Genomic DNA, 57671 nt, shown 5'->3' with positions numbered 1-57671 from the left:
CCAGCAGCATCGGCCACCTGCACATGCACCTTCACCGTGTAGTCGATGGTGCTGGAGGGGCCATAGTACGCGGTGAACTTCGTGGGAGCCGTGATCGGCACGGAAGTGGGGCTTACCGGAGTGGAGCCCGACTTGCCCAAGCTCGTCTCGGCAGACCACGTAGTTCCGTCAAACGTGCTGACGGTCCAATGGTCAATGGCGTAGCCGCCATTCGACGTGCTAGTAACCAGACCGGTCATGGTCGGGTTGCCGTTGTGATCGACCAGCTCGCTCGTAGTACCGCTCACGCTGGCCGTGGTGGTGTCGCTCGGGTCAACGAGCGTCGCATCCATAGTGGCCGCGTAATCAACCTGGTATTCGGTAATCTTCCAGGTACCGGTAATCACCAGGTTCTTCGCGGGAACCGTGTACGTATTCACGGGAGAGGCGGCCGTACCATCCGTAACCGTGGTAGGCGTCGTGGAATCATTGGTGCTCCAACCCACGAACGTGTAGCTGTACGAAGTGCCGCCCACCGTACCCGTGGCAACGTCGCCCACGATGGGCACGCCCACGTAGCTACCGGCACCGCTACTATCAGCGATGTTCATGGTCTTACCAAAGGCCAGGCCCGTAGCGTCAAGGGTATCCACGTCCATGGTGGTACCGGCATTGGCATTGGAGCCGCCAATGGTGAAGGAGCCATAGTTGCCCGTAAGGGCGGTAATGCTGTCGCCGCTATCGCCCGCATACGTGAAGTCCACGTTGTAGGAGTCATGCGACCAGATGGGTACGATGGTGCAGCTCGTGGGGCTGCCCACGTACACCTTCCAGGGGTCGGCACTCGTTCCCGAACCCTCGATGCGCGTGTTCAGCGGCGTGGTGCCGTCGGCGGCTACGCGAGCGCTGTCGCCCAACTGCGTGGCATTCTCCATGAACTCGAAGCCCACGAGCGTGTAGCCCGTACGCGTAAGCTCAGAAGGCGTGGGCAGGTTGTACCACGTATCAGGCTGCACCGTGGTAGGCGTAGGCGTAGCCGCAAGCGTGGCAGTCAGTGCCGTGTAGCTAGAAGCCACGGCGATGGTAGATTCGTTATTCGCCAGCGGGTTGCCCTGCTGGTCGTTACCACTCGTAGAACCCCACGGAGAGAGCGTGACGCTCTGGTCGACGGGCTTCCACAGAGCCGTCAGGTCGCGATTGGCGCTACCGTCGGGCAGAGTGGCCGACCAGGTATACCCCGTGGGGGTACCCCCGGGTACGTAACCCGCACTGTTGGTAATGTAATTCGTAGTCCCCTGCGGCCACGTCCAACCCAGGAACGTGTAACCCGTCAGGTAATCGCCCGCATCAGGCGTGTTATCGGTATCATACAGGGGCATATCGGCCGCCACCGTGCTGGGGTCAACCGAATGCGTATGGCTCGTCTCGTTCCACAGGCCAACGGTCACCGTAGTGCCCGTCTTGCCGTTGGAGGAATCGGACGGGTTGGCATAATCGCCGCGTACGTACTTCACCTGGTTGCCATTGCCAAAGGCGGCATACAGGTTCACGGTAGCTACGCTGCCGGAAACCGTACCGCCACTCGTGAACGTGAAGTTCGTGGTGTTCAGCGCCTTGGGCAAGGAAATGGTGGTCACCGTACCCGCGGCCGTCTGATCGGCATTGATCCAGCCCTGGAAGAAGTACGGGCTGCCAGCGTTCACGGTAATGGCATCGTCAACGTCGTTGGTGCCATCCGTCTTGATGACGTTCTCGCCATACTTCATCGTCTGCGTGGTCAGGCCCGCAATGCTGCTGAAGGTAGCGTTCGACGAGCCCAGCGTGGAGTTCTGGAACACAACGTCGATGTTATCGCGATACCAATAGCCCTTGATGACGGTATCGGCCGTGATGGTCACCTGATGATTCGAGGCGACGTTGCTAGCCAGAATTACCGTGTCCGTGCCATTCTGCGTGACCTTCCAGCCCAGGAAGTGCACATAGTTGGTGCCACTAACGCCACCCGGCAGGCCAGCGGGAATCGTTTCCGTACCCGCGCTCAACGTGGTGCCCGTGCTGTTGTAGTACGGCAGCTCGATGGTGGTTCCCACCGTTACCGTGCCCGACTGGTTGGTAGGCAGCGGACGGTCGGTCGTGGTCACGAACGTGGTATTCGTGGCCAGATCGGCAAGCGAGGTATTCGTGCTGTCGGTATCAACCCAGTTGTACGTAATGCTCAGGCCGCTCGGGCGGTCGTAGTACAGGTTGATTACGTTGTTGCTGGGGTTGCCCGAAACAACGTCGGTGATGGTAAGCCCAGGATTGGCTGCGACAAAGTCAGCGTACGTGTTGAAGCTCGTACCCGCTGCAGCGCCATCGCTCTGAGCGCCGTAGCTCATGTACGTGGGGTTGGTAATCGAACTAAACGCCGAGGTATCGGCGGCAGGCTCGCCAGAGGGACGCGTCACAGAAAGACCGGCGGTCACCATATCGCTGTAGGTTACCGTGCTACCCACCGTAGCGGTGGAGATGGCCACGGGGGCACCCTCCGCCGTGTACGTGGGCGTAGCACCGATGCCCGTGGGGGCATCCTGGTAGTAGCGCTGCACGTAATACGTCACGGCACCAGCCGTGTAGTTCTCGCGGAACCAGGTATCCTGCGTAATGGTCTGACTACCCGGAGCCACGAACGCGCCTCCCGAGGTACCCAGGTTCGTCCAGTTCGTGCCGTCAGTCGACATATCCCAACCATTCTGGTCGAGCGTCTGGCCCGCCGTGGGCGTGTACGCAACCGCAGTATCGCTATACGTGCTGCCGTCAGCCGTGCTGGTAAACGTGGTCAGCGGCTGGTCATAGTAGCCTTCGTACGTGAGTGCCGCGGGAAGCGTGCAGTTCACGCCTGCCGTGGGGAACGTAACCGTGTACTTCTTCAGCTCGGGAACGAACACGAAGTCCTTCTTCGTGTCGGTCACCGTAACCTGAACGCCCGGCGTGGACGTATCCTCGTCGGTTACGGCAACCCACGTGCCGCCGTTGTTCACGTACCACGTACCCGTGGGGGTAGAAGTCGTGGACGGCTTGTACGTCTTGTCGTTGTTGCTGGTGGTGTTGGGGGTATACCCCGGCAGAGTCACCTGCGTACCAGCCTCAGCGGAACCCGAAGTAGAGCCCAGGGTACCAGTGCCCGTGAAGTCATTGGTGCCACGCGCGTCGGAACCACCCGAACCGTCAGCGCCCGTGGTAGATCCAGACAGGCCATAAGAAGTGGTTACGGGAATCTTCTCGAACACGGCGATAAACTTGGTGTAAGCCGTGATGGTTTCACCCGTAGGATCGCCAGAAATGGCAGTAGGCGTGCTCCACGAACCCGTGGGGCTCGTACGCGTGCTCTTGTACCAACCCTTGAACTGCCAGTTCGAGGCAGGCGTCGTTGTGTAGGAAATCGTGCCACTGGTGTAGTGGCTCGTGTCGTGCAGACCACTATCGTGCTGCTCGCCGTAGTATTCCTCACTCGTGAAGGTACCTGCCTGGTCGGTAATCGTCGAGGTAGTCAGCGAGGTATCCGTGGTGTCGATACGATCGGTAATCGTCACACTGTTGCCCGGGTTGGAGCTAGTGGTCTCGGTAATCGTCGTGCTACCACCCGACATCGTACCTACCGCATAGGTAATCGCACGCGTTACGGGGATCCACGTATAGGTCGCCGTCACGTCCTGCGCGGGCATGGTGAAGCCCGTAGCGGAATACGTAGTGGTGTCGGCGCCCTTCACCGTAGGCGCATTGCCCGTGGCGGTGTTGGCGCCTTCCCACTCAGGATCAGCGGCGGAGGTATTCGAAGGAGTGCTCTTGTTGATGGGCGTGGGGAATGCCGCAATGGTCTGGCCCACGCGCTTCGTGCCACCCAGGGCAGTCAAGCTGCTAGGCACCGTGCCAACTTCCTTCAGGACCGGCGATTCGGTGCTTGCATACTCCACGTTCAGCGTGTACGTATTCAACGTATAGTAGACATGGACCACGTTGCTGGTAGTCGTGGCGCTGGAAAGCGTTACCGTCACATCGGTATCCGTAGCGGAAAGCCCCATCATAGTCTTCTGGAGATTGGCATTACCCGTATTGTTGGTAATACCGCAGTCGGAAGAGCCCGTGTAATTCGCAACAGCGTATCCACTCGGCAGGCCCGTCGTGCCAGCAGCGGGAAGCGCCAGTTCGGCAGCCGTCAACGTAATGGTGTCGCCCACGGAGCCCGTCTGAGCACCCGTTTCGGTTACGGTGCTGGAGCTATAGGCGGCAGCAACGGCGTTGCTGGTGGTACCCGTGGGATAATCGGCCAACTCGAAGTGCTTCACGATGGTGTAGCCAATGTTCGTGAGCGCCGGCAGCGACACCTCGATGGTGATATTACCCGTCGCATTCTTCACGATATCGCGAATTGCGTCACCCGCGTTGGCAGTGGTAACGGTGGTGCCATCCACAGTTACCGTACCCTGGGTAGTGCCACCCCAAGATATGGTGTAGGTGGGGGTAGTATCATCATACCCACTGGTAGCCGTAATAGTAGGCGTAGTAAGCGTAGAGGTCGCATCCCCCGCCAACCACGAAGTGCTACCACCACTCAAACTCGTCACGCCCGTGCCAGCGGTCCAACTGATGGGATAGTACGAGTTGAACGTTGCCGTATACGTAACGTCAGAAGTAACAACGGTATCGATAATGGGCGCAGTCGAGCCGTCGCCCGTAAGCGTAGTGGCCGTAGACAGCTGCGAAGAGCCCTGATACCAACCCGTGAAGGCGGCATTGGTACCGGCGGTAGCCGTAAGGGTAGAAACCTCATCGTTATTGCTTGCACCGTTGGGCTGATACAGCTTCTCACCGTCGCGCACGGTAAACGTAAGCGTGGTTTTGCCCGTATCGGAAACAGCGGAACCCGAGGAATCCAGGCCCGTGTATCCAATGGTACCGTTACCAGAGACGATGATGGTCACCGTATGCGTAGCAACGAACTTCGGGCGCATCTTGGTATTCACGACCATTGTATGCGTCCAGGGATCATCCGTGGCGTCGGCCCAGCCGGTCCAGCCACCCGAGCCGTCATCCTCAGTGTATTCCCAACCATCCTGCACGTAGCCAGTACCCGCAACAACGGGAATGGAGGAGGTAGAAGGAATACTTCCACCCGAATCCACCGTAAACGTAAGAGGCGCACCCGTTACAGTGCCCTGTGACGTATTAGCGGGATTCTCGATGGTGAGCGTATACGTATTGATCGTATAGTAAGGGCTAATGGTAATGTCGCCCGTAGGAACGAGGGCGAGCAGCTGCGAATCGGTATAAACCGTAGCCGTGTTGCCGTCTACAATCCAACCGGCAAGCGCATAGTCGTCACTCGAAGAAGCAGGATTGCTGGCGGTAATGCTCGACAGAGCCGTACTAATAGCCGAACCCTGGTCTACGGCAAACGTGCCACCAATCCCCACCGTTCCACCAGCAGACTTCGATGCCGTCACCGTGGGGGTACCCGCCAGCGTTCCCTTATCGGGAACCGCATTGCCGATGGTCACCGTATACGTGGCAGCAGCCGGCTGCTCTTCATAGTACGCATAGATCGTCGTATTCGCGGTAAACGTGTTATCCGTAATGTCGGTATCCAGGGTTGCCGTGGTAGAACCCACCTTCCAACCCTTGAATTCGTAATTCTTTCCATTCAGCACGACCACATCGCCGATGCTGGGGGTAGCCCCCGTAAGCGACGTGCCCTTTTCCAGGCTCATGGTGTTCGTGCCATTAACGGTAGCGGTATTGCTAGTGCCATCTTTGTCCAGGCCGGTGATAGTGGCGGTAGAAGCCGCTTCCGCAGTCGTATCGCCATCGTCGGTAAGACCGCTAAGCGTAAGAGTTACATTGGTAGCGCCATCGGAATGTTCGCCATTCTCGATAAGGATAAGGCTGCCATCGGAATCGATAGACTGCGAATCAACCTTATCGCCATTGACGTACATGTTTCCGCTGGCGTCACCGGTAATGACCATTTCGCCAGATGTGGAAGAGGTACCCTCGAGGTAACCGGTGGGGGTACCCGCAGAATCCCCCGCCTTATAGAACGTCCAGCCATCCGCATTGTCGCCAAAGTCGAGGGAGGAAAGCTGAGAGTCGTCAATGGGCAGTACGTGGCCATACGCATCGTCTTCAACATTAGACGCCATCGTCGAATTGGTGGAGAAAGGATTCATTATCGTCACAGTCGTCGGAGACGAAGATCCATCTTTGTATTCAACGCTAATCGTCGGATACAAAGTAAATCCACCAGGATCGAAATCATCTTCGGACTTGTTACTAAAGTTCTTCTTATACTCGCCATCAACGTCGCGATACGCCGCGTCATCAAACGGAGACGTAACAGTTCCGCCATTCATAATGTCGTACAGATGATTGTGAGTAGAGTCGAACGGATACAGCCTCGAAGTGTTGCCATTAGTAATGTTGTACCAAGAGCCCCACCTTACCGCAGGCAATTTATAGGCATATTGCTCAGCAGAATCGCTCGGCCACGCTTCACTCAAATAGGCTGTGAAATCATTCTCATTACGATCGCCAGCAGCCGTATAACGACCAAATTCTTCATACTCCTCGAAGTAAGGGACCTCATCCCCATAGACCATGCCTTGAACGGTAAACAACTGACCGTCATTAACATCATTGAAAATGACCTGATAGCTACCACACGGATCCCAGGTTGCAACAAGATGACCCCAGTCAGACACCCCATCGCCGAACGCCGACGGGTCACCCATATTCCCGTTAAAGTACTGAGAGCCATTTGCGGACGGACCCCAGTCTTTGTTCTGTCGCTTCTCAGCATCAGAAACAGTAGTGTCATCCGGGATATACAACGAACCAGTATAGAGATAGCCAACAACCCACCAAGGCGAAGCTTGATAGCCGTCAATATTGCCATCTCCATCAGGGTCCTGAGAAAATGCCCCTACGGTATACGGCCATTCAATAGAATCGTACGTCGAAACAGCAATCGGAGAAGAACTGCCTGATGAATAAGTGTAAGGATCGCCAGTATTATCATCATAGTCAGTCCAACTCGGAAACTTAAATACCTTTGCATAATCGCCCGCTCCAGGATCAAGGGGGGTCGATGCGTAATCGGTTGAGTCATCCGAATTACACGCCCACCAACCATCCTGATACACATAGATGGTTACCATGCCATCCGAAGAATCTCCCTGGGGGATAAGGGAGGCACCATTTTCATCGCTCTGCGCCGAGAGACCAGACTTGGCGCTGGAGGAGGTACCCTCCCCCGTCGTGGCAGAGTCATCATCGTCAGAGTCTGCGCTCGCATTCAGACCCTGGGTGCTAGACCCCCCATTCTTGCCAGAAGACGAAGAATCCGCTGAGTCCTTGCTTCCTGACTCAGCGGATTCATCCGTCGCATTCGCTCCCGTATCAGAGCTAGAGGATATGTCAGCGGCAGTGGGTAGGGTGACACCACCCGCTTCCAGATTATCCTGGAGGACTTCGTCACCCCATGCGAATGAAGGCACTTGCCAAACAAGCACCAACGTTAGCAAGAGCGCTAACGCATTCGATCCAGTTTTGCGGAATTTTTTCCGGCGTTCGAAATTCGACTTCTTGGTAGAAGTGTAGCCGGTTTTTGCGGCGCACGAAGCCGCCGCTCCCCTTTGCGAGCCCATAATGACAACCCCCTCGATCGGTGCAGCTATTAGGTTTAACTGGTCTTTTGTGCTGCAACTGATGTTTGGACCCCAACCTATGCGCACGCATGCATAGATGGTTAATGCTGATTAATAGCATATTTGCGGTAGCATAACAAGGGATTGCTACCCGCGGTGATTCATTTTGACACCTGGCGGTTACTATCGAACTATGCCCAGGCCGGCACGTAACGACGGAATTTAGCGCCTGATTTTTCGTTCTCGACCTTGATGAGGCCCACGGTTTGGCAATCGCGAATGAGACGAGACATGGCAAGCACGTTTTTCCGCTCGTTGGGCAGGCCAAAGCGCTCACGGAGCGTGGTGTTGCTGAACGATTCGCCCTGAGCGTAGCGCAAGCACGCATGCCAATACACGGCAGATTCCCTATCTGACCTGGACATTGCCTCGTATCCACCACAGCGGCGAAGCGTGACCACGGTACCACCCTCTTCGGTGCTCACCGTCTTCGGGGGCAGCATATGCGCTTCCTCGCACGCCTGGACCACCATGTCCCAACCAACGCCCCACTCCTCGCAAATGCCCATGTCGCGAAGCTGCGTCGAAAGAGCCACGTTACGCGTTTTCGGACGGGCGTTAAGCATCTGATTAGGAGGAACGAGGCTGCTACCCGGATTGCTGAATTCGATGCGATTGTCGTAGATGCTCACCAGCGGACCTGGCGTAAACGCCTGGATGTCCTGGTGCAACACCGAATTAACCAGCAGCTCGCGAACCGCACGTCGAGGATATGCATGCCCCACGCGCAGGTAAACGCCGCCTTCAGCCAGATCGCCCGTGGGCGTATTGCTGGCAATGTACGCTTCGGCCTTGGGCAACGCCGTGGCATAGCCCTCGTCGAATACTTCCTGATCTGCGATTTCATATGCGCCCCGGCCGGCGAAACGCACGATGCGAATCATGCGTCGGGCCAGCTCATCGAAGGCGCTGAGCTTCGTGGCAAGCAAGAGGGCACCCATTACGGTAATGGCATACAACCCGTCTTCCTGAGCGCGGATGATCTCGCGTTCTTCCAGGTCGGCCAGTAGGGCATCTTCTCCGGTGAGATTCCCCACATACGCGAGCCCGCCATTGGTGCGCCCGCTGCGCATGAGCGCTCGATAGGCCTCCAAGTTGAGCAATTCATGCAGCTGACGAGGCGAAACGCCTTCCATGGCAACGGAAAGCTCGCGATTCGGCCCCTGTACGCGATGCCATAGCTCTACCTCGCGCGGGCTTCCCACCTGCAGCTTCTTCGTCTTGTTGCCATGGCGCAGATAGGGCTTCCCATTGAAACGTACGGGATGACCTGCGGCAGCGTTGACCTTGAGCACCACGAATCGCTTACCCCATGCATCGAGCACATCGAACGAGAAGCGGGTGCCTTCCGAGAGGTTCGCCTTGAGCCAGGAAACGATCCTTTGCCCAGATGGAGACTTGGTTTCTGTAGGGCTAAACGAAGTGCCCACGAACTTATGGGAATTCGGACTAACGCCCCAGACGCAATAGCCATTGCCCCGGCCATGAAAGGCCGCGGAATTGGCGACAGCACACACGTCTTTCCCGATCTGCTGAACGTCGATTTCCGAGCCTACGAAGGCCAGCCATTCCGTATTGCTGGGATACCCCACAAGCGAATACAGAAGGTCCTCTGCATGAGTCGTTGTCACGATATAAAACCCCCTGCGGCGTTCCTGCACCTAGACATTTCGAGCAGATACGTGCGCAAACCCACCAGAGCCGTTCTAAGGCCCGTTTTTAGGTGAAAAGGTCTAGCACATCGTACCTACAAGGAAATAGCCCGTAGAAACGACGAGAAGGCCTTTGTATGTGCGCGGTGCACCCCACCAACCCCCGATGAGCTATTTGCGTGCGCCCATTTGCGAGTGGGATGCGGGCTATCTACCCAACCGGGTGATTGGGGCGGTTGTCATTTCAGGGACCCCAAGCCCCGCGTTTGATAAATAAGCGATAGTTAAGCCGCAAGTAGATGATACATTGCTGATTACTAATTGACAAGTAAAATTTGATGCAAATACCATCTCATTTCAACTATGCTGCTGAACAGGCCTTTTATACCGATTCTTTACGAGACGCCTTCTAAGATGCCGTAACCCCCACGCAGCGAATACGTACCCGATTTACCTAAAAACATGGGCTTAGAATCGATGGGTATCACAGGATTTTGTATCGTTTCACACATGATGTTTTCATTGACAATTTCATTATTCTCTCAATTGGAAACACCCTCCCCTACCCCCTCGAAACGCAAAAAGCCCCGCGGTATGCAACCGCGGGGCATAAGAAGGGTTCTTGATGCGCTTCAGGGAGCGAGAAAAGGCTAATTTACGGCCAGAACCGTCCGAGTGTCTTCGCGACCCAGAAACGAAGACGTCTAGCGCTCCTGAATGGGCACGTAAGGCGCCTCTGTCTTCTGCGTGCTCTTGTATGCGGGACGAATGATGCGCTTGCCGCTTACGATCTCTTCGAAGCGATGAGCGCTCCAGCCCGCCATACGCGCACAGGCAAACAGCGGCGTGAACAGGTCTTCCGGAATGCCAAGCATGCTATACACGAAGCCAGAATACATATCGACGTTCGCGCACATATCCTTGCGCGTGCCCTTCTCGCGAAGAATGACCTCGGGAGACAGGCGCTCGATAGCTTCGAGTAACTTGAACTCAGCCTCGAATTCGGTGCCGGCAGCCAGCTCGGAAGCATATTTCTTCAGCACCACGGCGCGCGGGTCGCTCTTGGTGTACACCGCATGACCCATGCCGTACACCAGGCCGCTGTGGTCGTAGGCCTGCTTGTTGACGATCTTCGCCAGATAATCGGCGACTTCATCGTCATTCTCCCAGTTCGAAACGTTCTGCTTGATTTCGGCCTGCATAGCGCGCACCTTGTGGTTCGCACCACCATGCTTGTGGCCCTTCAGCGAGCCCACAGCCGCCGAATACGCAGAATACGGATCGGTATCGGCGCTGGAAAGCAGACGCGACGTGAACGTGGAGTTATTGCCGCCGCCATGTTCCGCATGCAGGCAGAGCATGATGTCGAGCATGCGCGCTTCCTGGGGCGTGAATTCGCGGTTGGGGCGCAGCATGGAAAGGAACGTTTCAGCAGTGCTCTGACCAGGGATGAAACGATGCATGATCATCGACTCGTGATGATAGCGCGCGCGGAGTGCATAGTAAGAAAGCACGGCAACACGCGGAAGCTTCGAAATAAGCGAGATGGCCGTGGCAATTTCGTGCTCGTAGCTGCGGTCTTCCGCATGCTCGTCGTACGCATACAGCAGCAGAATGCAGCGCTGCAGGACGTTCATGACGTCGAGCGGCGTGTCCTTCATGATGATGGAAGCCGTAAAGCCATTGGGCAGGTCGCGGTTCGCATCGAGCGCGGCGATAAACTGATCAAGGCGCTCCTGCGTAGGCAGCTTGCCCATGAGCAGCAGGTATGCCACTTCCTCGTAGTTGTAACGACGTTCGCTGCCCGCATCGCCGATAAGGTCGTAGATATTGTAGCCGCGGAAGGTAAGGCGGCCGTCGTCGGCAATCTTGTCGCCATCGCTCATAACGTAGCCGTGTACGTTGGAGATATTGGTAATGCCGGCCACAACGCCCGAACCGTTGGCGTTTCGCAGGCCACGCTTTACGTCGTACCTGGTGTACCATGACGGGTCGATGGAATTAATGTCCGTGAAGTGGCGGTATAGTTCCAGCTTCTGATCTTCGCCCATAAGCATCCCTTCATCTACGGCGCTCCCTTGCACCGCGCATGCCAGCGTTTCAAGCCATTCTAACCGTTTCCCGGCGCACTTTACCGCACTATAGTAAAACGCAACAATGCTACACGAAGATAAAGAACGCCCCGCTTAGAGATACTCTAGGCGGAGCGAAAGAAGCAGTCGAATGGAGCGCTACGCCAAGCCAAGCGCCTGCATGACCAGCAGGATTACGGTAAGCACCACAACGATGGCCACCAGGAGCCACAAGAGCACCCGCATAACGGGACCTACGGCATATTTGCCCATCACATACTTATCGGCGGCGATGATGGCCATAAACGCCAGCAGAATGGGCAGGATGACGCCATTGATGAACTGAGCCATGATCATGACGCCCATTAGGTCCAGGTCGGGAATGAGCACGATGGCTGCGGAGAACACGATGATGCCCGTGATGAGGCCCTTGAAAATGGGTGCCTCCTTGAAGCTGAATTCCACACCCGCTTCCCAGCCAAATGCCTCGCACACGACAAACGCGCTGGTAAGGGGCAACACGCAAGCGGCCAGGAAGCTCGCGCCCACCAAACCCACTGCAAAGAGGATCTGCGCATACTGACCAGCAAAGGGCACCAGGGCGCTTGCCGCGTCGGCAGCGCTTTCCACGTGCACGCCCGCCGGGAACAGCACCGCACCCGTGGTTACGATGATGAACCAGGCCACAATACATGCCGCAACCGAACCGCTAACGGCATCAGCCCTGATGGCGAGCATTTCGTCCTCTTCCGTGCCCGTGCCCTTTTCCACGATATTGCTCTGGGCGTAGAACATCATCCACGGCGCAATGGTGGTACCAATCGTGGAGATAACCAGGCTAATGAAGTTCTGCGACTGGACAATCTGCGGCTGCACGGTAGAGAGGAATGCGCTGGGCCAATCGGGGTTCGCCATGAACGCGGCAATGATGTACGTGACGAACACGAAGGAGATAATGAGGAAGATGCGCTCGACGCGCTGGTAGTTACCACCGCTTACCAGCAGCCATACCGCCAGCGCCGACACGACGACCGACACCCACGTGGGGATGCCGAACATGCCACAGCCAGCAGCAATACCCGCGAACTGGGAAAACGTGGTGCACACGTTGCCGATGAGCAGGGCCAGCATGGCCAAGGCCGTGGGACGAATGCCAAAGCGCTCGCGCACGAGGGCCGCGAACCCCTTGCCCGTTACGGCACCCATACGGCCCGCCGTAAGCTGCACAACCACCAGCAGCACGCACATAACGGGAATGATCCACAGGCATGCAAAGCCGAATTCGGCGCCCACCGTGCTATACGTGGCAATGCCACCTGCATCGTTGCCGGCCATGGCCGTAATAATGCCCGGGCCCATGGCAGCGAGCACGACGGCCAGGCGACTTTTCTTCTTTATGGGAGAAGCAGGCGCATTTGCATCGCGCAAGATATCCTCGCCACGCTCAGCGCGTTCGGCCAGTACCTCTTCCGTAGTCTTGATTGCACTCATACCCTACCCCGCATATCCCGCGATATGCAGCACCACCAGGGTATATGCAATAAGCGCAACGATTCCGATGATGGAAAGAAGCGCACCGCGGGTGAAATTATCGCTCTTTGTTTCCTCGACATCGTCCTCGATAACGTCAATGGCGTCGTCGAAGGTTACGATGCCCAGCATTTCGCCGCGCTCGTCGACCACGGGAATAGCCCACAAGTTGTACTTCGAAATGCTCTCGGCAACCTCGTCTTCCGATTCATCAGGCAAAACAGTGATGAGGTCGTCGCTGAACATGATGTCGGCGAGCTTCGTTTCGGGCTGGGCGAGCACCAAGCTACGTACTGAAAGCACACCCGCGAGTTTGCCGTACTCGTCGTTCACGTACAGATAGTGGATGCTGGGGAAATCCTCGGGCAGATGGCGCAGGGCTTCGATCGCATCGGCCACCGTGTCGCCGGCCTGCATGGCAACCACCTGCGTAGTCATCATGCCACCTGCGGTTTCATCGCGATAGCCCAGCAGGTTGCGAATATCGGCAGCATCTTCCATACCCATGAGTCGCAGCAGGCGCTCGGCCTTTTCGTAAGGCAAATCGCGCACGATATCGGCGGCGTCGTCGGGCTCCATGCTGCCCAGCAGCTTACTTGCGCGGGCGTCATCGAGGTCGTCGAGGGTGTCGGCCTGGTACTCGTCTTCCATTTCCGAAATGGCATCGCTAGCACGCTCGTCGTCGAGATGCTCGAACACCGCAGCGCGCTGAGCAGGATCGAGCTGTTCCAGAATGTCGGCCACGTCGGCGGGATGCAGCTCGTTCAAACGCGTGTGCGTAACGGAGAGCTGCACCTTCGAGAGGTCGCGGTCGAGTAGGTCCATGTAATTCCAGGCAATGATCTGCTCGTCGATGCGCTTGCCCACAAGCTTCGCACATCCAGCGACAGCGCGCTCGATCCAAGGGGCCAAGCCGCGAAGAATGCCACGAATACCCACTTCAGCGCCCAGGAGACGGAGCTGAGTACCGCTTTCCGACAGCTTGAGGTCGTTTACGCGCACGACTTTCATGCCATGCGTGTCTACAATCTGACGATCCATGAGGTCGCGCGCCAGAAGGACTTCCTGAGGCTGCAGATAGCTAAAGCGAATGCCCGTAGAAGGCACAGCAAGGCGCACGGCGTCGCCATCGTAGCGATCGACGTACTTGCGCCAACTAATCATAAATGGCACGTTACCCGGCCCCTTAAAGGCCAAGCTCGTGACGCGAGGGAACACCTCGCCCGTTTGGATTGCCAGGTCGGAGATAGATCCGATACGCTCGCCATCTTCATCGAAGACAGGGCGACCCAGCATCTGAGAAAGATAGAGCACGCTTCCTCCAAATGTCGTTATGCGGCTGCCGCTGAGGCAGCCACGGAGGGCGTGCCGGAGCGGCTAACTACTAAGAGGTTTGGATTTTCGAACCTTCAAGTAATAACCTTCCATTGTTCCAATACATGCAGGTATGGGCACTATGCTTCGCTTTGGAAGCCGAGCCGCAATCGCTCGCCGCCCTACCACCTGGCAAGACGACGTGCGGTTCGCACCCGCGCAGGAAACTGTAACAGATGCGCTTGTGAAGTGCAGCAAATATTTCCAAAAAGCGTGTTGACTCCTTTTCGCGAACTGTTAATATACCTTTTGCTGCTTCAAATGCGCCGTTACCTCAGCTGGATAGAGGGACTGACTACGAATCAGTACGTCGGGGGTTCGAATCCCTCACGGCGCACCATTTAGCATTGTAAAGCTCCTGTTCGCAGGGGCTTTTTTGTTTTCCCGGACGGCGCTGGGGGCGCGGGGCGCGGGGGATCGTCCCGATCGCCGCCCGTCCGCATGCGCCCCGCCGGACACCCGCTCCGCTGCTCGCGTGGTTTCGGCCCCACACGGGCCGAAACCTACGCTCGTGCGCTCGCTGGTTCATGCCTTTACTTTGCGCTGCCCAGGGTTGTCCGCGGATTTGCGTGAGGCTTCGCCTCCCGCTCTCCGCGGCAACCCCGGGTTCAGCGCTATTTAGTGCTTTCACAGTGGTCCTACGGGGCGCATGCGGACGGGCGTGACCCGTTCATGTCAATCACAGTGCCTCCTACGGGGACCACGCCCCCAGCGCAACCCGATTGGAGAAAAACCCCCGGAAGGAGCTTGCGAGTCTGACTGGACGCGGGGATTCGAGCCCTCGCCGACTTGTGGGGACCTGGGGAAAGTGTGTGAGCTGGCCAGCTTCGCTGGCGGCGCCTTTTACTGGCTTTTCGCGTAATCGCGAAAAGCAGAGCGGAGTTGGAAGATTGACCCTTCCCGCTTGTCGGCTACGCCGACTACGCCTCCACGGGTTGCGGGACATAGAAACAGCCTGACCTGCGACGCAAAAACGCCCTCGTCGCAATGACGAGGGCGTTAAGCATGCGAGCCATTAGAACGGACTGCTACGCTTCAGCTTGCTGCATGGCACCGGAAGCGGGCATGCGACGCGTGAGAAGGTAGAAGAAAGGCGTATCGCAGGCCGCGAGGACCAGCTTGATGAGGTACTGGCCCACCATCATGGCGCCCAGAGCGGGGAGCATGGCGGGGTCGAAGAGCCAGCCGAAGCCGATGCCGAAAGCGATACCCACAAAGACAACCGTGTCGATGATCTGGGACGTCATGGTCGAGGCATTATTCCAGAGGAATCGGAGCTTTTCGTTGCTCGTGCGCGCAAGGACGTTGTCGCGAATCTTGTGGAAGACCCACACGTCCCAGGACTGGGAAAGGAAGTACGCCGTCATGCTGCCAATAACGAAGATGACGTTCTGACCCAGGAGCATGTCGTAGGATACCTGCATCTCGGCATTTGCCGCAGGCAGATACTGGGTAAGCAAGATGAGACCCGTTGCCAAAAGCTGGCACACGAAGCCCCAGTTTACGACCGTCTGAGCAGCCTTGCGCCCCCAGATTTCACCGATAACGTCGGTCATGAGAAAGGTAATGGCGTAGCAGAGCGCTGCGCCCGGTAGCGTAATAGTGCTGCCGAACAGGGGAATCCCCGTTTGAATGGTCTTTGCGGTCACGACGTTGCTCACCACGAGCGACACCGCGAACACCATGCCGCAAAGCATAAGGTTCTTGTTCGTCTTCTTCACTTTTCATTCCTTAGTTTTGATGTAGCTGGATAATTGCGAACAGCTGCTCGCCGAAACGAGCCTGCGAAGTATATCACCCACGTATGGAGGCGCTATGTGCTCCCCCTCCATGGTTATCCCGCTCGCGCATACGACCGAGCCCGCAACGTTGTCCCGCTCGCGCATGCGCCCCGTGGCCGTCGTCTGGACACCCGCTCCGCTGCTCGCGTGGTTTCGGCCCCGCACGGGCCGAAACCTACGCTCGTGCGCTCGCTGGTTCATGCATTTAAAAGGGTTGCTTGGCTAAGCCAAGCAACTTCATTTTTTGTTTTCACAGTGTCCTGACGACGGCCACGGGGCGCATGCAAACATTAGAGGTGGGCACATGGTTCCATCCCGCTCGGCGCGTGGCGCCTCGCCTATCGGGTAGGCACATGGGTCCGTCCCGCTTGGCGCAGAGCGCCTTCGCTGCCATGGTTGGGCTCATTGCAGCCGTCACTGGTCGCAATTTCTGCGCGGGGACCCTTGGGAAGTGTCGGAAATTTGAAGGTCTGAATAAATCCGCGAAAGCCGTTGACACGAGCGGATATAACGGGCATTATATTCCTCGCTGATTTACTTGCGCCGTTACCTCAGCTGGATAGAGGGACTGACTACGAATCAGTACGTCGGGGGTTCGAATCCCTCACGGCGCACCATTTAGCATTGTAAAGCCCCTGTTCGCAGGGGCTTTTTTGTTGCCATAAACTAACGACGCCCGGCTTTGCTACAAGCCGGGCGTCGTTTTGCATCGCTTATTCTGCATAAGGAACGGGATCCTCGGTCCCGTTAGCACGAAAAGCGGCAATGCGATCGAGACACGTGGCACACGTACCGCAGGGGGCCTCCCCACCTTCATAGCACGACCACGTAAGCTCATACGGCACGTCGAGCGACAAACCACGCTCGACCACCTGGGCTTTCGTACAATTAACGAACGGCGCAACCAAATGCACGTTACCATAGGTACCCACGCTGAGCGCCTTGTCCATAGCCTGCGTAAAAGCCGGGGAACAATCGGGGTAGGCATCCCCCGCCGCATCGTCTGCATGGGCGCCCAAATAGATATCGCACGCCTCATCCGGGAACAAGGACATGGCTAGAGCACCCGCCGCAGAAAGCATAAGGCCATTGCGGAAGGGGACGTAGGTATTCGGGCGGCCATTCTCGTCAATCTGCTTCGCATACGTGCCATGCGGCACTTGCTGCGAACTATTCGCCAGCATGGCACTATCGGAATACTGCATGATACCCGCCAGATCGGGCGTGTAGTGACGAACGCCATAGTGCTTGGCCACAGCATCGGCCGCACGCAGCTCACGATCGTGGCGCTGCCCATAGAAGAACGAGACGCTCGCCACGTTTTCAGCACCCAGCTTGTCTACTGCCAGGCCCAGACACGTAGTGGAATCCACCCCGCCGCTGGAAAGGACAAGCGCCCGCTTCGCCGCAGGGCTCATCGGGCACCATCGCCCTTGTCCAGGTCGGACAGCTGCGCAAACATGCGCTCACGCGCAATTTCCTGATAGCCGAAATCGGGGTGAGCCCAGTTCGCAAACGGGTAGATGGAAATGCCGCCACGCGGATAAAACATGCCACGCACCTCGATGTACTTCGGCTCCATGAGCTTTACCAGGTCGTTTACGATAATGTTGCACACATCCTCATGAAAATCGCCATGGTTGCGGAAGCTGAACAGGTACAGCTTCAGCGCCTTGCTCTCGACCATGCGCACGTTGGGAACATAGTTAATGTAAAGCGTGGCGAAATCCGGCTGACCCGTAATAGGGCACAACGTGGTGAATTCCGGGCAGCGGAACGTGACCATGTAGTCACGATCGGGATGCTTGTTTTCGAACGTCTCCAATACCGAAGGGTCATAATCGGTGGCGTACTTCGTGCCCTGGTTACCCAGCAGCGTGATGCCCTCAATTTCCTTTTCGCGCATACGCGCTCCTTTCAAACGCAGAGCGCGCAGCCGCGGTTATTCCCGCACGCTGCGCGCCTATCTTTATTCCGCTATCTGCGGAAACCGTTACATTAACCGAGCTTCGAGGTGAGAAGCTGGTTGATGAGCTTGGGGTTACCCTGCCCCCGCGTGGCCTTCATGCACTGCCCCACGAAGAAGCCAAGCAGACCCGTCTTGCCGCCACGATACGCCTCGACCTTGTCGGGGTTGGCGGCGAGCACTTCATCGACGATAGCCTCCAAGGCACCAGTATCGCTTACCTGCTTCATGCCGCGCGCTTCCACGATGGCAGCCGGGTCGGCGTCTTCATCGAGAATGGCCTGCAGCACTTCTTTGCCCTGCTTGCTAGACAGCTCGTCGGCTGCAAGCATGCCAACCAGTGCGACCATACGCGCGGGCGTAAGGACGTTCGCATCGATTTGCTCGCCATTGTTCAGGCGGGCCGCAATGTCATTGATAAGCAGGTTGGCCAGGGGCTTCGCGAATTCAGGCTTGCATTCCGGCAGCGCCATGCAGTCCTCGAAGAACGCTGTGGTAGCACGATGTTCCACCAGATGACGGGCGTCGTAGCTGGAAAGGCCGAAGCTCTCCTTGAAACGCGCAGCCTTCTGATCGGGCAGCTCGGGGAGCTTGGCGCGCACGCGCTCGATGAATTCGTCGGAGAGGTCGTACGGCGCCAGGTCGGGGTCGGGGAACATGCGATAGTCGTCGGCCGTTTCCTTCACGCGCATGACGATGGTGCGCTTGGCGGACGGATCCCAATGACGCGTTTCCTGGTAGATGATGCCACCCTCTTCGAGCACCTCTGCCTGACGGCAAATCTCGTAGGCCAGGCCGTCGTGCAGGCTCTTGAAGCTGTTGATATTCTTGAGCTCGGTCTTCGTACCCAGCTGCGTGGTGCCACGGCGACGCAGGCTGATATTGCCGTCGGCGCGCAGGCTACCCTCTTCCATGCTGCAGTCGGAAATGCCAATGGCCAGGAAGATCTGACGTAGCTTCTGCATAAACAGACGCGCCTCTTCCGGCGTACGCAGGTCGGGCTTGGTAACCAACTCGATGAGCGGCGTACCTGCGCGGTTGTAATCGACCAGGCTCTCCTTAGCGCCCTCGATGCGGCCTTCCGCACCACCCACGTGAATCATCTTGCCAGCGTCTTCCTCCATGTGGATGCGCTCAATGCCCACGTGCGCACGGTAGCCATCGGCCGTACGCGTGATGTTTTCGACCTGCTCGCCTTCCGCGAGCTCTTCCAGGTTGTAGCGCTCGGAAGCGCCGCGGCCATCGACGTCGAGGTCGAGCCAGCCGCGCATGCAGAATGCCTTGGGGCCCTGCGTGGTCTGGAAGTTCTTCGCCATGTCGGGGTACATGTAACCCTTGCGGTAGAACATCGTGTGCTTTTCGATGTCGCAGTTCGTAGCAAGACCGGCAAGCACGATATTTTCGATAGCGGCCTTATTGGGCACCGGCAGGGCACCCGGCAGGCCCAGGCACACCGGACAGGTATGGGTATTGGGTTCCGCGCCGAATTCCAGCTTGCAGCCACAGAACATCTTGGTTTCCAGCTTGGTGAGCTCACAGTGCACTTCCAGGCCGATTACGGCTTCCCAGTCGCGCAGCACTTCTTCCATGCTCTTCATTAGCGACCACCCTCCTCTTCAGCGAACGCAGGCGCCACAGGAGCGGGGCCATAGATGGATTCAAGCGCGGAAGCGACGCGCAGCATATTGGCATCATGGAACGCCGGAGCGATAAGCTGGGCACCCACCGGCAGGCCCGTGTCCTCCCCCAGCCCAATAGGCATATTCATGCCGCCATTACCAGCAATGTTGATGCTGATGGTGAAGATATCGGACAGGTACATGGTGGTGGGGTCGCTTACCTCGCCGAACTTGAAGGCAGTACGGGGAGACACCGGCGCGAGAATGCAATCGACCTGCTCGAACGCACGCGTGTAATCCTGCGTGATGAGCGTACGCACCTGCTGCGCGGGATAGTAGTACTTGTCGTACACGCCCGAAGAGAGCAGGTAGCTACCCAGCATGATGCGGCGACGCGCCTCGGGGCCAAAGCCCTTCGCGCGGCTCGCTTCGTACTGGCTGCCCAGATCGTGATGACCGGGGTCGCGGTACCCGTAGCGCACGCTGTCGAAACGCGACAAGTTGCTGAACGCCTCGCACGGACCGAGCACGTAATAGGCGCTCATGGCCGCCGCGGCGTTGGGAAGCTCGACTTCCACCAGCGTGGCGCCCGCAGCTTCCAGCTTGGCAGCTGCAGCCTCGATGGCGCTGCGTACTTCCGAGGTAAGGCCCTGAGCCTGCATGAAGGCAGGCACGATGCCAATACGCATGCCCTGCACGCCCTGGTCGAGGTTGGCCGTGAAATCGATGGCGCATTCCTGGCTGGTGCAATCGAGAGGATCGCGGCCGGAAAGCGCATTGAGCGTAAGCGCCGCATCGCGCACGTTGCGCGCGAACGGACCCACCTGGTCGAGCGAGCTGCCAAAGGCAACCACGCCGTAGCGACTTACCACGCCATACGTGGGCTTCACGGCTACGACGCCGCAGAAGCTGCCGGGCTGGCGGATGGAACCACCCGTGTCGCTGCCCAGCGTGACGCAGGCCATGCCCGCGGCCACCGCAGCCGCGCTGCCGCCGCTGCTGCCGCCGGGAACGCGCTGCAGATCCCAGGGGTTCTTCGTGGTGCCAAAGGCGCTGGTTTCCGTGGAGCTGCCGAACGCGAACTCGTCCATGTTCAGCTTGCCCAGGGGTAGGCCACCCGCATCGAGCACGCGCTGCACGCACGTGGCGGTATAAGGCGACACATAGTTTTCAAGCATACGGCTGGAGCACGTAGTATGGGTACCCAGCTGATTCATGTTGTCCTTGAAGGCGACGGGCACGCCGGCCAGGGGACCCAGTTCGTCGAAGGTGCCCGCAGCGATAGCGGCATCCACGGCGCTTGCGGCTTCGCGCGCAGCGTCGGCCGTAACTTCCAGGAATGCGTTCACCTGAGCGTCGACGCGCTCGATGCGCTCGAGCGAGCTGTCGGCAATCTCGCGCGCAGAGAACTCGCCTGCACGCAGGCCCGCCTGGATTTCAGCGATATTCATGCTAGAAAACGACATTTTAGGCCTCGCCTCCCAGAATCGAGGGAATGCGGAAGGAGCCGTCCTGCTGCAAGGGCGCGTTGGAAAGCGCCTGCTCCTGCGTGAATCCGGGCACTTCCACGTCTTCGCGCATCACGTTGGAAAGGTCACCAATGGGATGGAACGTGGGCTCCACGCCATCCAGGTCGTATTCCGTGATGGGCTTCAGGCTATCGATGATGGCATTGAGGTCCTGCGTCATCTGCGGAAGCTCTTCATCGGTAAGCCCGATGCGCGCATATTCCGCAATGGCGCGGACGTCTTTTTCCGTGACATGCTGGGTCATAGATGTCCCTCCGATGCAAATTATATTCGGTGGAAACTATAGCAAAGAGGGCAGCCCAGCGCCGCAAATCCAGCGAATCGCCCCAATGTGGGCACCTTGCGCAAGCGCAATGCGGTGCGCTCGGCAAAAGCAGGACGCTCAAACGGCGCACGAGGCACGAAAATGGGCCGCCCAGTGCAACGCACCGAACGCCCCGAAAGCTGGCGTTATACGCGATTCTGCGCGCTTACACGTTGAATTTGAAGTGCATGACGTCGCCGTCTTGCACCACGTAATCCTTGCCTTCCTGGCGCAGACGACCCGCGGCACGGCAACCTGCTTCGCCCCCCAGCTCGCTATAGTCTTCGAAGCTGGCGGTTTCAGCCTTGATGAAGCCTCGTTCGAAATCGGAATGGATAACGCCTGCGGCCTGGGGCGCCTTCGCGCCCACGCGCACCGTCCAGGCACGGCTTTCGGTTTCGCCGCTGGTGAAGAAGCTCTGCAGGCCCAGAAGCGCATACGCCTCGCGCACCAGGCGCGCCAGGCCGCTTTCGGAAAGGCCCATGGCCTCCAGGTACTCCGCGGCTTCGGCCTCATCGAGTTCGGCCAGGTCGGCTTCCACTTTCGCGGAAATGGGCACGGGAACCGTGCCATCGATTTCGGGCAGCTCGGCATCGAGGGCGTCTTCGTCGACGTTGGCGATGTAGAGCATGGGCTTCATGGTAAGCAGGCACAGATCGCGGATGCTGTCGGCCTCTTCGTCGGAAAGGCCCAGCGTACGTGCGCGATGGCCCTCGTTCAGACCCTCATAGACCTTCTTGGCCGTTTCCAGGCGCAGAGCGAGGCTCTTATCGCGCTTGGCTTCCTTTTCCAGGCGGCTCATGGCCTTTTCCAGCGTGCCCATATCGGCCAGGATAAGCTCGGTCTTGATCGTTTCCACGTCGCTAGCTGGGTTAACCTTGCCAGCTACATGCACGACGTCGGGATCGGAGAAGAAGCGCACGACCTCGCAGATGGCATCGGTTTCGCGAATGTTGGCCAGGAACTGATTTCCCAGCCCCTCGCCCTGGCTTGCACCTGCAACCAGGCCGGCGATATCGACGAATTCCACGGTGGCGGGCACGATGCGCGCAGGGTGGTCGATTTCAGCCAGACGATTCAAACGGCTATCGGGAACAGGCACGATGCCAACATTGGGTTCGATGGTGGCAAACGGATAATTCGCGGCAAGACCGCTCTGATTGGTAAGCGCGGTAAACAGCGTGGATTTGCCAACGTTGGGCAGGCCCACAATACCGATAGAAAGCGACATGTGTACTCCTCTGTTGAACGCAATGCGCCCATAATAGCACGCAAAACGAGTACACGAGGATTCCGACGCGTCTCCTGCGCGCCGATCACACGGATTCAAATGAAGGTAAGCCGCGCGGCCCGTCAGCGCCGTCTATCAGCTTGGCGCAAGCGCGTACCAGACGGAGGCACCAGCGCGCCAGCCAACGCTCAACAAGTAGTCATTTTCCGTCTGAGAGACCGTGTAATTGAATGCTCCCACATCTGCATTCGGGTTGACCTGGCATAACACCTCGACACCATGAGCGTCATCGGAATACCAGCCAATGCCCTCGTCGTTGCAACCCGCAGCGATGTACGCATCGCGATCCGTCTCGCTCGTGGTGTAGAAATGCTCGCCGGCCACGGCATCGTACAGGCGATATACGGGCGTGGAGCTCGAAGTGGGCGCCGTCCAACCAATGCCCTCGTACGTCCAACCCGCAGCTTCGACTTCAGCGGCCTCATGCGGGTCGGCAGTATAGAAATGCTCGCCGGAATTAGGGTTGTACAAGCGATGCAAAGCGACAGGAGTCGAATCGTATTCACCTGCGGAAACAATTTGGAATTGCCCCTTAAGCGTACCCGTGTAATTGCCTTCGCCCGTAGCCGTGACCGTAGCCGTTCCAACGGTGTTGTTGCCAGCATACGAAAGCTCGAAATCGCCTTCTCCCAGGGCGCCCAGCGCGCCATCGGTAATGGAAACGGCCGGCGTTACCGCAGATCCCGCGTACGTTTGCGGCGCGATGGTCGCCATGGTGCACAGGGCGATGTCCCTAGGCGACACCGTGAAGGTCAGCTCTTTCGCAGCAGTTGCCGTGGCACCCGTTTCACCTGCCCAAACGTAGCCTTCATCGAGTTCCGCAACCAACGTGTACGAACCGGCATTCACTGCCATGGCATTGCCGGCGTCATCGAACGCGAGCGTGGCGTTAACGCCTCCAGACGATGTTGAATCCCCCGAGCTTCCTGACGAAGGCTCCGACGTGTAATATGCCTGCTCGGAGGTCGCCCGGAGATGATAGCCCTCGCCTGCGGAAACGCCAATTTGAGCCTTACCGTTGTACACAAGGTCACGCACGGCAATGGGGACTTGGGCCGTCTTGGGCTCGTCGACCGGAGTGCTATCGAGCTCGAACGTCGCGCCCACTGTAACGTCGCTGGCAGGCATGCTAAACGACCAGGTCCCAGCCGTTTCGGTCACCTGATGAGTACCCGTGCCATCCGTATACGTAACGCTGGCAACCTTGTAGTTTTCATACGGCTGCGGATTGACCGTGATGGTAGCGCCCTGTGCGGCAACCACAGGGTTCGCCTGGATAGTGCCATAGGAAACCGCAGCTAAACGCACGTTATACGTGGTCGGCGGCGTTTCGGAGACCGTAAAGTTCACCTGCTTGATGCCCTTGAAGTTGCCCGTCGCGCCGGCAATGCCATCGGCCACGAAAAGTGCCGTGTACGAACCAGGCTCCGTGGGAAACGCGCTCAGCTGGGTCGTGCTGCCAGACGTATATGTAACCGTGAAATCGCTGGTAGGAACGGCAAGGGGCGTTCCCGTAGACGTGGTGAAGGTGAGCTGCGGAGAATGCGATGCCGCGGCCTGCGCCTCTTCGGGCGTGTAGCTAGCAGACAGCGTGGTCGTGCAACTGGAAATGTCGGCCGGCGAAATGGTGAACGAAAGGTCCTTTGCCGCCGTCGTACCATCCGACCAGGAGAAACCCGAATTCAGTGTGGCCGTTACCGGATAGGTGCCAGCATTCGTGCCAATGGCATCGCCACCGGTGATCGTAGCCTGGGTCGTGGCCCCTGCCGTAGCGGAAAGCGTATAGCCCGTACCGCCGCTCATGCCCACCTGAGCTGCGCCATTGTACGTAAGGTCGATCGAAGAGGGAGGATTGACGGGAGTGGTAGACGCCGACTTGAACGTTGCGCGCACCGTAACGTTATCGGCTGGCATGGAGAATGCATACCTACCCGCCGTATTTACCGAGCAGTCGATGGAACCCACCGTTTCGCCCTCAACGGAAACGGAATCGACTGTGTAGCCATTCTGAGGCGTGGGGACGAACGTAATTTCGTCGTCCTCATAGCCTGACGTGGGAAGATACTGAATCGATCCACCCGAACCGGCATACGACGTGATGGTATACGAGGTGCCAGTTCGCTGAATAAACAGCGGCGTAAGGATTGCGTAGATGGTGCCCGCCGACGCCTGGCTAGCTGCATTGGAACCAAGCATTGCGTAGATGTCGGGCATCGTGAAGTGAAAAACATTCTTGGAATCCCTCGCGATCACGTAATCGTCCACGGGGTTAAGCGTGGCCTCCGCCGCGCCCGCAAAGGAAACCCTGATGCAGTCATATGCATCGGGAAGCGTGTAGCCCGTATTAGGCGTTACGTGCACATACACCGTCTCGCCCGCAGCCGCGGCGGCAATCGCATGCTCGCCTGCAAGGTCGCTCGTATACGTGATGTCGCCATACGCGGAAGATCCCGACGTCATGGTGTAAAACTTGAATTGCGTCGCGTTGTCGGTAACCGTCTGACCTGCGTCAACATACGCATACGCCCGTTCCGCCGGAACGATAGGAGTCATGGCAACGGCCATGATTATCGCCAGCAGCACACCCAGAATGGCACGCGCAATGCGCTGGCTCGAAAGGGGGTCAGCCGCGGCTTCGCAGGCAGGACGACCATGCGAAGCCGCAGGTCGCACGGGGATATAGCTCGCACAGGAAACATGGCGCCATCGACGCCGAGTGCGCCTTTTGCGCACGTCGGACGGCTTTTCCGAAGCAGCATGAGCGAACGTGTTCATTACGTCCCCCTATTCCCCCAAACGCATTGCGGCATACACCCCACACGGCCGCACATGCGGAAATTACTACCGCAATTCTATCAAATTCGAAGGTGCGCTTCTAGGGTTCAATCAGGCAAAAGGCCAGGTGGGAAGGCATGTTTGGTTCAAGCGGGGTGGATGACCCAAAAGAAATGCACCTCCCCTCTCCCCCACGTTTTCACAAAAATGCGCTGATGGCTCGTTCCCATACCCACCAATTTGAAAAAAGGTAAAGCGACAAAAATAACGATTTGATAACCACCCGTAAGAACGCACCCCTCCCACCCCCATTCGCGACACGCAAAAACGCCCCAGACGAATCTGGGGCGAAAACGCAAAACTCGGTATATCGTGCGGGAGGATTTACGCCAGCAGCGGCGTAAGGGGACCCTGCGAAAGCACGGATACGAAATGCGTTGCACGCGAGATGGCCGTATACAAACGACGGCGCGCAAGCGGCGTGTCGGGATACACCGAATCCTGGGCATCGGGCACGATGACGGCGTCGAATTCCAGACCCTTGGCCAGCGGCAAATCGATAAGCACAACGCCCGCAGCTGGCAGGCTGGCATTCGGGCGCATGAGCACGATATCGCCCTCGCCTGCCTCGTCGGGCTTACGTGCGCCCAGCTCACGAGCGAGCCAACGCACGCGATCGTGGCTTTCCGCAACAATGGCCGTAAGGCCACCACGCTCTCGCGCAACCTCAATCTGAGCGCGCAGCGCAGCCAGATACTCAGCGGCATCGCGCGAACACGCCTGAATGGTGGGCGCCTGCCCCTCGCGTTGCACCGATGTCGCCTGGATATCACTGCCATGCACCAAGCCGCAGAACAGGCTGGTGATTTCGGGGGTTGAACGATAGCTGGTGAGCAGGCGGCATTCGCTCACCTCGCCTTTAGCCCGCGCAAAAACCTCGCGAATCTTGGGGAAGGTAGCAGTGTGCTCGCGAATGGCCTGGTGCTCGTCGCCCAGCAGCAGAAAATGCGCATTCCCAAACCAATGAGCCAAGACCATGAGCTGGGCTTCCGTATAATCCTGGACCTCGTCGACCATGACGTAGCGCGCGCTGCGGCACCCCGTGCCCGCAAATCGCGCCTTCAGGTAGAGCCACTCAACGGCACTCACCGTGGGCTGCCCCGTAACGCGCATGCCAATGCGGTCGAAACGCAGCCACTCCAAATTTTCGATGGCCTCGTGTGCTACGGCATAGCGCGCCTGCACGTACTCTTTAGCCAGGTTGACGGTCTCTTCCTGCGTGGAAGGCGCAATGGCGCTGCCAAAATAGCGCACCATGTCGTCGACGTCGAGTGAGAGCATTTCGTCGTGCAGTGCTTCGTCGTGAGCCATGGAGTCGAACCTGCGATCCAGGCGATCGTGCAGCTCCTCGACCATGAGGCCGCTAAAGCGCGGGCCTACAGGAACATGCTCGTACTTGCGAGCAGCCGACTGCACTTGCGACGCTTTGAGCAGCACCGTTCCATCGACGGCGATTTCTCGGAAGTCATGAGGATCGAGCGTAAGGCCCGGCAAGGCATCGGCAATGCCCTGAAGCACCGTGGGGGCGGTATCCTCGCCCATGCCGCGATCGGCAAGCCCCTGGCTCTCCACGAAAGAGCGCCAGGTGAAGATCTGGGGGTTCTTCTCACCCATGCTGGGCAGCACGTCGTCGATGTAACGACCAAACACGGGATTAGGAGTAAACAAGTACACCTGATCGGGCGTAAGGTTCTCGCGGTTGCGATACAACAAGTAAGCGATACGCTGCAGCAGCACCGACGTCTTTCCGCTACCGGCGATGCCGTTTACCACCAAGGCCGGTACGTCCTCATGACGCACGACCTCGTTCTGCTCGCGCTGAATGGTGGCGGTAATGGCATGCAGCTTCTCGGAGTGACGCGACCCAAGCGCCTTCAGCAGCAGGGGATCCTCGATAGCCACCGTAGTATCGAAGTAGGCGTTCAGCGTGTCGCGCGTGATATCGAACTGACGTCGCAGCTTCAGATTGGCGTGAATGGTGCGACCGTTCGCCTCGTATTGCGTGGCGCCGTTGCTCTGGTTGTAGTACACCTCAGCCACGGGGCTTCGCCAGTCTACGATAAAATGACGGCGCGTCTCGTCGGCGATGCCCACGCTGCCCAGGTAAATGCTGCGCGCAGGGGCGCCTTCCTTCAGCTGCAAGTCGATGCGCGCGAAGTACGGCTGGCGCATGAGCATTTCCGCACGACGCAGGGTTTCCTCGGCAGCGTTCGCCGTGCGCTGGTACCCCGCAATGATGCTGTTCATGGCTTCGAGCTCGATCATCGTTTCGGCCGTATGATCGACCTCGGCGAAGTCGAGCGACCGCTCATCGCGCATGCTGCCCAAATCGCGCGTTGCTTCCTCGCTCGTTGCGCGAATCTTCTTGAGCTGTGCATTGCGAATGCCACACAGCTTTTCATAGGTGTGCGTAAGATGCTCTTGCTCTTCGGTAAATACGGCGTCGTCCACGAGAACCGTCCTTTCAGAAAAATTGAGCATACTAGTGTATCGAACGCTCTCGCGGCGCGCAAACGGACGTAGTTAGAGTTAGTCGAACATAGCGCAATATGAGCACAATAGGGCCTTAGACGGCCCCAGGTTGCCGCTGACGCACTGCACTATACCTGGGTTCGGCACCGCATGCGCCCAGCACCAAGCGGGACGCGTCAGGGAACATGCAGGATTCTTACTCCCCGTCGAAGAGATTTCGAATGCCGACGACGACCTGCTCGCTGCCGGCGTTCAAACGCACGATCTTCACGCCCACGCGCCTCGTAGGGTCATCACCCGCCAAACGATACGTAGCGTAGAACACGTCATGCTCGCTCAGTTCGCGACTCATCCCCTGACGGGAAAAGACCGCAAGGAACGAATCGAGGTCATCCGCATGAATGCGCAAAGGGGCATCGTTTTGCGCCGCCTCGAAGAATCGCTCGCCATGACGCTGCACCGCCAGCTCTTCGCCTTCTGTATTCAGGCTGTACTCGATAAAGCCCTCCGATACCAAGTCGACGTAGTAAATCTTGAAATAGTCAGCTGTCAGTGCACGCACGACGCCCGCATAGGTAGCCCCCTCGTCCACCTCCGACACCGACAAAACCACGGCGACAATGGCTGTCTTCCCCGTCACCGGGTTAGAACGCACGTACCGTATGAAAGAGTGCACGGTGGAACCATCGGGCATCGTCTCGTCAAAGAAGACGCGCCCCCGTTCCCTGCAGCATTGATTGACGATGTGAACGAACGACGAGTCAGAGTCGAAGGGCTCCCCCGTATAACCTGGCGAAGGATTACCAATGTCAACCCCGTAGAATCTTTTCAGGAAGTCACGATACGACTGATTAGAGCGTGCATACTCGATAGAGTCGCCGTCCACTTCGATGACGCCCATAGGCAGCACATCAAAGTACTTGCGTAAGGCATCCTCCTCGTTCGCCATAACAGCAAGATCGTACAGATTCAAACGACCGATGGTGTCGTAGTAATCCGACTCGGCGGGATTCTCGAATCCAATTTGAATACCACGTTCGTACCGATTGCATATCTCCTCGAACGACACGGGACGACAAAATAGAAAACCTTGGAGCTTCGAGCAACCTACTTCCTGCAAGAATCGCTTCTGTTCTTCCGTCTCCACGCCCTCGCAGAGCGTATCGATTCCCAGCGACGTAGCCATTTTCACGAGCTCCGCAAGCACGGTTTTCGCGCTATCGCCCTCACTGAGCCGACGCATGAAGCTCATATCGAACTTGATGAGATCGAATTCCACGCTCTGGAGCACGTCCATAGAGGAATATCCGCTCCCGAAATCGTCCATCCACACGGGGAAGCCCATAGCACGCAAGCGCTTAACCTGTTCGTTCATAAACTCAAAATCACTACCGAGAATGCTTTCGGTCACCTCGATAGCGATCATGTCACGCGAAAAGCCCGACGCATCTACGCGCTCGGCTATCTCACTCACGATATCGCATGCCGTAAAATCGGCGCGGGAGAGATTAATCGATGTTGGCACAACGTATAAGCCGGCCTGCTGCTGCAGGCGCATCTTCCGCAGCGCCTGGTCAAGCACATGCAAATCGAGCTTGTATATCGTACCCGCCGTTTCGAGCACGGGGATGAATTCGGCTGGCGAAATGACGCCGTATTCGGGATCAAACCAGCGTGAAAGCGCTTCCTCATTACACACGCGCCCATTCAGGCCGCGCACGATAGGCTGATAGAACACCTTGATCCACCCCTGGTCGATTGCTTTATCGATAGTGGCAAGGATATGCAATCGCCGCTCGGTATCTTCCCGCATGGCGCTGTCGTAATACCCGTAGCTCGAGGCAAACTGGGTACGCAGCGCATCGCAGGCAAGCTTAGCGCCATCACACGCCTCGCTCACCGAGCCGTTGCCCATTTTGCGCGGGAATACGCCCACGCGAACGGGAAGGCTGTTTCCGGCGTTAATCTGGGCGCATTCATCAAAGAACCTTTGCAGCACCTTGTCGAGACCCGCCTCTTCCGTGTAGACCGCAAAATGATCGCCCGAAATGCGGCAGCAGCTATCATGGGAAAACGTAGCCTTCAGAAGGTTGGCAAATTCGCGAATAAGCTTGTCACCCGCGCCGTATCCGTTCTGCGTATTGAACACCTGCATGCCGCTCAGGTCCAGATACAGCATCACGGGTTCCCCGCCGCGCTCTTCGATGGCGCGCCTACCCGCTTCGGCGAGCTCGAAGAAGTACGTCATGCTGGGCAAACCCGTAAGGTAATCATACGTGCTCTGTTGCACGATGCTTTCCTCGCGCAACATCTCATTGAAGGAAAGCATCAGATTGGAGCCCTGCAAATCCCCCCGATTGCTATCGAAGGGACCCTCGTCGGTATACGACACATGGGCAAGACGCACGCCCTCTTCCGTATAGCGGTGCTCTCCCTTGGCATGTATGATGCGATAGCCGCCGCTACGATGGTCTTTCGTGCGGTAGACGACGTCGTATCGGCCACCCTGCGTAGCAAAGCGGACGGCTGCTTCGGCGATACGCGCAACGTCATCGGGATGCGTATCCCGGTACATATCGTTGTCCATGTCATAATAGGCCTGCGCGCGATCTACGTAGCCGAACACCTCGCAAAAACCGCTCGACAACACGAGCGTTGCGACACGCTTGTCGATGAATTGATAAATAGCAAGCGGCTGGGGTAAGCTCTCCAGCACCTTGCGCTCCTCATCGGTAAACTGATATCTACCCACGGTAGCCCCCTTCGCACCTTGGGCATCTGGCCAGCACGCCTTGCCACGATCCCCCAGGCTCACGCCCCCCGATAATGAGACTTAGGGACTATTATATTTCTTTGTATTCTCCCAAGCACTTGAGTGGCTACCGTTTACCAAGCCGATAACTTGAAACGAAAAAGGACGGAGGAAAACCTCCGTCCTTGGCATTTACGCAGTAACGATTGCGCTAGGCAATCTTGACGACCCAGCCTTCGGGGCCTTCGATTTCGCCACTCTGAATGCCCGTGAGAGTATTGCGCAGCTTCGTCATAACGGGGCCAGCGGCCTCCATGCCACTGATTTCGATGACCTCGTCGCCGTTGGTGATCTTGCCCACGGGGCTAATCACGGCAGCCGTGCCACACAGACCCGCCTCGACGAAGTCTCCTGCTTCGACCTCGGCAAACTTCACCGGACGCTCCTCGACGTTCATGCCCAGGATGTCGCGCGCAACCACCACGAGCGAACGGCGGGTGATGGAAGGCAGAATAGAGTCGGTATGGCTCTGCGGCACCACGAGCGTGCCTTCCTTGTTCACGAAGATGATGTTGGCGCCACCCGCTTCTTCCACGTACGTACGGCTCTGGGAGTCGAGGTAGAGGTTCTCGGCGAAGCCGTTAGCATGCGCTTCCACGTTGGCCTGCAGGCTCATGGCGTAGTTCAGACCGGCCTTGATGTTGCCAGTACCGCGCGGTGCAGCGCGATCGAAGGGGCTCACGCAGATGGAGATGGGCACGGCGCCACCCTTGTAGTAGGGGCCAACCGGCGTAACCAGGATGCGGAACTGGTATTCCGTAGCGGGCTTCACGCCAATGACGACGCCCGTGGCGAACATGACGGGGCGAATGTAGAGCGTAGCGCCACTGCCGAACGGGGGAACCCATTCCAGATTGGCCTTCACGACCTCTTTCACGGCCTCGACGAACTTATCCTTCGGGAAGGGCGGCATGCACAGACGCTCGGCCGTTTCATACATGCGATCGGCGTTCAAGTCGGGGCGGAAGCATACGATGTCGCCAGACTCGGTGGTATACGCCTTCAGACCCTCGAAGCATTCCTGGCAATAGTGCAGAATGCCCGCGCACTCGCTGATGGTAACGGAATGGTCGGCCGTAAGACCGCCCTCTTCCCACGCACCATCGCGCCAATTGCACACATAGCTATACGACGTGGGCATATAGCTAAAACCGAGGCTGCCCCAATCCAAATCCTTCTTTTCCATGCGCCGTCCTTCCACGCGCTTGCGTTGAAATGTTCCATCGATTGTACTACTCCACCACGCTAAAGCACGACATTTCACAGAATTGCAAACCACCCATGACAATGCCCCGACCCAGCGAGCGCACGAGCCCGGCGCACCCGCCCGCAAACAAAAGAGGAACGCGGGAGATGTCCTCGCGTTCCTCTATGAGTACAACCAACACGCCGGGCGAGCAGCGGAGCGGGTGCCCTCAAGGCCCATCGCCCCGGCCTCGCCAGGTCGAACCAAGTGGGTTACTCCACAACCACGTAGTACACGTACATGGGGCCGTGGACCCCCTCTACGCGCACCAGCTCGATGTCGCTGGTAACGGAGGGGCCACTGATGAAGCACACCTGGCTTGCCAGCTTGCCGCCGGCCTTGCGGGCGGCGTCCAGCTCGTCGAGGGCTTCGCGCATGGTGGGCTTCATGGTGGAAGCGTCGATCAGCACGATGTGAGCCAGCGGCAGCAGGCTGACGGAACGACCGCAGTCGGCCGTCATGGGCTGCACGATGGTGCCCGTTTCGGCAATGGCACCAGCGGCGTACGTTACGCCAAAGCGCGCCTGGTTGCATGCCTGCAGCATGGCGTCGTGGCCAGCTTCAACATCCCAGCGCACGGCATCTTCGCCCAGAACAGCGGGGATGCCCAGCTCGGCGAGCTTTTCCTGTGCGGAATACACCGCAGGGCCCACCTGCACGGTAGCGCCTTCAGCGGCGTCGGCTGCACGAGCCTCGGACACGATTTTGGCAACGGCGTCGGCAGCGCCTTCCGCCGTGGTGCGTACTACGCTTACGCGGATGGCCTGAGCCTGCTCCACGAACATATCCACCAGCGCATCGTGCGAAAGACCGTCGGTCACGCGCACGGGACGCTTTACCTGCTTGCCCTGCGTGGGGGCTTCGGGCACTTCTTCATGGCCCAGGCGCGCGGAAATGGGCGCCAGAAAATCATCGAGCGAGCAGCGGCTCATCGGGCATCGCCCTCCCCTTCTTCATTGGCATCTGCGGGGGTGTCCACCCCATCTTCGGAAGCCGCAGCAGCGGCCTTGTGGTCCTTGAACCAGTCGCGGAAGCGATACGGGCTGAGCACATCGACATCGCGGAACGACGTCCAGCCCTTCAGAATGGGCACCCACTGCGTACCGGCATCGAGGCGGCCTTCCTTGCCCGCCATGAGGTTCATAATGGGACGACCCACCTTCATGATGCCCTTGTACAGGGGCACGTGATTCCACATCATGGAAGCGCCACGGAACAGGGGCACCTCCCATGCATGTCCATGACCAGCTTCGATCATGTTCATGCGGTGATCGCGAATGAGCTCGTGCAGCGGAATCTTCACGGGGCAGCGGTCGGTGCAGGCACCGCACAGGGTGCAGGCGAACGCCAGCGTGTCGATGTTTTCGTAGCCTTCCAGGGCGGCCGTGAGCACGATGCCCATGGGGCCCGGGTAAATGGAGCCGTAGCCATGACCGGTGATGTGGCGATACACGGGGCAGATGTTCAGGCAGGCGCCGCAGCGGCAGCAACGCAGCATGGCGTCGAACTTGCTGCCAATCATGTTGGAGCGACCGTTGTCCATGATGACGTAATGTACTTCGGCAGGACCGTCGATCTCGCCCTCGCCACGTGCGCCCGTATCGACGCTGAAGTATGCCGTCATCTGGGCACCCACGGCGCTACGAGGCAGCAGTGCCATGCTGGAGTCCAGATCGGCCAGCGTGGGAACGATGCGGTCGATGCCGATGAGCACAACCTGAACGGGCGGGCACGTGTCGACCATGCGGCCATTGCCCTCGTTGGTGACCAGCGTTACGGAACCGGTTTCGGCAACGGCGAAGTTGCAGCCGCGAACGCCGACTTCGGCTTCCAGGAATTCCTCGCGCAGAATCTTGCGCAGGAAGTGCGTGATGTGCTCGGGAACGGAATCGCCCTCGTAGCCACGTTCGCGCTCGTAAATCTTTGCAATGGCGTCGCGGTCGAGGTGCAGAGCCGGAACCACGATGTGGGAAGGACGGTCCTTCGCGGTCTGCAGAATGTTCTCGGCGCAGTCGGTCTCAATGACCCTCACGCCCGCATCTTCCAGAACCTCGTTCAGGCCGATTTCCTCGGTCATCATGCTCTTCGACTTCACAGCCGTGGAAGCGCCCTTGGCCTCGAAGATGTCGAGGATTTCCCACAGGGCGTCCTGGTCGGAAGGAGCGTAATGCATGATCACGCCATTGGCTTCCGCGTTCTGTGCGAACTGACGCACGTAGTAGTCGAGATTGTCGGTAACGTTCTGGCGCATCTGCTTGGCCACTTCGCGCATGTCCTCGAAGCCAGGCATGGCGTCCACGACCTCGGCGCGCTTGTTGAAGAACGTCTCCTGAGCGGTTTCGATGGCGTTGTGCTTGAAATCGTCTTCCAGGCACGTGGCCACGCGCTCACGCAGAGTTACATCGGTATCGTACAGGATGGCCATCGGTTACTCCCTCGAATCCAGAATCTGAGCGATATGCATGACGCGGATATCGCGATCGAGCTTGCCTTCGGTACGCAAGCGAGCAAGCGCGCCCTTGATATTCATAAGGCAGGGCACGTCGCCACCACACAGCACCTCGGCGCCCGTGTCGATGATGGTCTGGCACTTCTCGGCAACGATGGCGCTGGAGATCTCGGGCTGCTTCACGCTGAAGGTACCACCGAAACCGCAGCAGCGATCGGCGTGCTCCATTTCGATGTACTGCAAGCCCTTCACGTTACGCAGCAGCTCCATGGGCTGCTCTTCCACGCGCAGGAAACGCGTAACGTGGCAGCTCTTGTGATAGGTAACCGTATGGGGGAAGCTGGCGCCCAAATCGGTTACGCCCAGCTTGTCGACCAGGAATTCGGTGAACTCGAAGAAGCGGGAACGCACGGAAATGGCGTCGAGCTTCGACTTGTATTCGGGATCTTCGATGATAGCCGGATAGTCGTCGATGATGGCGCTCATGCAAGAGCCCGTAAGAGAAACGATGGCATCGTAGTCCATGTTGTAATAGGAATCGATGATGCGCTGCGCAACGGGCACAAGCTCCTTCTTGTAGCCCGAGTTCGTGAGCATCTGACCGCAGCAAATTTGCTCTTCGGGCATTTCGACTTCACAGCCGAGCCGTTCGAGCACGTTGACAGCGGCAATGCCCACTTCCGGGTAGAACATGTCTACCAGGCAGCCAGGGAAAAATGCAACTTTCATTCGGGTGGCGCTCCTCACGTCGTCTCTCAATCTCGTCCTACCCATTTTAGGTATTTGCCCCACGATTCCCACGCGTGCGCGCAAACGCAGGGAAATGTACACACCATTTGCAATCTGTGGGTGCACGCCTGTCGAATGAAACGACAAAAGGCAATGCTTTACCAGAGTGGAGTATTCGTTCCCACGAAAAAAACGAGAGGTCACCATACTCAAAAACGAGGCGACCGACCACGTGAAATGAGCCCAAAAGCGTTACAATTCAACCCAGGGGTAATTTGGGGATAGGAGCTCATCATGGGCAGCATGTGGCAAGACTTTTCGCGCAACCGCATCATCGTGGCCATTGCCGGCATTATCCTAGGTGCCGTATTCCTATTCTTCCAGTCACGCGCCCTCGATTTCCTCGTGTGGGTCATGGGCATCATCGCCCTCGTTACCGCAGCGGGCTACGCCCTGACATTCGCATTCGGTTCTACCCGCAACCCTGGGCTCATTGGCGCCGCCATCTTCAGCGCACTCGTGGGCATACTGTTCATCAGCGTGCCCATGGCCATCGTGGACTTCCTGCCTTTCCTCATTGGCATCATTCTGCTCGTTAGCGGCATTACCAATCTCATGCGCAGCTTCGCAGCCGCAGGATTGTTCGGAGGCGTTGCCCTGGCACCCGCCATCATTTCGGTCGTCATCGCCGTACTGGGGCTGCTCGTCATCTTGCGCCCCGGCGCACTGGCCGATGCGGTCGTACTGTTCATGGGCATCAGCCTGATCGTAAGCGGCATCTTCGACATTTACCTGATCATCGTCGACCGTCGCAAGCAGCCCGTGGATATCTACGTGCGCTAGCGCAGAAGCGATCCGCACATCCAGACAAAGCCGCCATGCTCGTTAACGGGTAGCGTTAACCGCGCTCGCGCAGGTATGCCTCTAGGCCATCGATAAGATCCTGCTGGGAATGCGCGTCGCATTTCACGTATATGTTGCGCACATGGCTACGTACGGTGTTGTACGAAATGCAGAGCTCCTCGGCAGCGCGGTTCTTCGTGTACCCCTTCAGCAGCAGCTCGAACACATCACGTTCGCGTTCGGAAAGATCGCAGTCGGCAGCCATGGAGGCAACCGCCCTACGCCAACGGCCGGGCTTTCGCTCCCCCTCTTGATCGGAGACGCGAACGGGTTTCATTGCTGGGCACGAAGAGCAATCGGAGCAATGGGAACTCTCCTTGCGCATGAGCGCATCTTCGAGCATCTGATTCGCCTCGCGCGAACCGCCAATAGAGACAGAAACGGCCTCGTCGTCGCCGTCGACCGGGCGAAACAGGCCATCAATTACCCCGGGATTCACGACAATGATGCCGCACACGAGCATCACCGCAAGCAGCAAAACCTCGATGGTGGGCAAAACGGCGCTATCGACGTCGAAGGCAAACAAGCCAAACCCGATGAGCCAACCAACAACCGAACAAAGAGACATTGTGCCCCATCCCCAGCCAAATATGCGAATGGGAGATCTACCCGATTTGTAGGCGATGCCATTGAGCAGCGTCCAAACCACCAAATTGAGCAAGGCGTTGATGCAACCAAAGCTCTCGAGCGTAGTTGAGGACCCCAGCCCAACGATGGGAAGCGGCAACGTCGCGAATGCCAGGGCCAAAAACGCGTAATAGCACAAGCGCGACAAGTTGGTACGCAACGGTAGTGCGGCAATGACGAAGCAAACGACCAGCTTCACGAAGAAGAAGATGACCGAAGAATTGCCACGCGCCTCGGCAAAGGTATTCATCTCGATCATAGAGGGATAGAAACCACGCACGATATTGATGGCAATGGAGAACACGCCAATGGCCAAAACCAACCGCAAGAACGAAAACCCACGGTCGGAGTATTTCTCGTCGCCCACGCTGTCATACCGCAAACGTCCGCCGTCGAGCAAACTCGTAATGCCGCCCAGCAACGGCAGAAGCGCCATGAACACCGGGGGCCAACCCGCAGGCAGCATGAGCACGTACCCATAGATAAAGGAAGCAAGAATCTGCACCAACGCGCAAGACAGCATGATTTCCTTGGGATTCACCTGGGCAAGCAAAAAGCTGAAACGCGCTGCGAGCAGCGAGGTGAAGACGCCGGTAAGGGCCACGAACACCATGCTCCCCAACTGCATATCAAGCCACGTGGAGATGGAGGCGAGTGCACCAGCACCTGCAATCCAGGCCGGCTTTTGAATAATGGCTTGCACCTTGCGATGCGCAAAGCCAAACGCAATGAGCATCAGCGACATGGCCGTGGTAGAAACGCAATACGCAATGATGAGTTGAAGCGAATCGGGTTCAACCGGGCCTAGGTATATTTCGCCCGAATAGATGAGCTCGATCCATGCCACCCAGAACGCCTGAGACATCAGGGCGATGGCGGGCATGATGTTATCGAACCCAAGTTGGGCATTCTTTGGCGTGATACGCATGGATCCACTCCTCCTTGGTTTCCGTGCGTTTCGCATACGATGCTGAACACTACCGCACCCCACAGCGTTCCATGGGATGCGGTAACAAGAGGCGCTACGCCGCTTGGCTCACCGCGCTCCCCGCGAGCTCTTCCATGAGAATGGCGTCGTCGGATGCATAAGCGATGATAATGCGCATCATCGCGGGGTAGAGCGGCAATTTCGCGAACTCGTCCACTTTCGCGGCAAGCTGATTCACCCAGTTCAGAATATGTACCTTCAGAAAACCCGTCTGCACACGGGCAAGGCGCGCCAATTCGTCGCGATCAAGCTCGCTTGCACGCAAAACCTGGGCCGTACGCGTAGCCATGACCGACATGAATTCCAATTCCAGACCCAGATGGTCTTCGGGCATGCGCAGGCTCGCGTCGACATCTACGCCATTCGCGCGATAGATACGCAACGCATCATCACGAGCATCCTGCATGAGCAGGTGTTCCTCACTCGTGAAAACCGACTCGTAAGGCTCGGCCGTAATGCCGTCGTTGACGCCCGCCGACAAGAAAATACGGGCGTAATCGCATGCCAGATCGGTACGCGGGTCGCTGCCCGCATGCGCCAAATACCGACGGATGGACGAAATGGCGGCGGCCACTTCCTCGGACACGCCCTCATCGGCCGCAAGCGATTTTAGCTGCCCAATTTGCTCGACCGTGAACTCATGCAGCAGCGCGTCGGAGAAAAACTTGTACGACGCTGCGCGCCCGTCCATCATCTGGGCGATTTCCTCGGTGGTAAGAGTTTCCTGTTCCATAACGTACCTTTCTACGTAGCGGCCACGCAAACACGGCCGCCACACTCTTATGCTTCAGACGCGGACGCTTCCTGCGTCGCCTCGGTGTTTTCAATGTTGGAGGCCGCCTGCAATTCGGATTTCTTCGCAAGCAGCGGAATGCTAATGGCACCCGACGGGCATGCTTCCACGCACTCACCGCATCGAGAGCATTCGGGAATGGACATGGCATGCGGGTCAACGCGCTCGGGACATATGTTTACGCACGTCGTGCAGCGCTTCCCCTTCGCATGCAAGCACGTATGACGCTCCACGACCGGCCTGAGCACGCGGCTCTTCGATGCCACGAGCGAAAGCAAGGCGCTAATGGGGCAGAAGGTAGTGCACCATTTGCGGAAGAGCACAACCTCGGCAATGAGCACCAGGGGAAATACGATAAGACCCCAGCTCGCTTCGTTGAAGCGAAAGAGGTTCCAAATGCCGATGGTGACGGCAAAGGACAAACCGACGGGACACAGCAGGCAGAATACGGGGAACCCGAACGCGAACGAACTAGCGACCGTGCCCAACAGCACCACGTGACGGCTGTCGATGCGCGTGCCATTTCGCGTGCCCGCGTCTTTGGCGTCGCCCTCCTCGCGCGCTTTCTTCGCGCTCTTTGGACGGAAGAAGGAACGCACGTGAGGAACGGGGCACACCCACGAGCAAAACGCCTTGCCCACGCAGAAGCCCACAATCAGGATGACCACAAGCAACACGATGGGATGCACCAGGAATGCCTTCGCACCAGCAAGCACCTCCAGGGCGCCAACCGGGCAGATGGCGGCGATATCGCGCCAGCCCAAGGCGGACGGCGTACCCGTACCCGTATGAACAACCAGGCCAACGATAACGCTCAAAAACACAATGAGCGAAACGAGCCCGCGTTTAGTACGCATCTTCATGGCGCTTACGCCTCCTTCCAGGCTTCGACGTTGATACCGCGAGCATGTGATCCCGTATAGGCACGATATGTTGCCGATGGGCAGACGAGCTCACACTTGCCGCAACCATTGCAAAGATCGGCATGAACCACGGGCTTGCCCGACTCATTCAATTCGATGGCCTTGTATTCGCAGGCATCCACGCAGATATGGCAGCCCGAACCCTGGTAGGCAATGCACTCGTTGACGTCCACTACGGCTACGCCGATCTTTTCAGTGGAGGGGTCAAACGGAACAAGCGCCTGCGTCGGGCACACTTCGATACACTCATTGCAGAACGTGCAATAGCCCTTGCGAAAGTCAATGCGTGGGGTGCGGTAGTTAACCAGCCCGTTTTCCAGAACGCACACCGTAATGCAGTTCTCGGGGCAGATGCTGCGACACTTATCGCACTTCAAGCAGCGCGCAATGAATGCGGCTTCGTCCTGCCCTCCCGGAGGGCGCAACAGGCTTCCATCGCCCGCAAGCGCCACGCCCACGCCTCCCACAGCGCACAGTCCAGCCACGCCTGCCGCACCCAGGGCAAATGCTCGGCGCGAAACAGCAGGCGAGTCATCGCGCGGCTTCTCGTCTCCCGACATCGATTCCTCCTCGTCATAACGCTTCCCCACCCGCGGAGGCGGGCGGTAACCCACCCCCGCGAGCATGGTGCGGCACCCCGTCTGCGAGCGCCGCACCTTGCGACCTACATGGGGCTAAAGAAGTTGTACAGAGTACTCATGGACACCCACATGAATGCGCGGTACACAATGCAACCCACGATGGCGCACACGGCAGCCGCCGATGCAAGTGCCAGGGCGCTTTCAGGCTTCTTGTCCATGAGATAGCCCATGATTGCGGGCAGAACGCCGCACGCAATCACAGCCAGGACCCAGCCAAACAAAGCGGCGTCGGCAGAGGCGACGGTAGCCATGTAAATACCCGCCAAAGCAGCTGCGACGATACCACCCACGAGGAGCAGTTTCGGGAATGCGCCCAGAGCAGACGCATCACCCTTCGCGCAAACGCAAGCAAGATAGCAGGCGATGCCAGCGGGAATGGCCGTACCCAGATAGCCCAGAGGGAGCAGAACCGTATTCCAGGAAACACGCGCAGCCATCATGTACGAAGCACCCGCCATGAACGACAGCAGCACGCCGAACACAGCAGCAATGATGATCAGGCCCTTGCGGGCGGATGCCCCGCCTTCACGCTTGAGCATGATCAGGTAGATGATCGCGAACAGAGCGGTAACTCCAACCAGAGCGGCTTCGGTGAAGATGCCGCTGGTGGGGTGGCCCAAGGCAGCCAGCATGCGCTCGGGGTGGGCCAGGTGCGTCACCGAGGCGCAACCGCCCACGATCAAAAGGACGATCGCAATGAGCGTCGCAGGAAATGCGGCATTACGCTGAATGCCCTTTACCTCGGCATATGCCAGCGATGCCAGCATCCAACCAGCCGCGCCGGTAAGCGTGGTGAAGATAACGAGAGACCATTGGATTGCCATTATTCCTCACTACTCCTCCAGGTCGCAATGCTCTTGCGCAGGATGTATGCCGTAGAGGGGCCATTACCCACGTCCGTAAGGTGATGCACGTCCTGCGGGTCGGCGGCCGCAATGGCTTTGGCGGCATCGGACGTGGGATCGTCCAGGTCGCCATAGAAACGCGCCTCACCACAACACTTCGCCACGCAAACGGGCTTCTCGCCATTGGCGGTAAGGTGACCGCACAGCGTGCACTTCTCAACGCAGCTTTCCGAACTATTCCACGAACGCACGCCGTAGGGACAGGCCATCATGCAGTACTTGCAGCCGATGCACTTGCTCTTGTCCACAAGCACGATGTTCGTTTCCGGATCGCGATAGCTGGCGCCCGTGGGGCATACGTTCACGCAGGGAGCATCCTGGCACTGCTGGCACATGGTGGGCAGCCAATACTGCTCGATATCGGGGAAGGTGCCATGGGGCCCTTCGATAATGACCTTGTTCCACTGCTCGCCCAAGGCAATTCCGTTTTCAGCCTTGCAGGCGACCTCGCAGCTAAAGCAGCCGATGCAGCGGTTGAGGTCGACTACGATGCAATTACGCGTCATAAACGGCATCTCCTCCTCCGGTGTTATCAGAGGGAACGGGCATCCAGGGCTCGAACTCCTCCGGGTCCTCCCAAACGCCCTCGGGCTTGGTGGACTTCTCGATGTTTACTTGGAACCCGCGCAGCGTGTACGTGCCGTACTCGTCGTTATACGGCTCGTCATGCTTGGTGAGCAGGTTGATGTTCATGGCCTTCCATGCCTGGCTGGGATCGTCGGAATCCAGCAGCTCGGGATTCCAGAAGCGTTCCTGGTACAGCACGCCAGGAGCAATGCCTTCGGTGACCAGCACCTTGCCGTGCGTGGAATCGCGACGGCTCGTGAGCTTGATCCAGTCGCCCGTTTCCACGCCCACTTCTGCAGCCGTCTTCGGATTGATCCAGGTAAGGGGCACAGGATAGATCTCACGCAGATACGGAACATTACGTAGCGTGCCGTGGTGGTACATGGGCACACGACCCTCGGTGAGGGTGTACGGATACTGCGCATCGTAGCCATCATCGCCAACCACGGGGCTCTCATGCGGCTCGCGATAGTACGGCAGAGGCGGATAGTCCACCGAAGCCGCAGGGAACGAGAAGCCCATGGAGTCCTTGCCTGCGGAATTGCCGGTACGGCCCAGGCGAATCATGCCCTCGGCATACGGCTCGCAGCGCAGACTCGTGGTACGGCTGAAGCCATACGGCTTGCCCGTAGTGGGGCTGATCTGCTTGTAATAGCCGTACGAGTTCTGTACCCACGACTCTTCCTCGGTGATCTCCATCGGCATAAGCTCCTTGCACTGCTCCCAAGTAAGCCCCTCGGGATACTTCTTCGTGAAGGAACGACTGATGACAGAAGCCAGGAACTCCTCGTACTCCTCGTAGGTAAGCCAGTTCTTGGAAAGCTTTTCCACGTTGCTGAAATCACCCGTGAAGGAACGCTGGCACTTGGGATGGCCCTTGTCGGCGAGCTTCTTGGTGAGCCAGCTCCACATGAGGGTTTCGTCCACGCACTCGAACAGCTGCACCACGCGCTGGCGAATGAGGAAGACGTTGCAACGGTCGCAGGCGTAGCTGGTTTCCAGCCATTCGGCCGCAGGCAGAATGATGTCCGCCATCTCCACGCTCATGGCCGTGGGGTACATGTACATGTGAACGATGAGCTCGAACTTCTTCGCCGCCTCCAGGAAGTGGCGGGCGCCGCCAAGCATGGCGGGCTTGTTGCCGGAACGGTCGATCCACACGCGCGGCAGGTACGGCTCGCCCGTTTCCAGGGCCGTGCGGATGGTGCCGATGTGGCTGGCCTTCCAGAAGCCCAGACCCTTGTGCTCGATGTAGCCCAGACGACGAAGCTCGGTTTCGTACGTGGGACCCATCTCGTTGTAGCCGTACTTGTCGTAAGCAGGCACCAGGTAGGTACCGGGGTTCTGAGCCGGACGCTGCTGCGTCAGGTTGCCGGGGTTATCGACATTGCCCATGATGATGTCGATAATGGTGGTACCCATGGCGGCCTGAGCGCTCTGCTCGTACTGGTCGGTTGCCACGCCCAGGCTGATGCCGGCGTTGGGGCTGTTTTCCACGTACAGTTTGATGGCTTCTTCGATCTTGTCCTCGTCAAGCCAGCAAACTTCGGCCGCCTTGGCCAACGTCCACTCTTCGCAGCATTCCTTCAGCGCGCGGAAGCCCGTCTTGATGCCCGTGACGCCGTTGTATTCGAACTCACCATCCATCTGGGCATCCAGCGTGTCATCCCAGGGGAAGGGAGCCGGACGCGGGGCATTCTGCGTCTTGTCCCACACCACGAAGGTGTACTTGTCTTCTGCTTCGTCCACTTCGAAGCCCAGTTCGGAAGCCTTGTAGGTGTACTTCGTTTCCGGGTTGATGAGGAACGGAAGATTCGTCCACTTCATGCAGAACTCTTCGTCGTAGAGCTTGTTGTCCAAGATGTACTTGATCCAGGAAAGCTCGAGCGCCACGTCGGTGCCCGGACGAATGGGCAGCCAAATGTCGGCCTTGGAGGCGTCGGGCGTGAAGCGCGGGTCAATGACGACCGTCTTCGTGCCGTTCTCGCGCAGGTTGCACAGCGCGCGGCCGCCCGAAGCGGGGCAGCTCTGCGAGGGGTCGGTACCCCACAGAACCAGGCACTTGCACATGTTGTCACCATACTGGTTGCCCGAGTAGTAGATCTCGTAGGCGTTCGAGTCGGCGATGGAGTTGTCGGTCTGGCCGTTCATGACCGGCTGAGCATGGTTACGCGGCAGGTAGCACTGGGCGCAACCGGGCTCGAAGAAGTTACCGCCATCAAACGCCTGCAAGAAGCGCATCTGTGAATAGAACTGCGGATTACCGCCGCCACCACCAGAAACGACGAGCGTCATGGGGTCCTGCTCGTACAGGTCCATGAGCTTGTCGGCAATGGTGTCGAGCGCTTCTTCCCAGGTGATACGCTCCCAATTGTTGGTGCCGCGCTCACCCACGCGCTTCATCGGGTACTTCAGGCGATTGGGGTTGTACAGCGCCTGAATGCCAGCTGCACCCTTTGCACAGATGCGGCCCTTGCTCATCGGGTCGATCTCATCGCCCACGATGCGCACGACGCGCCCATCTCGCACGGTCACCTTTACGGCGCAGTTCGAGATGCACGCGCGGCAAGCGGTATGTACCACCTTTTCTTCGCCGGAGGAACTGGTGTCGGCATGAGCTGCTTCCACGAAATTCGTGCCAGACTGCCCGGCAACCGCGCAAACGGCGCCAGCAACTGCAGCCGTTTTCACGAAGCTCCTGCGCGACATATTCAATTTCTCCATCCCTACCTCCTTCTTTCTTCCTCTTGCATTGGATGTATCTCGTCTAGCAGGCACATACGCCCGCAATAGACCCATAGGAATACGGCATATGGCCGCACGGGGAGAGTGCGGCGCGCGCTGCAATAGGGAGGAGAGGTGCAACGCGCGTCGCCGGAAATGGCTATGCAGTATGGCCAGCCCTGCGATTACTTGCGGCCATTCGCCCTTCTTGCGTGGTGATCCAAGCATGTTCCCAGCGAATGCCGCCAGCATCCTTCAGCAGATTGCCGTACAGGCTCGGCCAGATGGTGGGAATGTCAGTACGCGGATCACGGAACAGAAGGCCCTCGGCATCAAGCAGATTCTGCAGATCCTTCGTGGTCAGGCCACCCTCGCGATCGCACAGCTCAAGCGTGCGCAGCAGGGCTCCCGCAAGATGCGGGCGTTCCAGAAAGAGCGCATCAAGGCGCGTTGCGGGCTCGAAGAGCTTGGCAACGCTCTGGCCCTCGGACGTGGTAACGTACCATTCCTCGACGACGTCGTCTTCGGTAAGCGACTCATCGGCGATGGCGTCTTCGATGGAGCCTTCGTACGATTCGCCATTCACCTTCACCTGGCACGCAAGCGCGCCTCGACGCACCAGCACGTCGGCAACGCTGGAAAGCGCCTGCACGGGCTTCGTTCCCGCAGCTTCCAGCTGGGCGTCCACCTGAGCAAGCAGTTCGCTCCCCTCGCGCTCTTCGCTACATGCCGCAAGCAGAGCGCGCGCGGGCTCAATGAGCGTGGGGTTGTCGCGCAAGGATTGCGCCAAGGCCTCAACCTGGTCGACGGGCTCTTCGGCGCAGGCAATCACGGGCTCGGACTCATCTTCGCTAGGGGAATCAACATAGGCAGCATGGGGCACGGGAGGAATGACAGCAGACTCCTCCAACACCGTACCCTCTTCGGCGGCACGTGCCGCGCGTTCCTTTATTTCCTCGATGCTCATAGTGGGCTGCAGGCCACGTTCGACCTTCCAGCCAAAGCTGGTCATTTCGCGCTTGGGGCCGCGTTTCATGTGATGCTCCTCTTCTACAAAACCAGATGCCTCTCCCGGGCATCCGCTCCTCCATCTGCACTGCAGAATAGGCAAAGAGAAGGCGCGAATCTCCGTCCACGGCGGCGTAATTTAGCGCGTGAACGGGCTCACCCACCTAGTCCGCTGCGGACGGATTCGCTTCATAACCGCAGCTAGAACGGTTGACTAGGCCCCTTTTTGTTCACACGCCCGAAACAAACGAACGAAACGCATGAAGGAAATGCGCACGCTTGATTTCAGGCATGTAAACGCACGAACCAGAAACAAATTCGAAACCAGGGCAAACCTATACTCGCCGCATACCGCCGACGGAAGCGGTCTTGGCCAGACCGCACCTCGTACCCCCTATCGCAGAAAGGATGTGGTCGTCCATGACGCCACCATCTAGCGCAATCGCAATCGGGCCCGAACGCGCCGAATCCAGCGAGTACTTCGAGAAGAGATCGCTGAAGAAGGGCGCCGTTAATTGGGTGCTTCTTATGAGCCTGGGCGTCGCCTACGTTATCTCGGGTGACTTTTCGGGCTGGAACTATGGAATCGGAAATGGCGGCTGGATGGGCATGGCCATTGCCTTCGTGGTAATGGGAGCCATGTACCTCTTCATGGTGCTGGGCATTGCGGAAATGTCCTCGGCCATGCCCACCGCAGGTGCCGGTTACGGCTTCGCCCGACGCGCCATGGGGCGCATCGGCGGTGCGCTCACGGGATTCTCCATCCTGATCGAATACACCATCTGCCCCGCCGCCATTTCTACGTTCATCGCCGCATACGTACATGACCTGGGACTCTTTGCGGACGTTCCCTCGTACGCCATCATCGGGTTCTTCTTCGTCGTCCTGGTGGGCATACACATCTTCGGCGTCGGCGAAGCGTTGAAACTCATTCTGGGAATCACCGTCGTGGCAATGATTGCCCTGCTCGCGTTCGTATTCGGCATGATTCCGCATTTTGACGCCGCCAACCTCTTCGACATCGCCCCTGCCGTAGCCGACGGATCGACCATGCTGCCCTACGGCGCAAGCGGCATCCTGGCAGCACTGCCTTTCGGCATCTGGCTGTTTCTGGCCATCGAAGGCGTGCCCCTGGCCGCCGAGGAATCGGCTAACCCCAAGCGCGACATGCCCCGTGGCATCCTGGCCGCCATCGGCGTGCTCATCGTAACCGGTACGCTCGTTCTGTTCCTGTGCGCTGGTGGCGCAGGTGCGGAATTTGCCGGCGCAGCTCCTGCTCCCCTGGTAGACGCCCTGAACGCCGTTGGCGAAAACAACCTGGCCCTCTTCGTGAACTACGCGGGCTTGGCCGGCCTGATCGCCTCGTTCTTCTCCACCGTATTCAGCAGTTCTCGCCAGGCATTTGCCCTTTCCCGCGCTGGATACCTGCCCAAATTCCTGTCCGTCACCGGCAATCGCAAGACCCCTTACTTGGCACTCATCATCCTAGGCTTCATTGGCTACGCGCTTGCCGTATTCGTGCAAGACGGAGATGTGCTGCTGAACATGGCCGTATTCGCCGCATGCGTTTCCTACGCCATGATGAACCTTTCGCACATCCTGCTGCGCAAGAAGGAGCCTGACATGGAACGTGGTTTCAAGGCCCCTGGCGGCATCGTGCTCACTTCCATTTCGCTGGTGCTCAGCATCGTCGCCATTGTTTCCACCTTCGTCGTGGATAGCTTCGCCGCAGGCTGCACCCTGCTCGTACTTGCCGGGCTCATGGTGTACTTCTTCCTGTATTCCAGCAAGCACCTGGTAGGCAATGCCCCCGAAGAGGAATTCGCCGCCATGGAACAGGCAGCGGCCGAGCTCCGCTAACACCCACCCTACGCCGCGGGCCAAAAAGCCCGGCCCGCGGCACCTTCCAAACCACAAGGAGACGCCATGACGCACACACCCCTAGAAACATCAACCGACGAGAACGTGGGCATTCTGGCTTCGAATAGCTTCGATATGAACAAGCTGGACACCCTGCACGGAACGCTGCACGACCTGGTAGCCCAACGTGAGGTACTGGGCCCCTGCTATCGCCTGTTCTACCAAAAGCCCCTGCACCTGGTAAGTGGACGGGGCACCCGCCTATTCGATTCAGACGGAACCGAATACCTAGACATGTACAACAACATCCCTTCCATCGGACACAGCAACCCCTGCGTTACCAAGGCCGTTACCGAGCAACTTACCAAGATCAATACGCATACGCGCTACGTGCATCAAAACATCCTGGCCTACGCAAACGACCTGCTCACCACCCTTCCCCCATCGCTCGATCGCATCATGTTCATGTGCTCGGGTTCGGAAGCGAACGATCTGGCCATCCGCTGCGCGCAGCTATACACCCTTGGCGAGGGCATCATCGTCACTGCAGAGGCATACCACGGCAATACCGCGCTTGTATCGGGGGTGTCGCCTTCCATTGGCAAGGACGTTCCCATGAGCCCCACTATGCGTATGATCCCCACCCCCGACACCTACCGCCTAGGCACCGACGACATTGGCGCATGGATGCGCGATCGCGTAGCAGAACAGATTGCCGACATGAAGCGTCACGGCATCCGCTTTGCGGGCGTCCTCTTCGATAGCATCTTCTCGTCAGATGGGGTCATCCCCGGCAAGCCGGAGTTCCTCAAGCCCGTCATCGACTTGGTGCACGCAGAAGGAGGCCTCTACATCGCCGACGAAGTGCAACCCGGATTCTGCCGCACGGGCGATGCATTCTGGGGCTTCCAGCGCCACGGCATCACCCCCGACATCGTGACGATGGGCAAGCCGATGGCCAATGGCATTGCCTGCTCGGGCATGGCAATCCGCCATGACGTACTGGAGGCATTTGCCGAACGCAATCCGTACTTCAACACCTTCGCGGGCAACCCCGTAGCCATGGCCGCCGCGCAGGCCGTATTGGACTATCTACGCGAAAACGACATGCTTAGCCACGTCAGCCACATGGGGAAACTGCTCATAGACGGCATTTCGGGCCTTGCGAAGGAGCATCCCTGCCTGGGCGACGTACGCGGCGCGGGTCTCTTCACGGGCACCGACATCGTTATCCCCGGAACGAAAGACCCCGACCGCGCCACGGCGGTAAAGCTCATCGAAACGCTGCGCGAGCATCATGTGCTCATTTCGTTGTGCGGCCCCTATGGCAGCGTGCTGAAGGTACGCCCGCCCTTGGTATTCAGCGAAAGCGACCTTGATTTCTTCCTGAGCGCACTCGACGCATCCCTAACGAACATCGGCAAATAGAACGGACCCATCATGGCAAACAATTTCGAAAACCCCGAGCTGTTCCAGCAAGTTGCAGCTGTAGCCGCACGTCGCTACCCCTTCGAGCGAAGCGATGCAAAGCTACTCGCCTTCTCGGAAAACGCCACGTATCTCATCTTCGACCCCGAAACGAACGAACGCCTCTGCGTCATGCGCGTGGGACGCCCCGGCTATCACACGCTGGAGGAGTACGAGAGCGAGATTGCCTGGTTGCGCCAGATCAACGATTACACGCCCCTGAAAGTGGCCAACCCCATCCCGGCCGATGACGGTAGCTACATTCAGCAGGTAGAGCTGGAGAGCACGACGTATTACTGCGTGGCAACCGAATTCCTAACGGGCACCACGCTGGAACAGGACGATAACCCCGCCGCAGCGCCCCAGCACTTCGAGATGCTCGGCGAGGTAACCGCATACCTGCATCGCCAAACCGAAATCTGGAACGGGACAAAAGACATCAAGCGCTTCCATTGGGACACCGAGAACATGATTGGCGAGAATGCGATCTGGGGCGACTGGCACGCCTACCCCGACATGACGGACGAAGAAGTAGCCAAGATCGAGCAGTGCTGCGAGATCATCAAGCGACGCCTAGACCGATACGGAAAGACGCCCCAAAATTATGGCGTCATCCACGCCGACCTGCGTGACACGAACATCCTGGTAGAGGGAGATACCATTAAGGTCATCGACTTCGACGACTTCGGCTTTGGATGGCACGTACACGACCTGGCAAGCGCGCTTACGTTCATCGAGGAACGCGACGAAGTCCCCGACCTGGTGAACGCATGGCTCACGGGATATCGCAAGGTCCTGCCCTTCACCGACACCGACTTCGTGGAAATCGACACGTTCATTTTGCAACGTCGCATCCAGATGCTTGCTTGGATGGCCAGCCATCAGGATTCGACGCCCGTGCAAGGCTATATGCAAGGGTACATGGAAGGCACGATGGGCCTGGTCGACCGCTACCTGCGACTCTTCGGATAAGACGGCACTTCAGGAAAAGGGAAACACCGATGAAGGAAATCGAAATCATCATCAATGGCGACAAGCTCGATCGCGTCAAGCGCATCCTTTCGGGCTTCAGCGATAACGGCATCTTCGTCACGCAGGGCTTTGGCTATGGCCATCAGCACGGCTTTCACCAGGTATACACCCGCGACGACTCGCGCGGCGTAAACCTGCTGCCGAAGGTTTCCGTGCGCACCGTGGTCGCAGACGACCTGGTAGACCCCATTGTGAACGAGGCGGTGGCCAGCATGAACAACGCAACCTTCGGCGATGGCAAGATATTCATTCGACCCATCGAGGACGCCATTCGCGTACGCACCGACGAGCGGGGCGACGCAGCGCTCTAGCATCCCCTCTTGCCATCCATCCAGCAAAAGACCCCGCTTGCGGGGTCTTTTCTTGTCTACGACAAGGGGCGCACTACAATGCTTCGCGCATTCAAGGCGCAAAAAAAGGAGCCGATTCCGTAGAATCGGCTCCTCCATCGAGCGGCCGGAGATCCTAAAGCAGGATGTTGGCAATCTCTCCGGCGCAAACGATAGCATCAGCCATGGCGCTCGCGACCAACGACGACCCCGTATGGGCATCACCCGCAACAAACACCGGTTTCGCAGAAGCGGTTTCAACCCGATGCGTATCGGGAATGGTCACGGGAACGCCTCGCGCCTCATCAACGGAAACGGAAAAGGCATCCATAAGCGGCGCTTCCACACCCGTAAAGCCCTTGGCCACAAGCACCATCTGAGCTGGTAGCTCATACGGCTCACCCTCCGAAGCGCCAGCAGACCGCTTTGCCTGCAGGCGCGCAGCACGCACGGCGCCATTCTCGACCAGGAACTCCAGGGTATCCGTGGCAAACAGACGGGGGTCCTCCCCCTGCACGTTCTGCGCTTCCTCATGGCCATATTCCATAGCATCGATACGGGGCCATTCGGGCCACGCATTGGATTCGCTGCGGCGCGCTGGTGCCTGAGCCGCACGAATGACCTGATGAACGCTGTTGGCCCCCTGGCGCAATGCAGTGGCCACGCAGTCGCAACCCGTATCACCGCCGCCGATTACCAACACGTCTTTACCCTGGGCGCTCATGACGGGAGCATGCCCATCAAGCACCGAACGCGTAGCCTCCGTAAGGTAGGAAACCGCCGGGTATACACCCTGGGCATCCTCCCCCGGAACCCCCACCGTACGAGCACGCGTTGCACCACAAGCAAGCGCCACGACATCGCAATCATCAAGCAGCTTGCTGGCAACCGTCGGGTCGGAGCAATCGCTCGAGAGCACGAATTCAACGCCACTTTCCCGCATGAGGCGGATGCGACGCTCGACGACATCCTTGGGGAGCTTCATGGCGGGAATGCCATACATGAGCAAGCCGCCCGCACGATCGGCGCGCTCCATCACACGCACGCGAAGACCACGGCGCGTGAGTTCCCACGCAAGCGCAAGGCCAGCTGGCCCCGAGCCAACGACGCCCACCAGCGGAGCAGTCTCGGCTGCGCGCGGCAAGGGCTTGCGCAGCCCCTCAGACCACGCATGCTCGTCAACCGCGAGCATATCTTCGCGAATGCTCACCGGCGCATCGTGCTCGCCCAAATTGCATGCCTTCTCGCACATGGCCGGACATACGCGCCCCGTAAATTCCGGGAAGGGATTCGTAAGCGACAGCCGGGCAGCCGCATCATCCCAACGGCCCTGCCACACAAGATCCTGCACCTCGGGGATGAGGTTATGCAGCGGGCAACCCACCGCGCGCGTTGCGCCAAAGGACATGCCCGCCTGACAGAACGGTACACCGCAATCCATGCAACGCGATGCCTGCACGCGCTGCTCCTCCTGAGGCAGCAATACGGCAATGGCTTCGTAATCCCTTACCGATTCTTCGCACGGACGGCGCAAGCGCCCCACGCGTTCCTGCGTGAGAAATGCTCCTGGCTTACCCACGATGCGCTCCTTCCCTCATGCGCTCGAGCGCGATTTCCACGGCCTCGTCGTGAGGAACACCCTGTGACTCGGCTTCTTCCACATACGCGAGCACGCGCTCATACTCAACGGGAATGACCTTTGCAAATTTGCCTGCGATATCACGGAATTTGTACGACATCATGATGCCCAACGGACTCTGCGTGCGGCGCACGTGCTCGGAAATGAGCTCCTCGATGAGGACGATGTCAGCCTCGCTTGGCTGCGTAATGCGCACCATGTCGCGGTTGCAGCGCGCTTCGAGCGTGCCCTCTTCGTCGTACACGAACGCCACGCCGCCGCTCATACCAGCGGCGAAGTTCATACCCACCTCACCAAGCGAAAGGACCGTACCGCCCGTCATGTATTCGCAGCCGCAGGCGCCCATGCCTTCCACCACCAGCGTAGCGCCCGAGTTACGCACGCCAAAGCGCTGGCCAGCGAGGCCATTCACGAAACCCTTGCCACCCGTGGCGCCATAGAAGGCCACGTTGCCCACGGCCATGTTTTCGTCGGGGCGATAGCGTGCGCCACGCGGAGGCGCAATAGAAAGCACGCCGCCCGAAAGCCCCTTACCAAAGTAGTCGTTCGCATCGCCGGCAATGGAGAACGTCACGCCCGCAGGCAAGAACGCGCCAAAGCTCATACCTGCCGAGCCTTCGCACTCCACAAGCAGGCTATCCTCGGGCAGGCCCTCGGGATGAGCGGCGGTTACCGCACTGCCGAGCATGGTACCCACACAGCGATTCACGTTGTCGATTTCCACCTTGAACTGGCTGTGGGAAAGCGAATCACGCGCATCCTGCGTAAAAGGCAGCAACAGCGTTGCATCCAACGTGGCACCCAAATGATGGTCGGGGGCCATAGAGGGCAGCGAGCGCGGCGCATCGGCACCTTCGATACCAGCACCAAACTCGATGTGCGGCGTAGCAAGCAGCGGCGCAAGGTCGACGCGCTGCGCCTTCCAACTGTTCGTGCGCGCATGCTGGCGCAGGAAATCGACGCGGCCAACCATCTCGTCGACGCTGCGGAAACCAAGCTGGGCCATGATCTCGCGCAGCTGCTCGGCGATAAACAGCAAGTAACGTTCCACATATTCGGGCTTGCCCGCAAAACGATTGCGCAAGCAGCAATTCTGCGTGGCAATGCCCACGGGACACGTATCCTGCTGACAATCTCGCTGCATGAGGCACCCCAGCGAAACGAGCACGCCCGTGGCGAAACCGAATTCCTCGGCACCCAGAAGGGCCGCCATGGCCACATCGCGACCATCGAGCAGCTTGCCGTCGGCTTCGAGCACCACGCGACTGCGCAGGCCGTTGCGCACGAGGGTCTGCTGCGTTTCGGCCAGGCCAAGTTCCAGCGGAAGCCCCGCATGGTAAATGCTGTCACGCGGAGCGGCACCCGTGCCGCCATTGCTGCCCGAGATGAGAATCTTCTCGGCGCCACCCTTTGCCACGCCCGTGGCGATAGTACCTACGCCTGCTTCGCTTACCAACTTCACGCTGATGCGCGCCTTCGGATTAGCGTTCTTGGCATCGAAGATCAGCTCGGCCAAGTCTTCGATCGAGTAGATGTCATGATGCGGCGGAGGCGAAATGAGCCCCACGCCCGGCGTGCTGCGACGCACGCGCGCAATCCATGGCCATACCTTCTTGCCCGGCAGATGACCACCCTCACCGGGCTTCGCGCCCTGGGCAAGCTTGATCTGGATCTCGTCTGCGCTCATAAGGTAGCGGCTCGTGACTCCAAAGCGACCCGAGGCAATCTGCTTGATGGCGCTACGCTTGCTATCTCCATTCGGAAGCAGCGTCTCACGCAGTGGGTTCTCGCCACCCTCGCCGCTATTGCTGCGCCCGCCCAAGCGGTTCATTGCGATGGCAATGCACTCGTGAGCTTCCTGGGAAATGGAACCGTAACTCATGGCGCCCGTATTGAACCTGTGCACAATTTCGCTGGCAGGTTCCACTTCATCGATGGAAATCGCCTGGCCAGGCGCGAATTCCAGCAAGTCACGCAACAAGATGCTACGGCCTTCGGGGTGAATGGCCTGGCTGAATTCCTTGAACAGCGCATAGTCGTTATCGCGTACGCAACGCTGCAATAGGTAGATGCTCTGCGGGTTCAAGATATGGCTCTCGCCACCCACGGGACGCCACTTCGTAACGCCCGACGAAGGAAGCTGGCCCGGCGCGGGACTCTGCTCCATGTTCAGGGCAACTTGATAGCGTTCCTCACACTCACGCTGAATATCCGCCAAGCCCAAGCCACCGATACGACTTACCGTACGTGCAAAGCAGCGATTCACCACCGCTTCGCTAAGGCCCACGATTTCGAACACCTGCGCGGAATGGTAGCCCTGCATGGTGCTAATGCCCATTTTGGCCATGATATGCACGATGCCGGCGACGCACGCATGGTTGTAGCGATCAATGGCTTCGTCTGCGCTGCCTTGCAAGGCACCTGATGCCACGAGGTCGGCAATGCACTCATGCGCCACATACGGACAGATGCCGCTTGCCGAGTAGCCCACGAGCACCGCAAAATCATGGGGCGTAATGGCATCGCCACTCTCCACGATGATGTCGGCGCGCATGCGCAACCCCACGCGCAGCAAATGGTTGTGCACCGCGCCCACGGCAAGCACGGAGGGAATGGGCATCTCGCCTTCGCCCACCCTGTCGCTCAGGGCCAAGATGTTCGCACCCTCGCGCACCGCTGCCTCCGCCTGCTTTTCCAGGGCGCACAGCGCTTTGTCCAGGGCATCGGGACCAGCATTTCGCTTCACCACGGCGCTCAAGCGCACGGCTTTGAAACCCTGCCTACGTACCGCACACAAAGCGTTGAACTCTCGTTGGGTAAGCAAGGGCGTTTGCAGGCGAATGACACGGCAGTTCGCGCGCGTGTCCTCCAGGAAATTGCCGCGATTGCCCACGTACAGCATAGTGGAGGTAATGTAGCTCTCACGCAACGCATCAATGGGCGGATTCGTTACCTGCGCGAACAGCTGATTGAAGTAGTCGTACAGCCGACGGCTCTTGTCCGAGAGCACTGCCAGGGCCACGTCGGTTCCCATGGAGGCAAGCGGGGTCTTGCCGTCGCGCGCCATGGGCAGCAGCGCCTCTTCAATGTCATCGTAGCGAAAGCCATGAATGACCATCTTCTTCGGAAGGGGCAGCGCTTCATCGCGCGGTGCGTCCAGGGCGTCCGTGCCATCGGCGAGCAGATCGCTCATCTCCAGCGCGCACGCATCAAGCCAGGCGCGATAGGGCTTCTCGTTGGCGAAAGCATCCTTCACCTCGTCGTTGCGCAACACGCGACCGCGCTTCGGTTCGACCATAAGCACTTCGCCCGGCCCCAGGCAACCTGCCTCCAGAATGTCCTGCGGCTTGATATCCAGGGCGCCCACTTCGCTCGACAGGATGAGGCGGTCGTCGTTCGTAATGTAGAAACGCGCCGGACGCAAGCCATTGCGGTCAAGCGCCGCACCCGTGATTTCGCCATCGGTAAACGCCAGAGCAGCAGGACCATCCCAAGCTTCCATAACCATCGACTGATAGGCGTCCCAGTCGCGACGACGCTCGGAAAGGGCCTCGTTGTGATCCCACGGTTCGGGAACCGCCATGGAAACGCTGCGCATGAGCGAACGACCGTTCATGACCATGAACTCGATGACGTTATCGAGCATGGCCGAGTCAGAGCCCTCCGACTCGATAATGGGCAACACGCTCTTCAAATCCTCGCCCAACACCGGGGAATACAGGCCTGGCTCACGCGCGCGAATCCAGTTCACGTTGCCGCGCAGCGTATTAATTTCGCCATTATGGACCATGAACCTATTCGGATGTGCGCGCTCCCACGAGGGCGTGGTGTTGGTGGAATAGCGCGAATGGACGAGCGCGACAGCCGTTTCAGTAGAGGCATCACCCAGGTCACGATAAAAACGACGAAGCTGCGTGGAGAGAAGCATGCCCTTATACACGATGGTACGTGCGCTCATGGAGCATACGTAGAAGATCTTGCCATCGAGCGCCGCCTGCCCGTGAGCCGATTTCTCGATATCGCGACGGCAGACGTACAGCATGCGCTCGAATTCCATGCCTCGGCTTGCGCTCTCGGGGCGTGCCAGAAACGCCTGCAAAATGGTGGGCATGCACGATTTGGCTGTTTCACCCAGATCGTGGGCATCTACGGGCACCTCGCGCCAAAACATAAGCGGCAGGCCATGACGTGCGCAGCCATCCTCGAACAGGCGCTTGGCATCCGCTACGCCCTGCTCGTCACGCGGGAAGAAGAGCATAGCCACACCATAGTCGCCTTCTTCGGGAAGGATGCAGCCGCACTTCTGCGCTTCCTTGCGGAAGAACCTATGCGGCACCTGCAGCAAAATGCCCGCGCCGTCACCCGTGTTGCTTTCCAGGCCCGTGCCACCACGATGCTCGAGATTCACGAGCGTAGAGAGCGCATCATCAACCATTTGATGCGAACGCACGCCATTCAAATGCGCAAGCGCGCCAATGCCGCACGCATCATGCTCGAACTCGCTTCGATACAGAGACGGCTCACCTACGCCGCCCTCACTCGATTTACACGCATCACGCATTCCACCCCACGATGCCACCTGGGAGTTCGCCCCGCAATCGGCAGCGCCCCCGCTAGCCTGGTATTGGGTCATGTCCATTCCACCTACTACTCGTCGTATGTACAGTTGTCCGAGTATCGTACCTACGCCGTGTCACAGGAATGTTTTAGGGAAGTTTCAAGCAGGTTAAATGAGCTCGCCATTTACAAAAGCGGTATTCAGCCGAAAGGAATCTTAGGAAACAAAGCCATACTTCACGTCTTTGTATGGATCTGCGGCTTTCAGTAAAAAGCGCGCAGTAACAAACCTTAAACAACCCGAATGCGGCCAATAGCTTTCCGCACGCACAAGTATGATGGACAAAGCGATATTATTCTCGCTTACAAAGGGGGGCAACATGCTGCAATTCAGTAGACGAGCATTCATTGCTGCAGTAGGGGGAAGCATTGCAGCAGCGACTCTTTCGGGTTGCTCGAACGAAAGCACTAATCAAAGGCCAACCGAACTATTTGCTTGGGCTCAGCATGAAAAGGATTCCCCTGAATGGGTTTCTTCGCTCTCGCAAGCGCAAGACAAATCAATCAAACAGCTCTTTGTGGTTGCAGGAATGGGGGAACAGCTAACCACAGCGACTATATCCATGCACGAGCGAGATGAAAACGAAGCCTGGCGCCAAGTGCTCTCAACACCAGGCTACGTGGGACGCGATGGACTCTGCCCCGATTCGGAGCACGAAGAGGGGGATTTTGCGAAAACGCCTATTGGCGTCTACAAGTTCAACAAGGCCTTTGGCATTGCGGATGACCCTGGCTGCGCAATGGAATACACCAAAATCGATGATGATGCATATTGGTCGGGCGATATGCGTGAGGGCATGCATTACAACGAACTCGTCAGCATTAAAGATCTCCCCGACTTGAATACGGAAGATAGCGAGCACATCATTGAATACGACTTTCAATACCAATATTGCCTCAACATCAGCTTCAACGAAGAGGGGACCCCAGGAAGAGGTTCTGCCATCTTCCTTCATTGCCTCGACCCCGCAAAACCATACACAGGAGGATGCGTGGCAATACCAGAATACGCGATGATTGAAGTCGTAAAGCGCGTATCACCCGATTGCGTCGTCATCATAGATACGTTTGACAATATGAACGGTAGCTTCTAAAGAAGGCGCAGAGCAATCGGGGGCGCCCCGGCCAGCAACAAAACCGATTTGGAAAAGCTATTTCTCTGCAGAGGATACCTCGCCCCCAAGCACGCAAAAGGGACCGCCCGGCGGCGCGCGATGCGCCAGCCGGGCGGCCCCATGGCATGGAAATGCCCCCCATGAGCGCGAC

At 58.4% G+C, this 57671-nt stretch carries 35 protein-coding genes and 2 tRNA genes (1 of these 37 running past the window's edge); 8 read left to right on the top strand and 29 right to left on the bottom strand.

Annotated features, from left to right (window positions below; all coding sequences use genetic code 11):
• The 5 genes from E7002_RS03190 to E7002_RS03170 all read right to left on the bottom strand — a co-directional run.
• On the bottom strand, positions 1 to 6746 hold the 5' end (the start) of the coding sequence (locus E7002_RS03190; protein WP_303727466.1) for an LPXTG cell wall anchor domain-containing protein. The gene continues 14788 nt to the left of window position 1, outside the view; only the first 6746 of its 21534 coding nucleotides appear in the window; its start codon is at positions 6744 to 6746; the stop codon falls past the left edge of the window.
• 1106 nt (positions 6747 to 7852) lie between these two features.
• Entirely contained in the window at positions 7853 to 9352 is a 1500-nt protein-coding gene (locus tag E7002_RS03185) for an ATP-binding protein (protein WP_303727465.1), read from the bottom strand.
• A 725-nt stretch (positions 9353 to 10077) separates the two neighbouring features.
• Positions 10078 to 11424, bottom strand: a complete 1347-nt coding sequence (locus E7002_RS03180) for a citrate/2-methylcitrate synthase (RefSeq protein ID WP_066663402.1) — start codon at positions 11422 to 11424, stop codon at positions 10078 to 10080.
• 180 nt (positions 11425 to 11604) lie between these two features.
• Positions 11605 to 12936: an NRAMP family divalent metal transporter gene (locus E7002_RS03175; protein WP_303727464.1), complete on the bottom strand. Its 1332-nt coding sequence runs from the start codon at positions 12934 to 12936 to the stop codon at positions 11605 to 11607.
• A gap of 3 nt (positions 12937 to 12939) precedes the next feature.
• Positions 12940 to 14289 (bottom strand): magnesium transporter, encoded by a 1350-nt coding sequence (locus tag E7002_RS03170; RefSeq protein WP_303727463.1) that lies wholly within the window; start codon positions 14287 to 14289, stop codon positions 12940 to 12942.
• Between the two features lie 323 nt (positions 14290 to 14612).
• Between E7002_RS03170 and E7002_RS03165 the strand changes: the two genes are divergently transcribed.
• Positions 14613 to 14689: transfer RNA gene (locus tag E7002_RS03165), tRNA-Arg, on the top strand.
• 688 nt (positions 14690 to 15377) lie between these two features.
• On the opposite strand, the gene E7002_RS03160 is transcribed toward E7002_RS03165, so the two are convergent.
• Complete coding sequence (locus E7002_RS03160; RefSeq protein ID WP_303727462.1) at positions 15378 to 16070, bottom strand: queuosine precursor transporter; 693 nt, start codon at positions 16068 to 16070, stop codon at positions 15378 to 15380.
• 600 nt (positions 16071 to 16670) lie between these two features.
• Here E7002_RS03160 and E7002_RS03155 point away from each other — a divergent pair.
• Positions 16671 to 16747 (top strand) — tRNA-Arg (locus tag E7002_RS03155).
• Positions 16748 to 16843: 96 nt separating this feature from the next.
• Here the strand turns inward: E7002_RS03155 and queC are convergent.
• The 13 genes from queC to E7002_RS03090 form a co-directional block, all read right to left on the bottom strand.
• Positions 16844 to 17548 carry a 7-cyano-7-deazaguanine synthase QueC gene (gene queC / locus E7002_RS03150; RefSeq protein ID WP_303727461.1) on the bottom strand — a complete coding sequence of 235 codons (705 nt, stop codon included), beginning with the start codon at positions 17546 to 17548 and terminating at the stop codon, positions 16844 to 16846.
• Positions 17545 to 18036, bottom strand: coding sequence for a preQ(1) synthase (queF, locus tag E7002_RS03145; protein ID WP_066663418.1), 492 nt, complete (start codon positions 18034 to 18036; stop codon positions 17545 to 17547). Before queF ends, queC begins: the two co-directional genes overlap by 4 nt.
• Positions 18037 to 18128: 92 nt before the next feature.
• Complete coding sequence (gene gatB, locus E7002_RS03140) at positions 18129 to 19694, bottom strand: Asp-tRNA(Asn)/Glu-tRNA(Gln) amidotransferase subunit GatB (RefSeq protein WP_303727460.1); 1566 nt, start codon at positions 19692 to 19694, stop codon at positions 18129 to 18131.
• The gene (gatA, locus tag E7002_RS03135) at positions 19694 to 21181 is read right to left on the bottom strand and encodes an Asp-tRNA(Asn)/Glu-tRNA(Gln) amidotransferase subunit GatA (protein WP_303727459.1); all 1488 of its coding nucleotides are present in this window, start codon (positions 21179 to 21181) and stop codon (positions 19694 to 19696) included. Before gatA ends, gatB begins: the two co-directional genes overlap by 1 nt.
• Position 21182: 1 nt before the next feature.
• On the bottom strand, positions 21183 to 21488 hold the full coding sequence (gatC, locus tag E7002_RS03130) for an Asp-tRNA(Asn)/Glu-tRNA(Gln) amidotransferase subunit GatC (RefSeq protein WP_303727458.1): 306 nt from the start codon (positions 21486 to 21488) through the stop codon (positions 21183 to 21185).
• Between the two features lie 226 nt (positions 21489 to 21714).
• On the bottom strand, positions 21715 to 22779 hold the full coding sequence (ychF, locus tag E7002_RS03125; protein WP_066663430.1) for a redox-regulated ATPase YchF: 1065 nt from the start codon (positions 22777 to 22779) through the stop codon (positions 21715 to 21717).
• Positions 22780 to 22914: 135 nt separating this feature from the next.
• Entirely contained in the window at positions 22915 to 25614 is a 2700-nt protein-coding gene (locus tag E7002_RS03120; RefSeq protein WP_303727457.1) for a hypothetical protein, read from the bottom strand.
• A 384-nt stretch (positions 25615 to 25998) separates the two neighbouring features.
• Entirely contained in the window at positions 25999 to 28125 is a 2127-nt protein-coding gene (locus tag E7002_RS03115; RefSeq protein WP_303727456.1) for a UvrD-helicase domain-containing protein, read from the bottom strand.
• 217 nt (positions 28126 to 28342) lie between these two features.
• On the bottom strand, positions 28343 to 30898 hold the full coding sequence (locus E7002_RS03110; RefSeq protein ID WP_303727455.1) for a bifunctional diguanylate cyclase/phosphodiesterase: 2556 nt from the start codon (positions 30896 to 30898) through the stop codon (positions 28343 to 28345).
• A gap of 211 nt (positions 30899 to 31109) precedes the next feature.
• On the bottom strand, positions 31110 to 32159 hold the full coding sequence (locus tag E7002_RS03105) for a branched-chain amino acid aminotransferase (RefSeq protein WP_256210043.1): 1050 nt from the start codon (positions 32157 to 32159) through the stop codon (positions 31110 to 31112).
• A gap of 257 nt (positions 32160 to 32416) precedes the next feature.
• Positions 32417 to 33136, bottom strand: coding sequence for a lactate utilization protein C (locus tag E7002_RS03100; protein ID WP_303727454.1), 720 nt, complete (start codon positions 33134 to 33136; stop codon positions 32417 to 32419).
• The gene (locus E7002_RS03095) at positions 33133 to 34629 is read right to left on the bottom strand and encodes a LutB/LldF family L-lactate oxidation iron-sulfur protein (RefSeq protein WP_303727453.1); all 1497 of its coding nucleotides are present in this window, start codon (positions 34627 to 34629) and stop codon (positions 33133 to 33135) included. The genes E7002_RS03100 and E7002_RS03095 overlap by 4 nt, the downstream gene beginning before the upstream one ends.
• Positions 34630 to 34632: 3 nt before the next feature.
• A complete protein-coding gene (locus E7002_RS03090; protein WP_066663447.1) occupies positions 34633 to 35382 on the bottom strand; it encodes a (Fe-S)-binding protein in 750 nt (249 codons plus the stop codon).
• A gap of 294 nt (positions 35383 to 35676) precedes the next feature.
• On the opposite strand from E7002_RS03090, the gene E7002_RS03085 reads away from it, so the two are divergent.
• Entirely contained in the window at positions 35677 to 36225 is a 549-nt protein-coding gene (locus tag E7002_RS03085; protein ID WP_303727452.1) for a DUF308 domain-containing protein, read from the top strand.
• 55 nt (positions 36226 to 36280) lie between these two features.
• On the opposite strand, the gene E7002_RS03080 is transcribed toward E7002_RS03085, so the two are convergent.
• The 8 genes from E7002_RS03080 to E7002_RS03045 form a co-directional block, all read right to left on the bottom strand.
• Positions 36281 to 37840, bottom strand: coding sequence for a LuxR C-terminal-related transcriptional regulator (locus E7002_RS03080; RefSeq protein WP_303727451.1), 1560 nt, complete (start codon positions 37838 to 37840; stop codon positions 36281 to 36283).
• Between the two features lie 94 nt (positions 37841 to 37934).
• Entirely contained in the window at positions 37935 to 38633 is a 699-nt protein-coding gene (locus tag E7002_RS03075; protein ID WP_303727450.1) for a molecular chaperone, read from the bottom strand.
• Between the two features lie 47 nt (positions 38634 to 38680).
• On the bottom strand, positions 38681 to 39556 hold the full coding sequence (locus tag E7002_RS03070) for a 4Fe-4S binding protein (RefSeq protein ID WP_303727449.1): 876 nt from the start codon (positions 39554 to 39556) through the stop codon (positions 38681 to 38683).
• A gap of 5 nt (positions 39557 to 39561) precedes the next feature.
• Entirely contained in the window at positions 39562 to 40176 is a 615-nt protein-coding gene (locus E7002_RS03065; protein WP_303727448.1) for a 4Fe-4S dicluster domain-containing protein, read from the bottom strand.
• Between the two features lie 104 nt (positions 40177 to 40280).
• The gene (locus tag E7002_RS03060) at positions 40281 to 41081 is read right to left on the bottom strand and encodes a DmsC/YnfH family molybdoenzyme membrane anchor subunit (RefSeq protein ID WP_303727447.1); all 801 of its coding nucleotides are present in this window, start codon (positions 41079 to 41081) and stop codon (positions 40281 to 40283) included.
• The gene (locus E7002_RS03055; RefSeq protein ID WP_066663476.1) at positions 41081 to 41668 is read right to left on the bottom strand and encodes a 4Fe-4S dicluster domain-containing protein; all 588 of its coding nucleotides are present in this window, start codon (positions 41666 to 41668) and stop codon (positions 41081 to 41083) included. Before E7002_RS03055 ends, E7002_RS03060 begins: the two co-directional genes overlap by 1 nt.
• Positions 41658 to 44453 (bottom strand): molybdopterin-dependent oxidoreductase, encoded by a 2796-nt coding sequence (locus E7002_RS03050; protein WP_303727446.1) that lies wholly within the window; start codon positions 44451 to 44453, stop codon positions 41658 to 41660. Before E7002_RS03050 ends, E7002_RS03055 begins: the two co-directional genes overlap by 11 nt.
• A gap of 160 nt (positions 44454 to 44613) precedes the next feature.
• Complete coding sequence (locus E7002_RS03045) at positions 44614 to 45489, bottom strand: hypothetical protein (RefSeq protein WP_303727445.1); 876 nt, start codon at positions 45487 to 45489, stop codon at positions 44614 to 44616.
• A gap of 392 nt (positions 45490 to 45881) precedes the next feature.
• Here E7002_RS03045 and eat point away from each other — a divergent pair, with 392 nt between their 5' ends.
• From eat to E7002_RS03025, 4 genes are all read left to right on the top strand, one after another.
• A complete protein-coding gene (gene eat, locus E7002_RS03040; RefSeq protein WP_303727444.1) occupies positions 45882 to 47321 on the top strand; it encodes an ethanolamine permease in 1440 nt (479 codons plus the stop codon).
• Between the two features lie 66 nt (positions 47322 to 47387).
• On the top strand, positions 47388 to 48749 hold the full coding sequence (locus E7002_RS03035) for an aspartate aminotransferase family protein (RefSeq protein WP_303727443.1): 1362 nt from the start codon (positions 47388 to 47390) through the stop codon (positions 48747 to 48749).
• A gap of 12 nt (positions 48750 to 48761) precedes the next feature.
• Positions 48762 to 49760, top strand: a complete 999-nt coding sequence (locus E7002_RS03030; protein WP_303727442.1) for a phosphotransferase enzyme family protein — start codon at positions 48762 to 48764, stop codon at positions 49758 to 49760.
• A 29-nt stretch (positions 49761 to 49789) separates the two neighbouring features.
• Positions 49790 to 50131, top strand: a complete 342-nt coding sequence (locus E7002_RS03025) for a P-II family nitrogen regulator (protein ID WP_303727441.1) — start codon at positions 49790 to 49792, stop codon at positions 50129 to 50131.
• A gap of 154 nt (positions 50132 to 50285) precedes the next feature.
• Here E7002_RS03025 and E7002_RS03020 read toward each other — a convergent pair whose 3' ends face one another.
• Positions 50286 to 51728 carry a glutamate synthase subunit beta gene (locus E7002_RS03020; protein WP_303727440.1) on the bottom strand — a complete coding sequence of 481 codons (1443 nt, stop codon included), beginning with the start codon at positions 51726 to 51728 and terminating at the stop codon, positions 50286 to 50288.
• Positions 51721 to 56421, bottom strand: coding sequence for a glutamate synthase large subunit (gene gltB, locus E7002_RS03015; RefSeq protein ID WP_303727439.1), 4701 nt, complete (start codon positions 56419 to 56421; stop codon positions 51721 to 51723). Before gltB ends, E7002_RS03020 begins: the two co-directional genes overlap by 8 nt.
• A gap of 304 nt (positions 56422 to 56725) precedes the next feature.
• Between gltB and E7002_RS03010 the strand changes: the two genes are divergently transcribed.
• Positions 56726 to 57499 (top strand): L,D-transpeptidase, encoded by a 774-nt coding sequence (locus E7002_RS03010; RefSeq protein ID WP_303727438.1) that lies wholly within the window; start codon positions 56726 to 56728, stop codon positions 57497 to 57499.
• Positions 57500 to 57671 lie beyond the last annotated feature (172 nt).

Origin of the sequence: Denitrobacterium detoxificans (assembly GCF_015062615.1) — a bacterium.
GTDB lineage: Bacteria > Actinomycetota > Coriobacteriia > Coriobacteriales > Eggerthellaceae > Denitrobacterium > Denitrobacterium detoxificans_A.
This window is presented reverse-complemented; position numbering and strand designations above follow the sequence as displayed.

What these genes read in the sequence shown, in the direction of transcription:
- E7002_RS03180 (WP_066663402.1), bottom strand. Translation starts at nt 11,424, where the DNA reads ATGGGCGAAGATCAGAAGCTGGAACTATACCGCCACTTCACGGACATT.
- E7002_RS03175 (WP_303727464.1), bottom strand. Translation starts at nt 12,936, where the DNA reads ATGAGTGCAATCAAGACTACGGAAGAGGTACTGGCCGAACGCGCTGAG.
- queC (WP_303727461.1), bottom strand. Translation starts at nt 17,548, where the DNA reads ATGAGCCCTGCGGCGAAGCGGGCGCTTGTCCTTTCCAGCGGCGGGGTG.
- queF (WP_066663418.1), bottom strand. Translation starts at nt 18,036, where the DNA reads ATGCGCGAAAAGGAAATTGAGGGCATCACGCTGCTGGGTAACCAGGGC.
- gatB (WP_303727460.1), bottom strand. Translation starts at nt 19,694, where the DNA reads ATGAAGAGCATGGAAGAAGTGCTGCGCGACTGGGAAGCCGTAATCGGC.
- gatA (WP_303727459.1), bottom strand. Translation starts at nt 21,181, where the DNA reads ATGTCGTTTTCTAGCATGAATATCGCTGAAATCCAGGCGGGCCTGCGT.
- gatC (WP_303727458.1), bottom strand. Translation starts at nt 21,488, where the DNA reads ATGACCCAGCATGTCACGGAAAAAGACGTCCGCGCCATTGCGGAATAT.
- ychF (WP_066663430.1), bottom strand. Translation starts at nt 22,779, where the DNA reads ATGTCGCTTTCTATCGGTATTGTGGGCCTGCCCAACGTTGGCAAATCC.
- E7002_RS03120 (WP_303727457.1), bottom strand. Translation starts at nt 25,614, where the DNA reads ATGAACACGTTCGCTCATGCTGCTTCGGAAAAGCCGTCCGACGTGCGC.
- E7002_RS03100 (WP_303727454.1), bottom strand. Translation starts at nt 33,136, where the DNA reads ATGAGCCGCTGCTCGCTCGATGATTTTCTGGCGCCCATTTCCGCGCGC.
- E7002_RS03095 (WP_303727453.1), bottom strand. Translation starts at nt 34,629, where the DNA reads ATGGCCATCCTGTACGATACCGATGTAACTCTGCGTGAGCGCGTGGCC.
- E7002_RS03090 (WP_066663447.1), bottom strand. Translation starts at nt 35,382, where the DNA reads ATGAAAGTTGCATTTTTCCCTGGCTGCCTGGTAGACATGTTCTACCCG.
- E7002_RS03085 (WP_303727452.1), top strand. Translation starts at nt 35,677, where the DNA reads ATGGGCAGCATGTGGCAAGACTTTTCGCGCAACCGCATCATCGTGGCC.
- E7002_RS03080 (WP_303727451.1), bottom strand. Translation starts at nt 37,840, where the DNA reads ATGCGTATCACGCCAAAGAATGCCCAACTTGGGTTCGATAACATCATG.
- E7002_RS03075 (WP_303727450.1), bottom strand. Translation starts at nt 38,633, where the DNA reads ATGGAACAGGAAACTCTTACCACCGAGGAAATCGCCCAGATGATGGAC.
- E7002_RS03070 (WP_303727449.1), bottom strand. Translation starts at nt 39,556, where the DNA reads ATGAAGATGCGTACTAAACGCGGGCTCGTTTCGCTCATTGTGTTTTTG.
- E7002_RS03065 (WP_303727448.1), bottom strand. Translation starts at nt 40,176, where the DNA reads ATGTCGGGAGACGAGAAGCCGCGCGATGACTCGCCTGCTGTTTCGCGC.
- E7002_RS03060 (WP_303727447.1), bottom strand. Translation starts at nt 41,081, where the DNA reads ATGGCAATCCAATGGTCTCTCGTTATCTTCACCACGCTTACCGGCGCG.
- E7002_RS03055 (WP_066663476.1), bottom strand. Translation starts at nt 41,668, where the DNA reads ATGACGCGTAATTGCATCGTAGTCGACCTCAACCGCTGCATCGGCTGC.
- E7002_RS03050 (WP_303727446.1), bottom strand. Translation starts at nt 44,453, where the DNA reads ATGGAGAAATTGAATATGTCGCGCAGGAGCTTCGTGAAAACGGCTGCA.
- E7002_RS03045 (WP_303727445.1), bottom strand. Translation starts at nt 45,489, where the DNA reads ATGAAACGCGGCCCCAAGCGCGAAATGACCAGCTTTGGCTGGAAGGTC.
- eat (WP_303727444.1), top strand. Translation starts at nt 45,882, where the DNA reads ATGACGCCACCATCTAGCGCAATCGCAATCGGGCCCGAACGCGCCGAA.
- E7002_RS03035 (WP_303727443.1), top strand. Translation starts at nt 47,388, where the DNA reads ATGACGCACACACCCCTAGAAACATCAACCGACGAGAACGTGGGCATT.
- E7002_RS03030 (WP_303727442.1), top strand. Translation starts at nt 48,762, where the DNA reads ATGGCAAACAATTTCGAAAACCCCGAGCTGTTCCAGCAAGTTGCAGCT.
- E7002_RS03025 (WP_303727441.1), top strand. Translation starts at nt 49,790, where the DNA reads ATGAAGGAAATCGAAATCATCATCAATGGCGACAAGCTCGATCGCGTC.
- gltB (WP_303727439.1), bottom strand. Translation starts at nt 56,421, where the DNA reads ATGACCCAATACCAGGCTAGCGGGGGCGCTGCCGATTGCGGGGCGAAC.
- E7002_RS03010 (WP_303727438.1), top strand. Translation starts at nt 56,726, where the DNA reads ATGCTGCAATTCAGTAGACGAGCATTCATTGCTGCAGTAGGGGGAAGC.